The sequence below is a fragment of the Streptomyces sp. WAC07094 genome (assembly GCF_036320405.1).
GTDB lineage: Bacteria > Actinomycetota > Actinomycetes > Streptomycetales > Streptomycetaceae > Streptomyces > Streptomyces lannensis.
In genome coordinates this window covers 6,242,168-6,297,809 of record NZ_JAVMJZ010000001.1, presented here as the reverse complement: position 1 = coordinate 6,297,809, position 55,642 = coordinate 6,242,168, and the positions used below count along the sequence as shown (strand labels likewise).

General features: G+C 70.9%; 55 protein-coding genes, 1 tRNA gene and 1 pseudogene (2 of these 57 cut by a window edge). 29 read left to right on the top strand and 28 right to left on the bottom strand.

The genetic code is table 11. The features are described from left to right. Positions 1-716, bottom strand: the 5' portion of a protein-coding gene (locus tag RCR19_RS27880) for an MHYT domain-containing protein (protein WP_331267620.1). Its footprint begins 151 nt before the window's first position; only the first 716 of its 867 coding nucleotides appear in the window; the start codon lies at positions 714-716; its stop codon lies off the left edge, out of view. Positions 717-996: 280 nt separating this feature from the next. On the opposite strand from RCR19_RS27880, the gene RCR19_RS27875 reads away from it, so the two are divergent. Then, a complete protein-coding gene (locus RCR19_RS27875; RefSeq protein WP_331267619.1) occupies positions 997-1,869 on the top strand; it encodes a glycerophosphodiester phosphodiesterase family protein in 873 nt (290 codons plus the stop codon). A 75-nt stretch (positions 1,870-1,944) separates the two neighbouring features. Further along, a complete protein-coding gene (locus tag RCR19_RS27870) occupies positions 1,945-2,499 on the top strand; it encodes a methylated-DNA--[protein]-cysteine S-methyltransferase (protein ID WP_331267618.1) in 555 nt (184 codons plus the stop codon). A 34-nt stretch (positions 2,500-2,533) separates the two neighbouring features. Here RCR19_RS27870 and RCR19_RS27865 read toward each other — a convergent pair whose 3' ends face one another. Then, positions 2,534-2,965: a VOC family protein gene (locus RCR19_RS27865; RefSeq protein WP_331267617.1), complete on the bottom strand. Its 432-nt coding sequence runs from the start codon at positions 2,963-2,965 to the stop codon at positions 2,534-2,536. 104 nt (positions 2,966-3,069) lie between these two features. On the opposite strand from RCR19_RS27865, the gene RCR19_RS27860 reads away from it, so the two are divergent. Further along, positions 3,070-3,969, top strand: coding sequence for a pseudouridine-5'-phosphate glycosidase (locus RCR19_RS27860; protein ID WP_331269577.1), 900 nt, complete (start codon positions 3,070-3,072; stop codon positions 3,967-3,969). Then, complete coding sequence (locus RCR19_RS27855; protein ID WP_331269576.1) at positions 3,954-4,871, top strand: sugar kinase; 918 nt, start codon at positions 3,954-3,956, stop codon at positions 4,869-4,871. Before RCR19_RS27860 ends, RCR19_RS27855 begins: the two co-directional genes overlap by 16 nt. 29 nt (positions 4,872-4,900) lie before the next feature. Here RCR19_RS27855 and RCR19_RS27850 read toward each other — a convergent pair whose 3' ends face one another. After that, positions 4,901-5,698, bottom strand: coding sequence for a methyltransferase domain-containing protein (locus RCR19_RS27850; RefSeq protein WP_331267616.1), 798 nt, complete (start codon positions 5,696-5,698; stop codon positions 4,901-4,903). A 236-nt stretch (positions 5,699-5,934) separates the two neighbouring features. Between RCR19_RS27850 and RCR19_RS27845 the strand changes: the two genes are divergently transcribed. Further along, entirely contained in the window at positions 5,935-7,062 is a 1,128-nt protein-coding gene (locus RCR19_RS27845; RefSeq protein WP_331267615.1) for a magnesium and cobalt transport protein CorA, read from the top strand. A gap of 6 nt (positions 7,063-7,068) precedes the next feature. On the opposite strand, the gene RCR19_RS27840 is transcribed toward RCR19_RS27845, so the two are convergent. Together RCR19_RS27840 and RCR19_RS27835 are read right to left on the bottom strand one after the other, a co-directional pair. Beyond that, positions 7,069-7,497: a CBS domain-containing protein gene (locus RCR19_RS27840; protein WP_059133125.1), complete on the bottom strand. Its 429-nt coding sequence runs from the start codon at positions 7,495-7,497 to the stop codon at positions 7,069-7,071. Between the two features lie 234 nt (positions 7,498-7,731). Then, complete coding sequence (locus RCR19_RS27835) at positions 7,732-8,373, bottom strand: uridine kinase (RefSeq protein ID WP_331267614.1); 642 nt, start codon at positions 8,371-8,373, stop codon at positions 7,732-7,734. A gap of 242 nt (positions 8,374-8,615) precedes the next feature. Between RCR19_RS27835 and RCR19_RS27830 the strand changes: the two genes are divergently transcribed. The 3 genes from RCR19_RS27830 (at position 8,616) to RCR19_RS27820 (ending at position 11,610) form a co-directional block, all read left to right on the top strand. Continuing rightward, a complete protein-coding gene (locus tag RCR19_RS27830) occupies positions 8,616-9,305 on the top strand; it encodes a DUF2293 domain-containing protein (protein ID WP_331267613.1) in 690 nt (229 codons plus the stop codon). Between the two features lie 230 nt (positions 9,306-9,535). Continuing rightward, complete coding sequence (locus tag RCR19_RS27825; protein ID WP_059133127.1) at positions 9,536-10,012, top strand: anthrone oxygenase family protein; 477 nt, start codon at positions 9,536-9,538, stop codon at positions 10,010-10,012. 107 nt (positions 10,013-10,119) lie between these two features. Next, on the top strand, positions 10,120-11,610 hold the full coding sequence (locus RCR19_RS27820) for a glutamate synthase subunit beta (protein ID WP_331267612.1): 1,491 nt from the start codon (positions 10,120-10,122) through the stop codon (positions 11,608-11,610). Positions 11,611-12,177: 567 nt separating this feature from the next. On the opposite strand, the gene RCR19_RS27815 is transcribed toward RCR19_RS27820, so the two are convergent. The 3 genes from RCR19_RS27815 to RCR19_RS27805 all read right to left on the bottom strand — a co-directional run bounded on the left by RCR19_RS27815 (position 12,178) and on the right by RCR19_RS27805 (position 14,198). Beyond that, positions 12,178-12,993, bottom strand: a complete 816-nt coding sequence (locus RCR19_RS27815) for an SAM-dependent methyltransferase (RefSeq protein WP_331267611.1) — start codon at positions 12,991-12,993, stop codon at positions 12,178-12,180. Between the two features lie 90 nt (positions 12,994-13,083). Beyond that, the gene (locus tag RCR19_RS27810) at positions 13,084-13,338 is read right to left on the bottom strand and encodes a DUF397 domain-containing protein (protein WP_059133130.1); all 255 of its coding nucleotides are present in this window, start codon (positions 13,336-13,338) and stop codon (positions 13,084-13,086) included. Then, positions 13,338-14,198: a helix-turn-helix transcriptional regulator gene (locus RCR19_RS27805; RefSeq protein ID WP_059133131.1), complete on the bottom strand. Its 861-nt coding sequence runs from the start codon at positions 14,196-14,198 to the stop codon at positions 13,338-13,340. The genes RCR19_RS27810 and RCR19_RS27805 overlap by 1 nt, the downstream gene beginning before the upstream one ends. A 269-nt stretch (positions 14,199-14,467) precedes the next feature. On the opposite strand from RCR19_RS27805, the gene RCR19_RS27800 reads away from it, so the two are divergent. Both RCR19_RS27800 and RCR19_RS27795 read left to right on the top strand, forming a co-directional pair. After that, on the top strand, positions 14,468-15,196 hold the full coding sequence (locus RCR19_RS27800) for an ATP-binding protein (protein ID WP_331267610.1): 729 nt from the start codon (positions 14,468-14,470) through the stop codon (positions 15,194-15,196). After that, positions 15,187-15,645, top strand: a complete 459-nt coding sequence (locus tag RCR19_RS27795; protein ID WP_331267609.1) for a hypothetical protein — start codon at positions 15,187-15,189, stop codon at positions 15,643-15,645. Before RCR19_RS27800 ends, RCR19_RS27795 begins: the two co-directional genes overlap by 10 nt. 212 nt (positions 15,646-15,857) lie before the next feature. Here RCR19_RS27795 and RCR19_RS27790 read toward each other — a convergent pair whose 3' ends face one another. Both RCR19_RS27790 and RCR19_RS27785 read right to left on the bottom strand, forming a co-directional pair. Continuing rightward, positions 15,858-16,031 (bottom strand): hypothetical protein, encoded by a 174-nt coding sequence (locus tag RCR19_RS27790; protein WP_331267608.1) that lies wholly within the window; start codon positions 16,029-16,031, stop codon positions 15,858-15,860. 251 nt (positions 16,032-16,282) lie between these two features. Then, positions 16,283-17,451, bottom strand: a pseudogene (locus RCR19_RS27785) (amidohydrolase). A gap of 136 nt (positions 17,452-17,587) precedes the next feature. Here RCR19_RS27785 and RCR19_RS27780 point away from each other — a divergent pair. Then, positions 17,588-18,541 (top strand): endonuclease/exonuclease/phosphatase family protein, encoded by a 954-nt coding sequence (locus RCR19_RS27780; RefSeq protein ID WP_331267607.1) that lies wholly within the window; start codon positions 17,588-17,590, stop codon positions 18,539-18,541. Between the two features lie 625 nt (positions 18,542-19,166). Here the strand turns inward: RCR19_RS27780 and RCR19_RS27775 are convergent. Both RCR19_RS27775 and RCR19_RS27770 read right to left on the bottom strand, forming a co-directional pair. Beyond that, complete coding sequence (locus RCR19_RS27775; RefSeq protein WP_059133135.1) at positions 19,167-19,898, bottom strand: hypothetical protein; 732 nt, start codon at positions 19,896-19,898, stop codon at positions 19,167-19,169. A 29-nt stretch (positions 19,899-19,927) separates the two neighbouring features. Further along, a complete protein-coding gene (locus tag RCR19_RS27770; protein ID WP_331267606.1) occupies positions 19,928-20,722 on the bottom strand; it encodes a nucleotidyltransferase domain-containing protein in 795 nt (264 codons plus the stop codon). 200 nt (positions 20,723-20,922) lie between these two features. Between RCR19_RS27770 and RCR19_RS27765 the strand changes: the two genes are divergently transcribed. Further along, on the top strand, positions 20,923-21,345 hold the full coding sequence (locus tag RCR19_RS27765; protein ID WP_331267605.1) for a RidA family protein: 423 nt from the start codon (positions 20,923-20,925) through the stop codon (positions 21,343-21,345). 49 nt (positions 21,346-21,394) lie between these two features. On the opposite strand, the gene RCR19_RS27760 is transcribed toward RCR19_RS27765, so the two are convergent. Beyond that, positions 21,395-22,096, bottom strand: coding sequence for a uracil-DNA glycosylase (locus tag RCR19_RS27760; protein WP_331267604.1), 702 nt, complete (start codon positions 22,094-22,096; stop codon positions 21,395-21,397). 279 nt (positions 22,097-22,375) lie between these two features. On the opposite strand from RCR19_RS27760, the gene RCR19_RS27755 reads away from it, so the two are divergent. Further along, entirely contained in the window at positions 22,376-22,927 is a 552-nt protein-coding gene (locus RCR19_RS27755) for an RNA-binding S4 domain-containing protein (protein WP_331269575.1), read from the top strand. Positions 22,928-23,044: 117 nt separating this feature from the next. Here the strand turns inward: RCR19_RS27755 and RCR19_RS27750 are convergent, their stop codons facing one another. The 3 genes from RCR19_RS27750 to RCR19_RS27740 form a co-directional block, all read right to left on the bottom strand. Next, positions 23,045-23,494 (bottom strand): DoxX family protein, encoded by a 450-nt coding sequence (locus RCR19_RS27750; RefSeq protein WP_331267603.1) that lies wholly within the window; start codon positions 23,492-23,494, stop codon positions 23,045-23,047. Positions 23,495-23,595: 101 nt separating this feature from the next. Next, entirely contained in the window at positions 23,596-24,300 is a 705-nt protein-coding gene (locus tag RCR19_RS27745; RefSeq protein ID WP_331267602.1) for a class I SAM-dependent methyltransferase, read from the bottom strand. Between the two features lie 93 nt (positions 24,301-24,393). Continuing rightward, positions 24,394-25,380 carry an acyltransferase domain-containing protein gene (locus tag RCR19_RS27740; protein WP_331269574.1) on the bottom strand — a complete coding sequence of 329 codons (987 nt, stop codon included), beginning with the start codon at positions 25,378-25,380 and terminating at the stop codon, positions 24,394-24,396. A gap of 118 nt (positions 25,381-25,498) precedes the next feature. Between RCR19_RS27740 and RCR19_RS27735 the strand changes: the two genes are divergently transcribed. Beyond that, a complete protein-coding gene (locus RCR19_RS27735) occupies positions 25,499-25,762 on the top strand; it encodes a DUF6343 family protein (RefSeq protein WP_331267601.1) in 264 nt (87 codons plus the stop codon). Positions 25,763-25,822: 60 nt separating this feature from the next. On the opposite strand, the gene RCR19_RS27730 is transcribed toward RCR19_RS27735, so the two are convergent. The 5 genes from RCR19_RS27730 to rpsA form a co-directional block, all read right to left on the bottom strand. Further along, complete coding sequence (locus RCR19_RS27730; protein WP_059133140.1) at positions 25,823-26,203, bottom strand: tetratricopeptide repeat protein; 381 nt, start codon at positions 26,201-26,203, stop codon at positions 25,823-25,825. A gap of 50 nt (positions 26,204-26,253) precedes the next feature. Further along, positions 26,254-26,862: a dephospho-CoA kinase gene (gene coaE, locus RCR19_RS27725; protein WP_331267600.1), complete on the bottom strand. Its 609-nt coding sequence runs from the start codon at positions 26,860-26,862 to the stop codon at positions 26,254-26,256. A gap of 52 nt (positions 26,863-26,914) precedes the next feature. Beyond that, positions 26,915-27,853, bottom strand: coding sequence for a PAC2 family protein (locus RCR19_RS27720; RefSeq protein WP_220294469.1), 939 nt, complete (start codon positions 27,851-27,853; stop codon positions 26,915-26,917). 125 nt (positions 27,854-27,978) lie between these two features. Next, entirely contained in the window at positions 27,979-29,595 is a 1,617-nt protein-coding gene (locus RCR19_RS27715; protein ID WP_331267599.1) for a flavin monoamine oxidase family protein, read from the bottom strand. Positions 29,596-29,803: 208 nt separating this feature from the next. Next, a complete protein-coding gene (rpsA, locus tag RCR19_RS27710) occupies positions 29,804-31,294 on the bottom strand; it encodes a 30S ribosomal protein S1 (protein ID WP_059133144.1) in 1,491 nt (496 codons plus the stop codon). Between the two features lie 351 nt (positions 31,295-31,645). On the opposite strand from rpsA, the gene RCR19_RS27705 reads away from it, so the two are divergent. The 3 genes from RCR19_RS27705 (at position 31,646) to hrpB (ending at position 35,508) form a co-directional block, all read left to right on the top strand. Further along, entirely contained in the window at positions 31,646-32,506 is an 861-nt protein-coding gene (locus tag RCR19_RS27705) for a class I SAM-dependent methyltransferase (RefSeq protein ID WP_331267598.1), read from the top strand. A 130-nt stretch (positions 32,507-32,636) separates the two neighbouring features. After that, positions 32,637-32,969 carry a hypothetical protein gene (locus tag RCR19_RS27700; RefSeq protein WP_331267597.1) on the top strand — a complete coding sequence of 111 codons (333 nt, stop codon included), beginning with the start codon at positions 32,637-32,639 and terminating at the stop codon, positions 32,967-32,969. Between the two features lie 25 nt (positions 32,970-32,994). Further along, positions 32,995-35,508 (top strand): ATP-dependent helicase HrpB, encoded by a 2,514-nt coding sequence (hrpB, locus tag RCR19_RS27695; RefSeq protein WP_331267596.1) that lies wholly within the window; start codon positions 32,995-32,997, stop codon positions 35,506-35,508. Here the strand turns inward: hrpB and RCR19_RS27690 are convergent. The 3 genes from RCR19_RS27690 to RCR19_RS27680 all read right to left on the bottom strand — a co-directional run bounded on the left by RCR19_RS27690 (position 35,498) and on the right by RCR19_RS27680 (position 38,533). Further along, positions 35,498-36,490 carry a DUF3068 domain-containing protein gene (locus tag RCR19_RS27690; protein WP_331267595.1) on the bottom strand — a complete coding sequence of 331 codons (993 nt, stop codon included), beginning with the start codon at positions 36,488-36,490 and terminating at the stop codon, positions 35,498-35,500. The two genes, hrpB and RCR19_RS27690, sit on opposite strands and share 11 nt — an antisense overlap. A gap of 70 nt (positions 36,491-36,560) precedes the next feature. Then, positions 36,561-36,695 (bottom strand): SPW_0924 family protein, encoded by a 135-nt coding sequence (locus tag RCR19_RS27685; RefSeq protein ID WP_331267594.1) that lies wholly within the window; start codon positions 36,693-36,695, stop codon positions 36,561-36,563. Between the two features lie 143 nt (positions 36,696-36,838). Further along, positions 36,839-38,533: a lytic transglycosylase domain-containing protein gene (locus RCR19_RS27680; protein ID WP_331267593.1), complete on the bottom strand. Its 1,695-nt coding sequence runs from the start codon at positions 38,531-38,533 to the stop codon at positions 36,839-36,841. Positions 38,534-38,805: 272 nt separating this feature from the next. Between RCR19_RS27680 and RCR19_RS27675 the strand changes: the two genes are divergently transcribed. After that, complete coding sequence (locus RCR19_RS27675; RefSeq protein WP_331267592.1) at positions 38,806-39,663, top strand: DUF4184 family protein; 858 nt, start codon at positions 38,806-38,808, stop codon at positions 39,661-39,663. Here RCR19_RS27675 and RCR19_RS27670 read toward each other — a convergent pair. Together RCR19_RS27670 and polA are read right to left on the bottom strand one after the other, a co-directional pair. Beyond that, positions 39,587-40,054, bottom strand: a complete 468-nt coding sequence (locus RCR19_RS27670; protein ID WP_331267591.1) for a hypothetical protein — start codon at positions 40,052-40,054, stop codon at positions 39,587-39,589. The two genes, RCR19_RS27675 and RCR19_RS27670, sit on opposite strands and share 77 nt — an antisense overlap. A gap of 303 nt (positions 40,055-40,357) precedes the next feature. Next, positions 40,358-43,084, bottom strand: a complete 2,727-nt coding sequence (gene polA / locus RCR19_RS27665) for a DNA polymerase I (protein WP_331267590.1) — start codon at positions 43,082-43,084, stop codon at positions 40,358-40,360. Positions 43,085-43,510: 426 nt separating this feature from the next. Between polA and RCR19_RS27660 the strand changes: the two genes are divergently transcribed. From RCR19_RS27660 to RCR19_RS27620, 9 genes are all read left to right on the top strand, one after another. Next, positions 43,511-45,790, top strand: a complete 2,280-nt coding sequence (locus RCR19_RS27660; RefSeq protein ID WP_331267589.1) for an FdhF/YdeP family oxidoreductase — start codon at positions 43,511-43,513, stop codon at positions 45,788-45,790. Between the two features lie 53 nt (positions 45,791-45,843). Beyond that, positions 45,844-46,332: a hotdog fold thioesterase gene (locus tag RCR19_RS27655; RefSeq protein ID WP_059133152.1), complete on the top strand. Its 489-nt coding sequence runs from the start codon at positions 45,844-45,846 to the stop codon at positions 46,330-46,332. 62 nt (positions 46,333-46,394) lie between these two features. Continuing rightward, positions 46,395-46,814 (top strand): hypothetical protein, encoded by a 420-nt coding sequence (locus tag RCR19_RS27650; protein WP_331267588.1) that lies wholly within the window; start codon positions 46,395-46,397, stop codon positions 46,812-46,814. Then, positions 46,811-47,428 (top strand): Tat pathway signal sequence domain protein, encoded by a 618-nt coding sequence (locus tag RCR19_RS27645; protein ID WP_331267587.1) that lies wholly within the window; start codon positions 46,811-46,813, stop codon positions 47,426-47,428. The genes RCR19_RS27650 and RCR19_RS27645 overlap by 4 nt, the downstream gene beginning before the upstream one ends. 287 nt (positions 47,429-47,715) lie before the next feature. Next, positions 47,716-48,948, top strand: coding sequence for a branched-chain amino acid ABC transporter substrate-binding protein (locus tag RCR19_RS27640; RefSeq protein WP_331267586.1), 1,233 nt, complete (start codon positions 47,716-47,718; stop codon positions 48,946-48,948). Between the two features lie 111 nt (positions 48,949-49,059). Next, positions 49,060-49,992 carry a branched-chain amino acid ABC transporter permease gene (locus RCR19_RS27635; RefSeq protein ID WP_331267585.1) on the top strand — a complete coding sequence of 311 codons (933 nt, stop codon included), beginning with the start codon at positions 49,060-49,062 and terminating at the stop codon, positions 49,990-49,992. Positions 49,993-49,997: 5 nt separating this feature from the next. After that, positions 49,998-51,824, top strand: a complete 1,827-nt coding sequence (locus RCR19_RS27630) for a branched-chain amino acid ABC transporter permease (protein WP_331267584.1) — start codon at positions 49,998-50,000, stop codon at positions 51,822-51,824. Between the two features lie 5 nt (positions 51,825-51,829). Further along, entirely contained in the window at positions 51,830-52,741 is a 912-nt protein-coding gene (locus RCR19_RS27625) for an ABC transporter ATP-binding protein (protein WP_059133156.1), read from the top strand. Continuing rightward, on the top strand, positions 52,738-53,454 hold the full coding sequence (locus tag RCR19_RS27620; RefSeq protein WP_331267583.1) for an ABC transporter ATP-binding protein: 717 nt from the start codon (positions 52,738-52,740) through the stop codon (positions 53,452-53,454). Before RCR19_RS27625 ends, RCR19_RS27620 begins: the two co-directional genes overlap by 4 nt. A 71-nt stretch (positions 53,455-53,525) precedes the next feature. Here RCR19_RS27620 and RCR19_RS27615 read toward each other — a convergent pair whose 3' ends face one another. Continuing rightward, positions 53,526-54,176 (bottom strand): response regulator, encoded by a 651-nt coding sequence (locus RCR19_RS27615; RefSeq protein WP_331267582.1) that lies wholly within the window; start codon positions 54,174-54,176, stop codon positions 53,526-53,528. A 99-nt stretch (positions 54,177-54,275) separates the two neighbouring features. On the opposite strand from RCR19_RS27615, the gene RCR19_RS27610 reads away from it, so the two are divergent. Both RCR19_RS27610 and RCR19_RS27605 read left to right on the top strand, forming a co-directional pair. Continuing rightward, positions 54,276-54,358: transfer RNA gene (locus RCR19_RS27610), tRNA-Leu, on the top strand. A gap of 87 nt (positions 54,359-54,445) precedes the next feature. Beyond that, complete coding sequence (locus RCR19_RS27605; RefSeq protein WP_331267581.1) at positions 54,446-55,234, top strand: helix-turn-helix domain-containing protein; 789 nt, start codon at positions 54,446-54,448, stop codon at positions 55,232-55,234. A gap of 49 nt (positions 55,235-55,283) precedes the next feature. Here the strand turns inward: RCR19_RS27605 and pyk are convergent, their stop codons facing one another. Next, a protein-coding gene (pyk, locus tag RCR19_RS27600; RefSeq protein ID WP_331267580.1) for a pyruvate kinase crosses the window boundary here: on the bottom strand, positions 55,284-55,642 show its final stretch. The gene runs 1,078 nt beyond the window's last position; only the last 359 of its 1,437 coding nucleotides appear in the window; its start codon lies beyond the right edge, outside the window — the gene reads right to left on this strand; its stop codon occupies positions 55,284-55,286.

Below are 55,642 nucleotides of genomic sequence, written 5' to 3'. Positions count from 1 at the left end.
AACGGGTCGAACATCACGACGACGCCGGCCAGGCACAGGAAGAGAAGCGGGCCGATCATCAGCGGGGCCAGCAACGCGGCGGGTGATTCACCGGCCGGAGCATGGGGAGAGGTGTGCACGTGGACACGGAGCGCGGCCATGCCCGTGTAGTGCATTCCACTGACGGCGAACCCCAAGACGAGACTCGCGCCGATGCTCCACAGGAAGCCGCGGCCCTGGCCTGCCGCCCAGAGCGCCGCGGTCGCCGCGACGACCGCTATGACGACCGAGGCGGTGACGGTGAGCGTGTTGTACCCGAGCACTCCGTTGAGCCGCATCCCCGCCATGCCCAGGTAGTGCATGGAGGCGATCCCGAGACCGGTGATGGTGCCGCCCGTGAAGAGGGCCACCCCGGTGGCCCCGCGGTAGCCCACGATGAAGACCCCGACGCCGACCATCACGATGGCGACGGCCAGGCTCGCGAAGGTGATCCCCCGGTCGTAGTGGATCGGGGTCTCTTCGACGCTGAAGCCCATCATCGCGACGAAGTGCATGGTCCATATGCCGGAGCCGATGGCGGCGGCTCCCAGGGCGAGCCATCCGACCCGCCAGGACTGGGCGACCAGCATCGATCTGCCGGTGCAGAGCAGACCGAGCGCGCCGCCGAGGCAGGCCATGAGGTACGCCACCACAGGTGTGACGAGTCCGTAGCTGAAGCCGTCGACGGTGTTCTGCATGCGCGACTGCCCCTCCGCCCTGATGCGTTCTGAATCCGGAAATGCCCCCCATCCCCAGGACCGCGACGAACGGTCAGGGCTGCTGAGGCAGAGCGTAAGACCCCCACCGGAACGGTCGAACGATATTCCGGCAAAGAATCACGGTGCTAACGCACTTGTGCGGCCCTTGTGCGCACCCTTGGGCAACTCCAGGCAATCTGTGGCCATCCCGCGCCCACCATCCTTGACTCTCTGCTGTCACTCTGATGCTGTCTGTGATCACACGACACGAGGAGCACGCATGCACGCGCGCGTTGCCGCCGCCACGACCACCGCCCTCTTCGGACTCGGCGTGGCCATACTGCCGACTCCGCATGCCGGTGCGACCGGCGGCGACGGACCGGTCGTCGTCGCGCATCGCGGAGCCTCCGCCTACGCACCCGAGAACACCCTGGCGGCCGTGGACCGGGCGGCCGCGATGGGCATCGACTGGGTCGAGAACGACGTCCAGCGCACCAAGGACGGCCGGCTCGTCGTCATCCACGACGCGACGCTGAACCGCACGACCGACGCCAAGCGGCTCTATCCGCAGCGGGCGCCCTGGCGGGTGAAGGACTTCACCGCCGCGGAGATCGCGCGCCTGGACGCCGGCAGCTGGTTCGGCCGCCGGTACGCGGGAGCGCGCGTGCCGACGCTGCGGCAGTACCTGGATCGCGTGTCGCGCAATCACCAGAAGCTCGTACTGGAGATCAAGAATCCGCAGCTGTATCCGGGGATCGAGCGCCAGACCCTCGATCTGCTGAACAACGAGGGCTGGCTGGACGGCGACCACCTCGGGCGCCGGCTCGTCGTCCAGAGCTTCAGCGCCGACAGTGTGCGCAGGGTCCACCGGCTGCGGCCGGGAATCAGGACGGCGTACCTGGGCACGCCCCCGACGGCGGAGCTGCCGGCGTACGCGCGGTTCGCCGACCAGATCAACTCGGCGTACTCGGAACTCTCGCCCCGCTACGTCTCGGCGGTCCATGCGCTGAAGGGCCCGCACGGCACACCGGTGAAGGTCTTCGCCTGGATCGTGAACAGCGGCGGCGACGCCGAACGGCTGACCGGCTACGGCGTGGACGGACTGATCACGAACGTGCCGGACGTGGTGCGCAGAGCGGTCACCGCATCCTGATCCCGCCGCCCGGATGCCAACGGGGCCGCGGTCCGTACCCGGGGCGTTGTCAGTGCCGCGCCGTACGGTGGGCGCATGGACAGCCATGGGCAGTACGAGCAGCAGCCGGCGTGGGCCGTCGTCGCCACCGACATCGGTCCGCTGCTGCTGGCCGCCACGCGCGACGGGCTGGTGAACGTGGTGTTCCACGCGACCGACCCCGTGCGCGACAGAGCACTGGAAAGGCTCGGGTCCAGGCTCGGCTCGGAGCCGGTCGAGGACCCCGGTTCACCGCTCCTGGCCGAGGCGATACGCCAGGTGGCGGCCTACTTCAAGGGTGAGCGGCGCGGCTTCGACCTGCCGCTGGACTGGTCCCTGATCACCGGATTCAACCGCCAGGTACTGCGCGAGCTGGCTTCCGGCGTCCCGTACGGCACGGTGGTGGGGTACGGCGATCTGGCCCGGCGGGTCGGACAGCCGGGCGCGGCCCAGGCCGTGGGAGTGGCGATGGGCTCGAACCCGCTGCCGGTGGTGGTGCCGTGCCATCGCGTGGTCGAGAGCGACGGCGGCATCGGCGGTTTCGGTGGTGGCCTGGAGACCAAGCGGCAGCTTCTGGCACTCGAAGGGGTGCTGCCCGAGCCGCTGTTCTGAGCGGGGCCCGCTCGGGCCCGGAAGCACCCGTCCACTATGCGTAGTGCCGTGCCTCGAAGACATTGCCGTCCGGGTCGCGGAAGTAGAAGCTGCGCCGGGCCGCGCCCCGGGCGCCGAAGGAGTCGTACGAGAAGTCCGAGACGGGGACGGACAGCGCCTCCAGGCGCGCCCGCAGGGCGTCGAAGGCCGCCTCCCCGTGCAGGGACAGGCACACGTGGTTCACCGGATGCCCGGCGCTCCCGTCGGCCCCCGGCAGCATCTTCATAGATGTCGCGAGCGACAGCGGCGCCAGGTCGATGATGCTCTCCTCATTGAGCCGCACCGAGGGGAACGGCACCTTTCCGGCGATGAATTCCGCGAGTCTGAGGGGCTCCAGACCGACCGCCTGCTCGTAGAAGGAGGCGGCGGCGACCGGGTCCCGGACCCACAGGACGACATGGTCGAGACGTGGCGAGCTGTCCGTCATGCCCCCAGGCTGGTGTGCTCTGTCTCGGCTTTCAAGGGTTTGGGAGCGTGTGCCGCCCGCCAGAGATGAGGCAGGACCGGAAGACAGGAGGCAGGCCCGTGCTGATGGTGTCCGAAGAGGTACGGGAGGCGCTCGCCGCGCGCCGGCCCGTGGTGGCCCTGGAGTCGACGATCATCGCGCACGGGCTGCCCCGCCCGCGCAATCTCCAGGTCGCCCTGGAACTGGAGGACGCCGTCCGGCAGGAGGGCGCGGTACCCGCCACGATCGCCGTCCTGGACGGCCGCGCCCATGTCGGCCTGGACAAACAGCAGGTCGAACGGGTCGCGAACGAGGACGGGATCCGCAAGCTGGGGCACCGCGATCTGGCACTCGCGGCGGCGACGGGAGCGAGCGGGGCGACGACCGTGTCCGCGACGGCGTCGCTGGCCGCCCTCGCCGGGATCCGGGTGTTCGCCACGGGTGGGCTCGGCGGGGTGCACCGCGAGTGGACGGTGACGCAGGACGAGTCCGCCGATCTGGGGCTGCTGGCACGGACGAGGATCACCGTGGTCTGCGCGGGTGTGAAGTCGATCCTGGATGTGCCGGCGACGCTGCAGCGACTGGAGACCCTGGGGGTGGCGGTGGCCGGCTACCGCACCGACCGCTTCCCTGGCTTCTACCTGTCGGACTCGGGTCACACGGTCGACTGGAGCCTGGAGTCGCCGGCCCAGGTGGCGGAGGTCATGCGCGCCCAGGACACGCTCCGCGGCCCGCAGTCGGCGCTCGTCGTCGCCAATCCGGTGCCGCGGGAGGAGCAGCTCGATCCCTCGCTCCATGCCCGGGTGCTCGCCGACGCACTGCAGGCGTGCGGGGAGGCGGGCATCACCGGGCAGGCGGTCACGCCGTTCCTGCTCGACCATCTGGTGCGGCACACCGACGGCGCCTCGCTGAGCGCCAATCTGGCGGCGGTGCGGGGGAACGTACGGCTCGCCGCTCGGATCGCGGCGGCCTGGGCGGAGGTGTGAGCGCGGCGCTTCTCGTCATCGGGGACGTGGTCACGGACGTCGTCGCCCGCCATCGCGGACCGCTCGCAACGGGTACGGACACGGCCGCCTCCATCCGGACACTGCCGGGTGGCGCGGGCGCGAACGTCGCGTGCTGGGCGGCCCATTGGGGCAACCCCGATGTGCGGCTGCTCGGCCGGGTCGGTGCCGACGCGGCCGCCTGGCACGGACGCGAACTGACGGCGGCGGGCGTACGGCCCCACCTCGTCGTCGACGCCGAGGCCCCCACGGGGACGGTGATCTGCCTGGTGGACGCGGGTGCCTCGGCGGAGCGCACGTTCCTCACGGACAGCGGAGCGTCGCTGCGGCTGGCGCCCGACGACTGGTCGGACGCGTTGCTCGACGGGGTCGCCCGACTGCATCTTTCGGGCTATCTGTTCTTCTCCGGGCCGAGCAGGGCGCTGGCGGCTGTGGCGCTCGATGCGGCACGGTCGCGCGGCGTACCGGTGAGCCTGGATCCGGCGTCGGCGGGGTTTCTCACCGAGTCGGGAGTGGACACCTTCCTGGCGTTCGCCGAGGGGCTCGATGTGCTGCTGCCGAGCCGGGACGAGGCGTGCCTGCTGACCGGGCTGCCCGACCCGGAGGACGCGGCGGCCAAGCTGAGCCGTCAGGTGCCCCTGGTGGTCGCCAAGCAGGGTGCACAGGGTGCCCTGGTCGCCGCGTCGGGAGCGGTGCGGGCCCGGATCCCGGCCGTTCCCGTTTCCCCGCGGGACACGACCGGGGCAGGTGACGCGTTCACCGGGGCCTTCCTGGCGGCACTGCTCGCGGGGGCGGAACCGGAGGAGGCGGCCGAGCAGGGGTGCAGGGCCGGAGCCCTGGCGGTGACGACGGTGGGAGGACGCCCACCGGTGCGGACGCCGTAGGGGCCGCTCGCTCGTGCAAGTCCCCTCCCCTACTCCCCCTTGCGTCCCCAGGCCGAGATCATCGGGGACGTCGCCAGATCCATCGTGCCGGAGGCGACATGGGACAGATGGCGGTCGATCTCCTCGTCCGTGGCAAGGCCGGCGGCCACGAGCCGTTCGCGGATCTGACGGACGGTCGCGGCTTCGAGGGCCGTGCAGGCGGGCGAGGCGACGGGGAAGTACGCGTCGGCCTCCACCCGCCGCAGGCCCGCCTCACGGAGCAGACGCGGGAGCCTGCGGCCGTACGACAGGTCGGCACCGCGCTCGGCGAGGAGGGCGCGGAAGCCATTGCGCAGGCGGTTGGCGAGCTCCTGTTCGGGACCGTACTCGTCCGGGCAGAGCAGGGGCTGCAGGGCCGGGTCGGCGTCCTCGATCAGGATCCGTCCGCCCGGGCGCAGTGCGCCGATCATCGACCGCAACGCCCGCTCCCGGTCCGGGACGTGCACCAGGACGAGCCGGGCGTGGACGAGGTCGAAACCGGCCCCCGGCGGGTCCTCCGCGCCCACGTCATGGGTGCGGACCTCGATCGGGGGGCGGGCGGCCGACACCGCCCACGAGGTGTCGATGTCGGTCGCGACGACCTTCCCGGTGGGGCCGACCTTCTTGGCGAGCCAGGAGATCACCGAGGTGCCGCCTGCTCCCACCTCCCAGCAGCGCCAGCCGGGTCCGATACCGAGATCCTCGATGTGGCGGAACGTCGTGGGGTCGAACAGGGTGGAGAGCGCGTCGAAGCGCCGGCCCGCCTCGGACTGCTGGTTGTCGAGGAGATACCCGTCGGTTGGCGTCATGGTGACATCGTCCCAGGCGGGCCGCCTGTTCGTGCGGGGGGACGCTCCGGCGGGCCCGCACACGACACTCGCACGAGTGTGCTGTCGCCCTGCCGCACCGGACGAATCCCGCAACCCTCGCACCGAAACGGAACGTTCCATTCCCACAGGCTTCCCCGCCGCCCGAGACGGACTGGCAGACTGGCCCGCGAAGGCGCAGAGCGCGACGCGAGGAGATCCACGCAAGGAGATCCAGAATGTCCATGGCAGGGAATCTGCGGAAGGTCACGGGCCTCGACAGGGTCGGCGGCCTCCGCAAGGCGGCGCGGTTGGGGCGGCGCCACGGCCGCGTCGACCTGAGCCATCCCGCCCGGTCACCGCTGGGCTCCGCAGTGGTGAAGTGCGTGACGTACGAGGACGGCGTGCGGGTTCCCGGCGGTGGCGATCTGGTCGAGGACGTGGAGCGGCTGCGCAAGAGCGAGGACGGTTTCGTCTGGCTCGGGCTGCACGAGCCGACGGACGACGAGTTCGCGGGCATCGCCGAGCTCTTCGATCTGCACCCGCTGGCCGTCGAGGACGCGGTGGAGGCACACCAGCGACCCAAGCTGGAGCGTTACGGGGACACGCTGTTCGCGGTCTTCAAGACGGTCTGCTACGTGGAGCACAAGGAACTGACCGCGACCAGCGAGATCGTGAACACCGGCGAGATCATGGTGTTCATCGGCCCTGCCTTCGTCATCACGGTGCGGCACGGCCGGCACGGCTCGCTGGGTCCCTTGCGCGAGGAGCTGGAGGCGCACCCCCACCAGCTCGCCAAGGGACCCGCGGCGGTACTGCACGCGATCGCCGACCATGTCGTGGACGACTACCTGAGCGTCACGGACGCGGTGCAGGAGGACATCGACCAGGTCGAGATGGACGTCTTCGCCGACAACGGGGCTCGGCTCGATCCGGGGCGCATCTACCAGCTCAAGCGTGAACTGCTCGAGCTGAAGCGGGCGGTGGTCCCCTTGGACCGCCCCCTCCAGGAACTCTCCACCCGCCCGAACCGGGTGATCGACCCGGAGATACAGACGTACTTCCGGGACGTCTCGGACCACCAGCTGCGCGCCACCGAGCAGATAGCCGCGTTCGACGAACTGCTCAACTCGATCCTCCAGGCCCACCTCGCGCAGGTGAGTGTCGCCCAGAACGCGGACATGCGCAGGATCACGGCCTGGGCCGCTCTCATCGCCGTGCCCACCATGCTCACCGGCGTCTACGGCATGAACTTCACGTACATGCCCGAACTGCACTGGAGAATCGGCTATCCGCTGGTGATGGCCGTGATAGCCGTCGGCTGTTTCGCCCTGTACCGCGGCTTCAAGCGCAACGGCTGGCTGTAGGCGGGATCAGCGCACCGTGGCCCTCGAGTAGACCGTCTCCACCCAGGTGGCGAGCTGATCGTCGGTCAGGTGCTGGGCGAGGTCCGACTCGCTGATCATGCCGACGAGACGCTTGTTCTCGATGACGGGGAGCCGGCGGATCTGGTACTCCTCCATGGCCGTGAGCACGTCGCCGACGTCGGCGCTCGCCTCGATCCAGCGCGGCGTGCCCTGAGCCATGTCGGCCGCGGTCACGCGTGAGGGGTCGCGGCCCATGGCCACGCAGCCGACGACGATGTCGCGGTCGGTGAGGATGCCGCAGAGCCGCTCGTTCTCGTCACTGATGGGCAGCGCACCGACGTTGAGTTCGCGCATCAACTGGGCGGCTCGGTCCAGGGTCTCGTGTGCGGGGATCCACTGGGCACCACGGTGCATGATGTCTCCGGCAGTGGTCATGGGACACCTCCGATGCCGGACGGCCGGCGCGGCACGGGACGCACCGCATGTCCCGGCGCCTTCATTCTCGCCGTCTTCCCTGGCCGACGCACCCGGAGCACCGGGGCGGCGGGGCGCCTCGGCCGCCGGACGCGGGATCACGCCGACGACCGGGGGATCGGGCCATGGAGCGCACGGTCTCCGCGGGACGACGCGGATGATCGCTGGGGGCCTTGTCGTCCTTCTCCGAACGGGTCAGCCGTTCCACGCGGGGTGCCGCGGGTCGTCGGCGCGGATGAGTACATCGGCGGCGGCACCCGGATCGGTCTCCGCCTCGTAGCGCTCGAAAGCGGGAAGCGTCCACTGCTCCGGCCCCGGGGTCCGCCGCCGGAGCGCGCCGGGCGAGAGAAGGACGTGGACGCTCAGGTCGAAGGGGAACCAGTGACGCAGGAGGAGAGGGCCGTGGAGCAGCAGCAACCCGCCCGGCGGGAGCGGGACATAGGGGCTGCGGGTGGCGCGGTCGGCGACCGGGTCCCACAGATCGGGCAGCACGCGTCCGTCGCCGCCCGGTTCGAGCGGGCCGAACACCTCGCGCCACACGGCGCCGGTGTCGAGCCAGCCGTCGTAATAGGAGTCCGGGTCCTGATGGCCGTGCTCGAGGCGGACGGACGCCGGGCGCAGGAAGCCCTCCGTGCCGACTACGAGCGAGGGCCGGCCCCGTATGCCCAGCACGTCGGAGACCCGCTGGGCCAGATCTCCGGGGCGCGCCGCCGGTGCGCCGTCGAAAGCGATGCGCGGCCAGGGGCTGCCGTCGGCGGACTTCAGGTCGAGCAGCCGGTCGGCTAGAAGGTCGCCGAGCCGTTCCCAGGTGATCGCTTCGAGTCGCACAGGGCCCATGATGCCGCGTCGAGAGCACGAACCCGCTGCTCGGCCCCGGGAGGTGAACGGCACAGCTGCCTGTCCACGGGCTCGGCACGGCTCCGGGCTCGGCACGGCTCCGGGCCCGCGTGGATCACCGGTCGCGCTCCGCTCGCCCACACCACCGGAACAACCGGGTCCGAGGGCGCTCCGGCCGGGCCCGCCGGGGGCGATCCGGTCCGGCGTGGTCGGGTGGCGGACGGGTGGGGAATGAAGCGGATATGAGGCCGACCCCAACTCCTCCGTCCTGGGCAGGACTTCTCGTGATCCAACCGCTCAAACGACGGCACTGCGCCGGGTGCCGGAGAGGGCCGCTGCCCCTGCTGGTGCTGGAGGAGAGCGCGCCACGCTGCCTGGACTGTGCGGACCTCGGGCATCTGGTGTTCCTGGCGCGGGGCGACACCGCGCTGACGCGGAGGTCCCGGGAGGCCAGCACGCTCTCGGCGGTGGTGGTGCGCTTCGACCGGCGCCACGGCCGCTACGAGCGGCAGGGGCTGCTCGTCGAGGAGGAGGCACTCGCACGGGCCGAGGAGCGTTGCCTGGCGGACGCGGAGGCCCGGCGCAGACGCAGGGTGCGGGACGCCCGGCGGCGGGCCGCGCAGGACGAGCGGTTCACGGAGGCGTTCGCCGAGGAGATCCGGCGGCTGTTTCCCGGGTGCCCGGCCGATCGGGCCCAGGCGATCGCGGCGCATGCGTCGGTGCGCGGAAGCGGGCGGGTGGGGCGCAGTGCGGCGGGGCGGACGCTGTCGCCGGAGGCGGTCACGGCGGCGGTGCGGGCGTCCGTGCGGCACACGGAGACGCCGTACGACACGCTCCTGATGGACGGGGTGCCGCGGGCCGAGGCGCGGCGGCGCATCGCGAACGGCGTGGAGTCGGTACTGCGTGGGTGGCGACTGCGGCAGGTGGCGTGATGCGGGCGTGGGCGGCGGGACAGCCGGGGCCGGCCGGCAGGTTGATCCCAGGTCCGGGACGGGTCGGCGCGGGGCGTTCGGCGTCCCCTCACGACCGGCGGAGGGCGTGCGGGTGAGGCGGGTTTGCGTGCGCACGCGCAGGGTCACCGATCTCGTGCGCGTATTCACTTCTCGTGACGGGGTGCGTGGGGAAGGATCTCAGCGTCCGGGGGACCGATGGGGGAGTTGACATGATCGATGGACCGTATTTCGCACTGACCGTGCTCGGGGTGCTGGGGACCGGTCTGGTGGCGGGGGTGTGTTTCGCGTTCTCGGCGTTCGTGATGCGGGGCCTCGGCTCGCTGCCCCCGGCACGTGGAGCCGCCGCGATGAACGCGATCAACAGGGCCGCGACAACACCGGCGTTCATGATCCTGTTCATGGGCGCGGCGCTGCTGAGCGCCGTGCTCGCCGTGGTGACGTTCGTGCTGTGGCCCGAGGGCACCGTGGAACTGCTGGTGGGCAGCGCCCTCTATCTGGTCGGTGTGTTCGCCGTGACCGCCGCGGCGAACGTCCCTCGCAACGGCGCGCTGCTGCGGATGGACCCGGACGCCCCTGAAACGGCCGTGTACTGGCGGAGCTATGTGCGGGAGTGGACCCTGTGGAACCACGTCCGCACCGTCGCGTCGGCCGGGGCCGCCTTGTCCTATCTCCTCGCCCTCACCTGAGCCGCGGCACGGGCCCAGCCCGCCGACGACTGCCGGGGGGCAGCCGGGCGGGCGGCGTCGTATCGTGGCACGAAACCACCCCGTACGCGTGTGCAAGGGAGACGGCCATGGCCGATCCCAAGGGTTTTATGACCACACCCCGCGAGGAATGGCCCCGGCGGCCCGTCGAGGAGCGGGTGCGGGACTGGAACGAGGTGTATGTGCCGGGTGCGCTGCTGCCGATCATCAGCCGGCAGGCGAACCGGTGCATGGACTGTGGGATCCCGTTCTGCCACGAGGCGTGCCCACTCGGGAATCTGATCCCCGAGTGGAACGATCTCGTCTCGCGGGAGGACTGGCGGGCCGCGAGCGACCGGCTGCACGCAACGAACAACTTTCCGGAATTCACCGGGCGGTTGTGTCCTGCCCCCTGCGAGGCGGGGTGCGTGCTCGCCATCAACCAGCCAGCGGTCACCATCAAGAACGTGGAGGTGGCGATAGCGGACCGGGCCTGGCAGGAGGGGTTCGCCCCGCCGCGTCCGCCCGACCGGCTGTCCGGGCGCACCGTCGCGGTCGTCGGATCGGGGCCCGCGGGGCTCGCGGCGGCCCAGCAGCTCACGCGGGCCGGTCACACCGTGGCGGTGTACGAGCGTGCCGACCGGGTCGGGGGGCTGCTGCGGTACGGGATACCAGCCTTCAAGATGGAGAAGCGGCACTTGAACCGCCGTCTGGAGCAGATGCGCGCCGAGGGGACGAAGTTCCGCACGTCGACGGTCGTCGGCAGGGACATCGGGGCCGCGGAGCTACGGGCACGCTACGACGCAGTGGTGCTCGCGACGGGCGCCACGGCTTGGCGCGAACTCGATGTGCCGGGCCGGGAATTGGCGGGAATCCACCAGGCGATGGAGTATCTGCCGCTGGCCGACCGCGTGTGCGAGGGGGATCTGAAGGTCTCCCCGCTGTCGGCGGCCGGGAAGCATGTTGTGATCGTGGGTGGCGGTGACACCGGGGCGGACTGCCTCGGGACCGCGGTGCGCGAGGCGGCCGCCTCGGTGACCCAGCTGGACATCTACCCGCTGCCGGAGGCCGAGCGGGACGAGGACACCGAGCCCTGGCCGACCTATCCGAAGATCTATCGGCTGTCGGCGGCCCACGAAGAGGCGCGGGAGCTGCGGACGGCGCCCGCGGCGGTTGCGGACGCGCGGCTGTTCGCGGCGTCGACACTGCGCTTCACGGGAGACCCCGACGGTCATGTGCAGGCGCTGCAACTGGTCGAGGTGGACGAGCGGCGCCGCCCGCTGCCGGGAACGGAGCGGACGCTCCCCGCCGACCTGGTGCTGCTCGCGCTGGGGTTCTCGGGACCCGATCGCGGGGACGGGCTGATCGACCAGCTCGGCATCGCGCTCGACCCACGCGGCACGATCGTTCGGGACGACGAGTTCGCCACCAACGTGCCCGGGGTGTACGCCGCCGGGGACGCCGCGCGCGGACAGTCGCTGATCGTATGGGCGATCGCGGAGGGACGGGCGGCCGCGGCGGCGGTGGACCGCAGGCTGAGCGAGGGTGCGTCACACCTGCCGGCGCCGATCGGACCGTACGACAAGCCGATGAGGGCGTGAAGGTGCCGCAGGGACGGGCCGGCCACTCATGGGCGGCGCCGGCCGGACGCCCGCGGACAAGCCGTCGGCGGGCAGGACGTCGAGACGTACCGCGCCGAGGGGGACGACGGTGTCGGTGAACCGCGCCGTCGCTGCCGTTCCCGTCGCGGGAGCCGGGGACCACGTGCCGCGGGCCAGGGAAGGACCCGGCCCGGCATTACGTGCGCAGCCCGGGAGACACAACCAACCCCAGTGCCCCTGGCCGGAAGAGAGCAGCCGGCACCACTGGCCCCAGGCCCAGGAGAACCCGCACCACGCGCCGCAACCCCGGAGGACACCAACCAGCCCCACGTGCCGCAAGCCCAGGAGACACCAACCTGCACGCGCCACATCCCAGGAAGACACCAGCCGGCACGACGCGCCCGGACTCACCGGCCCCGCCCCACCCGCCGTACGGCCGGCGGGCACCGCGGCTCCCGCCCCACGTGCCCGAAGCTTCCGTGGGCCTGGGGAACGTCGGCTGTGAGGCATCCGGTGGACGCCTCACAGCCGACGCGGTCGCCCGCGGTCCCCGCCGTGCCCCCTCCGCTACTGCTTGCGGCCCACCGCTCCATAGCCGGGGATGACCCCGTCGTCCTGTCCGGGCACCGGCTCGCCCAGCTCCGGGTGCCACTTGTGAACCACCTCGACGCCGGGTTCGACGAGGTCGAGTCCGTGGAAGAAGTGCGAGAACTCGTCCCGGGAGCGGAGCGCCAGTGTGACGCCGACCGCCTTCAGCTTCGCGATCGCCGCCGCGGACTCCTCCGGGGTGAAGTCGGCGGTGGCATGGGTCATCATCAGGAAGCTGCCGGACGGCAGTTCGGCCAGCAGCCGGTCGACCAGGTCGTGCGCCCCGTCCTCGTCGGAGATGAAGTGCAGCAGTGCGACGAGGGAGAGCGCCACCGGCTGCCGGAAGTCCAGCACCTTCCTGGCCTCTTCGAGGATGGTGCCGGGGTCGCGCACGTCGGCCTGCAGGTACTCGGTCACCCCCGCGGGCGTGCTGCGCAGCAGGGCCGCCGCGTGAGCCAGCACGATCGGGTCGTTGTCGCAGTAGACGACGCGCACGTCCGGCGCGACCTGCTGGGCGATCTGGTGCAGGTTCGGCTCGGTCGGTATGCCCGTGCCGATGTCCAGGAACTGCCGCACGCCGTTCTGCGCCAGCCAGCGGGTGGCACGGTGCATGAACGCGCGGTTGACCCGTGCCATCACCGGCACCCGTGGGTCCAGGGCGAGCATCTGCCGCCCCATCTCCTCGTCGACGGGGTAGTTGTCCTTCCCGCCGAGGTACCAGTCGTACATGCGCGCGGGATGCGGCTTGCTCGTGTCGATGACGACGGCGTCCTGGGCGGGATCCTGCCCGGTCATGAGGAACTCCGTAAGTCCGTAGGAGGGTCAGTGATCAATTCAGTGCCAAGTCAGTGGTGGGATGAGCAACTGCGCAGAGCAACACATGAGTCATGAGAGCAGGAAGTCGGCCACCCCCGCCTTGGCTCCCTCTATGAACGCGGTCATCTCGGCGGATGTGTAGATCAGTGCGGGTCCGTCCGGGTCGGTCGACTGACGGACGGCGATCCGGCCGTCAGCGAGCTTCATCGCCTCCAGGCAGTTGCCGCCGTTGCCTCCACTCCACGGCTTGTGCCAGCCTTCACTGCCCAGTTCGCGGGCGGGCATGCCGTTGTAGACGCGTTTGCGCGGCGTGTTGCGATCCATTACAGCTCCTTGCGGAGATCCTCGAGGATCTCCTTCGTGCGTTGTGCAGTAGCGGCGTGAGCCGCCATGCGGTCCATGACCTCGAGGTGGGTCGCCACCTCGGTACGCGCGTCCAGGTAGACGGCGCCGGTCAGGTACTCGCTGTAGACCATGTCCGGCAGTTCTGACATGGCAAATCGGAACAGGACGAAAGGCCCGTACGTGCCCGGATGCGGGCCCGAGGCGAACTCGAGCACCTGCAGGGTCACGTGCGGCAGGGCCATGACCTCCAGCAGCCGTTCGACCTGGGCGCGCATGACCTCGGCGCCCACGACCGGACGACGCAGCGCCGTCTCGTCCATCACGGCCCAGACACGAGGCCCGTTCTCACGTGTCAACAGCTCCTGGCGCTGCATACGCAGTGCCACATGACCCTCGATGTCCTCGGGGCTGGTCTGCCCGATGGCACCCGACTTCAGGACTCCCCGGGCGTAGTCCTCGGTCTGCATGATGCCGGGCACGAAGTGCGGTTCGTACTGCCGGATGAGCGCGGCGGCGCCCTCCAGGCTGACGTACATCGAGAACCAGCCCGGCAGGATGTCGTGGAACCGCTGCCACCAGCCCGGCTTGTTGGAGTCCTCGGCCAGCTGGACGAAGGCCTCGGCCTCCTCGTCGCTCACGCCGTACGACTTCAGCAGCAGCTGGAGGTACGGGATCTTCAGGGCGACCTCGGCCATCTCCATACGGCGGACGGTGGCGGGCGCGACCCGGAGGATGCGCGCGGCCTCCTCCCGCTTGAGGCCCGCCCGTTCCCGCAGGTCCAGCAGACGCCGGCCGAGGACGACCTGACCGACCGTCGGTGCCGACCGCGGTTCACTCACCTCGCACCTCTTCCCGTCCTTCTGTGTTCTGACAGCACCGACGGCGCTGCACGAAACCTTTCGGCACCGTTGCGCACCCGTATCCACGCCGACACCGATGCTGCGCGAACCCACGACGCGGGCACCAGGCCCATGAGCCCGGGTGACAGATCCCAACAGGCGTCGCTCGAAGTGCTGTTGCGAGCAGTGTGCCATGCAGCTTCGCGCAGTCACACTGCACTCTGCAATTTTCAGAGTGACTCTTGCCAAGTGTTCACGGCGGGGCGATAGTGGCAAGCGTGATTCCGCCCGCGCCGTTAGGAACAGACGCCACCGCAGACCGGTTCGGACCGGTCGGCGCCACAGGGGTGCGCCCCGACGCGGCAGCCGAGCGCCGGTTCCGCTTCGAACTGGCCGCCCACCCAGGGTCCGTCGCGCGGGCCCGGCAGTTGACGCGGGCCCGTCTGACCGGCTGGGCGGTGTGCGAGGACACGTGCGACACGGCCGCGTTGGTGGTCTCCGAGCTGGTGACCAACGCGATCGTGCACACCGCGGGTGAACGCGTCGTCTGCGAGCTGCGCGACGAGGACCAAGTGGTGCGGATAGCCGTACAGGACGAGGGATGCGCTCCCGGCGAGCCGCACCCCTCTCCTGAGCGCCCCGAGGAGGAGCACGGGAGGGGACTGCTTCTCGTCGCGGCCCTGTGCCGGGCGTGGGGAGCCCAGGAAGCGGGGTCAGGGCTCCTGGTCTGGGCCGAGCTCGCACGGGAGGCCGGGCAACCGGCGCCCGACGAGCACTCCCGTCCGGCGCAGCCGGCCCGGGACCTGTCGTGTTCCGGCGGCAGGTCCCGGGCGCCCGAGGACCGGGCGGTGCACTACGACCTCGGCTGGAGTCCCAGGAAGCCGCCCCCGGGCGGCGAACCGCGGTCCGACCTCGGCTGGAGCGCGAGGCGGCCCCCGGCCGACGGCCGGGGTTCCGAAGCCGAGGCGTCCTGGGGAGCGGGGACCGAATGGGTGTGAGGGGTGTGCGGGCCGCCGGGCCCTTGACCACGCGTGTCCTGAGCCTGGACTCGCTGGTCCGCCTCAAGCGCGCCCAGCGGGTGCCCGAAGCGACGTCCGGGCGGATCCCCCTGCCCGACGGCATGACGGTTCCGCTCGGCTGTGACGCGGTGGTCGTGCCCTCCCACTACGGACCCCTGCTGCTTCCCCGGCTCCCCCGGGTGGGCTGTGTGTACGCCGACCGGGCCGACTGGTGGTGGATCGTGCCCTGCGACTCCGATGTCGCACTGGAGTGGCCGGCGCCCGTACGGTATGTGCCGGGTGCCCTCGTCCCGGACGCGCCGGACACCCCCGAGCTCATCCACCGTCCGCAGGACGATGTGCCGTACACCCCGCCGATCCCGCTCTACCTGGCGCTGTGCCGGGTCACGGGCACCATTCCGGCGTGGTCGCGCCCGCTCAGCGCCTGACCGCAGGACCGCAGTTCCGTCCGATCGCCCCTCATGACGTCGGTCTCCCGCCAAAAGCGGTCGGGCTGCCGCCCTCCCCGTAGGACCTCGATCCGGCCGCGCGCCGGGAAGACGTGACGCAGGGCGGCAGGGGCCGGTGGCCGCGCTCGGCACCCGGGCCGGCCACGAAGGCGAGGATCCCCGCACGGGCGGGCCCGGACCGCGGCGGCCGACTACTCGACCCCGTCCATCCCGGGCACGATCACCAGGAACGCGTCCGTCGCGAGGTCCATGACGACCTCCGCGGGCTGGCCCTCCAGGCGGCGCGCCTGCGCGAACTCCTCCGCGGGCCACGAGCCACGCGGCCCACCGGCCGGAAACCGCTCGAGCACCGTTCGCCCGTTCACCTTGCACCTCCTTGCAACGCCGTCCCTCGGCGTGCCGATCACGGTCGGCTTATGGAGTTAAACGTGAACGCCCTCATGAACAGCTCGTGAAGTGACAGTACTGAGACACATTTGACACTCGGTCACCACGGAGTTGCGCCGAATCGCCTGAAATATCCGTCTTTGCCACGCGGTGAGGAGCGCCGGACACTCGCCCTCCAACGGCGATGCGAACGCTCGGTACACCGGGACACCGGCCCGGTCGGGGACGGTCAGGTGTCGTACTCCTGGATCCGTCCGCCGTGACCGCGGTCGACGAGCGCGGGCAGCCGCCGCGTCAACTCGCCCACTGTCGCGGACACATCGACGGTCAGCAGCTCGCGGTCGCGCATCAGCACACACCCGTCGACGATCGTGGTGCTGACGTCCGACGCACGGACGCTGTGCACAAGAGTGGCTGCGAGGTCGTGGACGGGCTGGGTGTGCGGTCCGGTCAGATCCACCAGCACGATGTCGGCGCGGTGGCCCGGCGCGATCCTGCCGATACGGTCGCCGAGCCCCACGGCCCGTGCACTCTGCAACGTGGCGTGGTGCAGGGCCTGACGGGAGGTCAGCCAGCGCGGATCACCCTCGGCCGACTTCTGCGCGAGGGAGGTGAGCGCCATGGACTCCCACACGTCCAGCGAGTTGTTCGAGGCGGCGCCGTCCGTGGCGAGGCCCACCGGGACACCGATGGCACCCAGGGCCCGCACCGGTGTGGTCGTGGGCCAGGCGAACTTGAGATAACCGCGCGGTGCCGTCGCCACGGCCACACGTCCGTCCGCCCGTTCCAGCACGGGCAGGTTCCGTTCCAGAATGCCGGTGCCGTGTGCGATCAGCAGGTCCGTGTCGAGGAGTCCGGCGGTCTCCAGGATCTCGACGGGGGTACGGCCGTACCGCGCCAGGCTGGTCTCGGTCTGTTCGAGGTTCTCGGCTGCGTGGATGTGCACGGGCAGACGGCGGAGGCGACGGCCTCCATCGAGAAGTAGTGGTCGGCGAAGCACGTGACACCGGCACGGATCATCTCCGCGCAGGCGAGGCGCGCACCCAACTCCACATCCCTGGCAGTGAGATTGGACTCGATGGGCCAGACGTGGTCGTTGAACCACTCCCCCACCGGCAGATCCTCGGCGATGCCGCGCAGGGCGACCATCGGGGAGTGGGTGTGGCAGTTGATCAGACCGGGCAGCGCCACCTGCCCACGTGCGTCGATGCGCTCGAGGGCGGGCAGGTCCCGGGCGTCCGAGGCGGGCGTCACCGACACAACGGCCCCGTCCCGTACGACGATCCCGGCGTCCTCCGCAAAGCCGATCCGCTCCTGGTCGTCGTGCACGAGGACGGTGCATCCGGTGATGATGAGGTCGGCCGGAGCCGACGGCCGATCGGCCGGAGTCGACGTCATCCCGTCACCGTACGACGCGGTCGTATTCCTGGGCGACATGGACCACGCATCCCGCCACCGCGCTGTTCCCACGCCGGATCCGCGCGCACTCTGGCAGCGGCACAGCCCGCCACCCGGCCTCTGAAAGGAACCCGGCATGCTCCTCGGCACCTGGAACCTGGAGAACCTGTACCGGCCCGGAGGCCCGTACGGCCCCAAGGACAAGGCCGCGTACGAGACCAAGCTGGCCGCCCTTGCCGCGGTGATCACGGAACTGGACCCGACGCTGCTCGGGGTCCAGGAGGTCGGCGACCCGGAGGCGCTCGAGGACCTGGCCGGGATGCTGGGCGGCCGGTGGCACGTCACGGTCTCCCGCCACCCCGACGATCGCGGCATCCGGGTCGGCTTCCTCAGCCGTTCGCTGCCGCGGGTGCTCGCCGACACGAACGGGTTCCCCGGACGGCTGCTCCCCGTGCAGGCCGACGACGAGGGGACGACCACGGCACACGCCGGCCGGGGCCTGCTGGCGGTGGAGGTCGCCGTCGGGGGAGTGACTCTGAAGGCCGCGGTGGCCCATCTGAAGTCCAAGCTGCTGTCCTATCCGGGCGGCCGGTTCCAGCCGCGCGACGAGGGCGAGCGGGCCCGCTGCGCCGCGTACGCCCTCTACCGGCGTGCCGCCGAGGCGACGGCCCTCCGCGCGCTTGCCGACGAGTTGCTCGCGGGCGGGGGCGACAGAGACGACGTCGCCGTACTGGGTGACATGAACGACGAGGTGCAGGCGGCCACCACCCAGATCCTGCTGGGCCCGCCCGGCTCCGAGATCGGCACCCCCGGGTACGAGCACCCGGACCGCGGCGACGCGCAGCGCCTGTGGGACGTGGCGCCCCTCGTCCCTGCGGAACAGCGCTACTCACGCGTCACCTCGGGGCGACGCGAACTGATCGACCACATACTGGTGAGCCACCGGCTGGTGCACCGGGTGACGGCGGCGGGCACCGGCCTCCCGGGCGACAACGCCCTGCGTCTGCCGTCGGTCGGCACCGACCCGGGCGAGCGGCGGGGCGCACCGGGTTCGGACCACGCACCGGTGTGGGTGCGCCTGGACTCGTGAGAGCGGCCGGACCCCGAGGAGCACCCCGATCGGCTCCATGCCCCCGATTCCCGGCCGTTCACGCCGTTCGGCGCGCGGTTCCGTTCACGACGGGGTGTGGGACGTCGTCATATCGTCGGCACGCCCGGTGCGGGCGGCCTCGGCGGTGTGGAACGAAGCCTGGAAGCGGCTTCCCCGGCAAACACAACATCCCGAGCGTGTACTGCGGTCCGGGCCTGCGGGAACGGGAGCGGGCCCGAGGGCGTAGCCGGCCCCCGGGCCCTGGAATGCCGCCCATATGGGCACGCCGGCACGCTTGAGGACCCAGGTCAGTCGTCATGTCGCCGCGTCCTGCCTTTGGACCATCGCGCATCGAGCTGCGCGAGCTGGACTTGAACCAGCACTTCGACGTCCCGGGGCCTGGGCCCGGTCGACCCGGCGATCGGCGGCGAATGCTGAGTCTGGAGCAAGAGTCTGAGATTGATCGCGGTCTGCCTCTGCCAATTGGGCCACCGCGGCAGGTAGTTGTGCCGCGGGGAGGACTCGAACCTCCACTGGGACCGCGTCGTCACGACAAGCTTCAGCTTCAGCTTGCGCTCCTCGCGCACCCCGGCCGTCGTTCGTGGTGGCCGGGGAGTTCTTGAGGCTACCCGAACAGGTAGCCGAACACGGCGTCCCCGACACGCTGGTCGACGACGTCCGCTCCGTTCGCCTCCTCCCGGGCGAACTTGACGGCCTGCTGCAGCCTCTCGACCCGGTCCAGCAGCTCGTTCACACGGCGGGCCGGCAGGGCTCCGGAGAACTTAACCGTCGTCCAGTACCCGACGGGCACGTCCTCGTAGTACACCTCGACCTGTGCCGGGTGCTTCTCGGTGGCCTCCGCCTTCACATGGTTGCGGGGCACCTTCTTCGTGCGCAGCGTCCGCACCGGCTCGGTCTTCCACGCGTCGGTGGACGGGTCCTGCACCCAGGACTCGGAGGCGTCGAGGAGCGGCAGCTTGCGGACGAAGGTGTTGAGGTCGACGAGCTGCTTCTCCAGGAAGAGCAGATAGGCCACGGGAACGTCCGCGACGAGCACCCGCCCGTCCACCTTCACGTCCGCCCTGGCGGTGCAGTTGGCCCAGTCCTTCGTGGCGGTGACGTCGAACAGTCGCGTGAGCGTCTCCGCGGTCCGCCGCAGCACGTCCTCCGCCTGCACCTGGACTCGCGTCGACTCGGGCGGCAACTGCTCGCCCTCTTCGTCCTTCGGCTGGTACGTACGCGAGATGCCGGCCAGCAACGCGGGCTTCTGCAGCCCGTGGTGGGCGGCGGTCAGGTCCTGGTGCGACTTGGACTTGATGCCCTTCTCGACCGCGATGATCTGATTGAGTTTCGCCACGTCCGCGACGGTAGCAGCGTCAACTGCGGTTATTCGAAGGATTTTCCGACGGCGGAGTCCCTCACGGAGGACAGGGCGTCCGCGAAGAGCTCCCCGGCCGTCCCGATGCCCTCGGCGAGTCTGCCGGGGTGTGCCCCCAGACCCGCCACGATCCCGTCGACGCCCCGCAGTCCCGCCCGCTCCAGAAGGAGTTTCTCGTTGGTGACCCACTCCCCCCTTGCCGCGAGCACGGCGTGGGCGGTCTGTGTCGCGGCCAGCGCCAGGGCGCCCGCCACCTCGGTGAGGCGGCCCTTCGGGGCGTGCGCGGCCTTCGCGTACGAGAGCGTGGCGCCTGCCGAGCCGTACCAGCGTTCCGGCGCGGAGGCCCGCAGTTTCGGCGGATAGGTGTCCGGGCGGTCGAGCGTGCCCCGCAGTACACGGTTGATCGCCAGCTCGGCCACGACCAGGTAGCTCGGGATGCCGGCGAGGTGGAAGAGCAGCGGCTCCACACGGAAGCGTCCCGCCTCGGCCTCGGACCGCTCGTGCTCCACCACGTCGAGATCGCGGTAGTGGACGTCGACGCGGCGGCCGTCGATGGTCAGCCAGGCGCCGCCGTTGAACACTCCCCCGCCCCAGTCGCCGATCCCGCTGACCTCGCCGGGCCAGCCGACGGCCCGCAGATCGGCCGGGTCGAACGTCCGGCCCCGGTAGTACACGGCCAGGTCCCAGTCGCTGTCCGGCCGGTGGGTGTCCTGCGCGCGGGATCCGCCGAGGGCGACGGCCCCGACCCCGGGAAGGGCGGCGAGGCGGTCGGCCACCTCGTCGAGGAACGCCTGGTCGTCCACCGGTCTCCCCTCGTCATGGGCACGGAAGGCCCACCGTAGCCCGCGGGCGACCCCGCGTCCGCCGGTTTCGACGGGGCCGGGGCGTCCGTGCGGGCGCCGAAATCGGGATGCGATGACCGAGCGGAACGCGCATCATCGGCGGATTGTCGCCGGACCGGCCCACGGCCGGTCCGGACCGGTCCTCGACCCCGGGAGCCCCCATGCCGAAACGCATCACCGTGCCCTCCCTGTTTCCCCCGCCCCGCTATGCGCACGCCTCCGTCGTGGAGGCGGGAACCCGGCTCGCGTTCCTCGCCGGCGCGGTACCGCTCGACGCCGACGGAAAGCTCATCGGCGAGGGCGATCCCGTACGGCAGGCCCGGCAGGTGCTCGCCAACCTCGACGAGCAACTGCGCGCGGCCGGCAGCGACCTGGAACACGTCGTGTCGACGGACGTATACGTGGTGAGCAGCGAGCCCGCCGTGCTCTCCGCGGTCTGGGACGTCGTCGAGGCCTCGGCGCTCAGCACCGGGCCGCATTCGTCGACCCTCATCGGTGTGGCCTGCCTCGGCTACACGGGACAGCTTGTGGAGATCACGGCGACGGCCGTCGTCCCCGGGGATGCCGAGGGGGCCGACGTCTAGGACGCCGTGTCCGGTACCGGAGGTCTCGTGCCGTGCCTCCCGACCGGCTCTAGGGTTCGGTCGGCAGGCCCGCCGTCTCGGCCGCCGTGCGCAGCACGTCCCGCAGCATCTCGGGGGTGAGCAGTCCCGTGAAGGTGTTGCGCTGGCTGACGTGGAAACAGCCGAAGAGCTCCAGTCCGTCCAGCCGGACCCGGGCCCCGTGCCGGAACACGGGCCGTGGACGGGGCACCGCAAGGCCTGCCTCCGCGAGTGCGGTCAGGGTCGACTGCCAGCCGAAGGCGCCGAGCGCGACCACGGACCTCAGGGACGGGCGCAGCAGCCGCAGCTCCTCCACGAGCCATGGCCTGCAGGTGTCCCGTTCCGCGGGGGTCGGCTTGTTCTCGGGCGGTGCGCAGTGCACCGGCGAGGTGACCCGCACTCCGTACAGCTCCAGGCCGTCGTCGGCGGACACGGATGTGGGCTGGGACGCCAGCCCCACGTCGTGCATCGCCGCGTACAGCACGTCTCCGGACCGGTCCCCGGTGAACATGCGCCCGGTCCGGTTCCCGCCGTGGGCGGCGGGAGCGAGGCCGACCACGAGCATCCGGGCGTCGTGCGGTCCGAAACCCGGCACCGGCCGGCCCCAGTAAGTCCAGTCGGCGAACGCGGCGCGCTTGGTGCGGGCCACCTCCTCCCGCCATGCGACCAGGCGAGGGCAGGCACGGCATCCCGTGATCCGATCGTCCAGCCGGGCGAGACTGCTGAGGTCCATGACTCCACGGTAGGACGTGCCGGTACGGGCCCGGGCCCGGGGCGCCCCGTTCGGAAATGCCGTGCGGTCCACGCAGCGCAGGGGACTAAGGTCGGGACCATGGCTTCTGTACGTGCGGACGACGACAGGACGGGCCGGACGGTCGCGGACCGGGAGTCCGGGGTCGGCCCGGACCGCGGGGCGGAGGACCGGCGGGACACCGGCACGAGCGGGACGAGCCGTGCGTCCGACGCGTCGGGCCCGGAGGACACGGGTCCCGGCGCCGCGGACGGGCAGGCGATGGACGCGAAGACCGCCGCCGCGGTGGCGGCCGCGAAGGCGGCCGGGCCGTCCAACGGCGAGAGCGTGCGCATCGACAGCTGGATCTGGTCCGTGCGGCTCGTGAAGACCCGCTCGATCGGCGCCGACGCCTGCAAGGGCGGCCATGTGCGGGTGAACGGTGACCGTGTGAAGCCCGCGTACGCCGTACGCGTCGGCGACGAGGTGCGCCTGCGGCACGAGGGCCGGGAGCGGGTCGTCGTCGTCAGGCAGCTGATCCGCAAACGGGTCGGAGCCCCGGTGGCCGTCCAGTGCTACATCGACAACAGCCCGCCCCCGCCGCCCCGCGAGGCGGTGGCCCCGGCCGGCATCCGTGACCGCGGCGCGGGGCGCCCCACCAAGCGCGACCGCCGCGAGATGGAACGCCTTCGCGGCCTCGGAGCGGCGCCCGGCGGCTTCGCCGAGGCTCTGCGGGCACAGGGCCAGGGCCGGTCGCAGAACCGATCGGCCGGCCGGCGCCCGTCCGAAGGCCGCGGCAGGGCGGACGACCAGGGCGGCGCCGAAGGGCTGTGAGAGCGGGCCACGGAGCGTGGACCGCAGCAGGGAGCGGGGCGGCGGGCCGTGCCGGGGGCGGTCCGGCCCGGATGTCCCTCTCGCACCGGCAGATGAGCGGCCGCCGGCTCGGGGCGGTCATGCCCCGTGTCGTACGGGACGGAGCAGCTCGGCCGCGCGGTGGCGGCGGGCCCAGGCGATCAGGATCAACGGGACGAGCAGGATCAGCGGGGTGGCGGCGTTCTGCCCGTCGAAGACCGTGAGCTGCACGATGAAGGCACCTACCATCAGCGCGGACAGCGCCGCCGCCGCGACCGACGACAGCACCGGGATCAGCAGCGCGATCGCCCCGGCCAGTTCCAGTGCGCCGATGATGTACATCCCCGTGCTCCCCCAGCCGATCCTGTCGAAGGACTCGGCGGCCGACGGATGCGCGATCAGTTTGGGCAGCGCGCTCGCGACTGCGTAGAAGAGCGCGAGCGCGATCTGCAGTCCGTACAGGGAGATCTCGGCACGCCGGCCGCGGCTGCGCCCGTGGTCCGTGGAGGGGACGGTGGAAGCGGCACGGGGTGCGCTGGTCCCGGACATGGAGTGCTCCTCGGTGATCAGGTGCTCGTTGCTGTCACAGAGGTAGACCCGTGTGCTTGCCTCAACTCATCGCCGTCCGCCCGTCGTGCTTCCCTGAGACCTCATCCGCCTGCCGCGTCCACCGGCACCGCCCGCACCCATGTCCGGTCCTCGGTCAGATACCGGTCCACCCTCAGCCCGGCCTCTTCGAGCGCCTCCTCGAAGACCTCTCTGCTCAGTGGCCGGGCCAGGAAGGTCTGCGTCCAGGCCGCGTCGGGGAACTGGTACTCCGCGCGCACCGAGTTGACTCCGTCACCGACCGGCTGCGAGGACACGATCCGCACGGTGAAGCCGCTCGGATCGACACGCTCACGTGGCGTGTCGGTGTGGTAGTCCTCCCCCTCGCGCTGGATCAGCACACACCCGCCGGGCGCCACATGCCGGACGCACGCCCTCAGCAGTCCCCGCCGCACCTCCACGTCCCCGGCGTGCACCAGGAACGAGGCGAGCATCACCACGTCGAACGTCTCGTCCAGCTCGAGGGCCTCGATCGGACTGCGGAGCGTACGCGCGCCACGCACTCGCTCCAGCATCTCCGGCGACTCGTCCACCGCCGTGACCCTGAAGCCGCGCTCCAGCAGCGGATGGGTCATCCGGCCGACCCCGCTGCCCAGCTCCAGGATGTGCGCGCCCGCGGGCACCGCCGCGGCGATGATGTTCGGCTCGTCCCCGATGGGCAGCCGTGAGTACAGCTCGACCGCGCAGCCGTCGGGTGTGATCGCGCCCGGGCCCGTGCCCCCGTAACCGTCCCGCATCGTCACCTTCATGCCCGTCCAACGGACCGCGCCGCGCGCCCCGTTCCCTCAACCCCCTCACTCGATAGAGTGAACGTTCGGGGATGGAACGCATGACCGGGCCGGTCAGAGCACGAACCAGCCGTGCCCCCCGTACCAGTGCCCGCCCGCCCTCAGATGGTCCACCACGGCCCGCTCGACGCTGCTCCGTCGCGGCAGGTCCGCCACCGGCAGTTCGGGGTCGCCGAAGACGAACCCGACCGGCACGCCGTCGTCCGGTGTCGTCTCCTGGTGCGTGAGCTCGAAGCGGTCCTGGAAACGGATGATGTTCGAGTCCGCCGGGAGATGGTGCTTGAGCTGCGGGTCCAGCAGCCAGGAGTGGCATACCGCGATCTCGTACGGCTCCTCGGGGAAGTGCTCGGCGAAGAAGGCACGGGCGAGTGCCAGCGACCGCTCGCAGGCGGAGGGCGTGAGCGGGCCGCGGAAGTCGGGTATGTGCACGCTCAGACACGGGTCCCCCGGCCCCTGTCTCCCGCCGGAGGCCGCGACCGCCTCCCCCGTGCGCTGCCCGAGCCGAGCGCGCTGATACTGCAGCCGTCCCAGCTGGAACAGCTCCCCGTGGAAGTACAGCGCCGTCCACCACGGAAACAGCAGCCCGCCCGTGCCACGCCGCCGACGGTGCACGGCCATCTGCCGGCCGAGGTCGGCGAGCGTACGGCGGGAGACGTCCTCCGGGACGCCGCGCCCACGGTGGTAGGCGCGCACATGCGGCAGAGCCGCGACGAAGACGTACACATGGAAGAGCCGCCCGAGCGGTCCCGCCGACTCCGGGAACGCCGGGGGCTCCCAGCCCTTCCCGATCTCCCCCATGTCGCGCACGAACCGGGCGGCGCACCGCGCCAGCAGGGCCATCGCCTCGTCGTCCTGCGCCAGCCGGCCCCGGAGCGCGACGAGGTCGTTGATGTCCTCGTGGGGCACCGACAGATCGAGCAGGACGTCGGGCAACTCGTCCACGTGGGGCAGCACGACCTCCCGGGGAGCGTCCTCCCCGCTCTCGAGATCCCTCAGCCACTCGGCGAGCCTCGCATCCGCCCGCAGCGCCTTCAGCAGCACCATCGCCCCTCCCCCGGGGACCGGTCCCGCGCTCCGCGCGATCCATGGGATCCGGTCACCGTTCCCTGGTGAACGTGCACGACGAAGGGTACTTGTCCTCGTGGGAGTAGTGATGTGAATGCGTACGGGCAGTGAGCCGGCGACAGCGCGCAGTGCGCTGCGGGCACGCTTCTGGCTGAGCCTGTGGGGTCTGGTCTGGGCGACCTTCGGAACGGTCGCCTTCGCCCTGGTGGGCCGGCCCGGCTGGGCGGCCGCGTGCGGTGTCCTGTGGCTGGTCGTCGCCGTGGACCTGGCCGTGATCCTGCACCACATGCACCAGGGCCCTCACTGGCAGCCGGGCCGCGACGTCCCGCCCTACACCCCGCCGGACCACCGACGGTAGCGGGCCCGGGGGAGGCCCGGGCGCCCACCGAGCGACGACTCGCCGAAGGCGGCGAGCCCGCTAGGAGTCGAAGCGTGCCGCCTTCAGGTACTGCGGGTTCGGGTCCAGGGCCGCCGCCAGCCGGAAGTGCCGCTTCGCCTCCTCCGGCCGCGCCTGGCGCTCATAGGTGCGGGCCAGCGCGAAGTGCGCGAAGGCGTTGTCCGGCTCACGCTCCAGCACGATGCTGAACTCCAGCTCGGCGGGACGCAGTTGCGCGGCGGCGAAGAAGGCACGCGCACGGAGCAGCCGCGCGGCGGTGTTCTCCGGATGAGCGGCGATCACGCCGTCGAGCAGTTTCACCGCGCCCCGCGGGTCCCGCGCGGCGAGCAGCTGCTCGGCGGCGCGGAAGTCGATCACATGTGTCTCCGGAGTACGTCCGGTCGGATCGCTGTTCTCGGGCACGGCAAAGTCCTTCCCTTACTGCACCGGTTCAACGCCCCCGATGGTGACCGCTATTCCTGTGAGCGTTGCGCCCTGCGTACGAGATCCACCCATACGTCCCTTACGCTCCGCTCCAGCCGAGGGAGATCCACATCGTTGTCGATCACGATGTCCGCGACCTCCAGACGCTTGTCCCGGGTCGCCTGCGCGGCCATGCGCGCGCGTGCGTCCTCCTCGGTCATGCCCCGCAGCCGGACCAGCCGGTCGAGCTGGGTGGCGGGGCTCGCGTCGACGACGACCACGACGTCGTACAGCGGGGCGAGCGCGTTCTCGGCGAGGAGGGGGACGTCGTGCACGACGACGGCGTCCTCGGGCGCGGCGGCCTCCAGCTCCCGGGAGCGGGCGCCCACCAGGGGGTGCACGATCGCGTTCAGGACGGCGAGCTTCTCCGGGTCGGCGAACACGACGGAGCCGAGCTTGGGCCGGTCCAGACTTCCGTCCGGCGCGAGGACGCCCGCGCCGAAGGCGTCGGCCACCGCGGCCAGCCCCGGGGTTCCGGGCGCGACGACCTCGCGCGCGATGCGGTCCGCGTCGATCAGCACGGCCCCGCACTCCACGAGCAGTCGCGACACCTCGCTCTTGCCGGCTCCGATACCGCCGGTCAGACCCACCTTCAGCATGACCGGAAGCCTACGGCCTGCCACCGACGGCCGGCAGTACAGGTCTCCGCGTTCAGCCGTCGCCCTCGCGTTCCGCCAGGAAGCGCTCGAATTCCTGCCCGATCTCGTCCGCGGACGGGATCTCGACGGGCTCGGCGAGCATGTTGCCGCGGGTCTCGGCCCCCGCCGCGGCGTCGTACTGGTGCTCGAGGCCCTGCACGAGCGCGACCAGTTCCTCGTCGCCCTCCTGGATCTGCCGGTCGATCTCCGTCTGCGTGCGGTAGGCGTCCGTGCGCAGGGTGTGCGCGACGGTCGGCAGGACCAGCCCGGTCGCGGCGGTGATGGCCTCCAGGACCGTCAGCGCGGCGTCCGGGTAGGGAGAGCGGGCGATGTAGTGGGGCACATGGGCCGCGACGCCCAGGACGTCGTGGCCCGCCTGCATCAGCCGGTACTCGAGCAGGGACTCGGCGCTGCCGGGCACCTGCGCCTCGTCGAACGGGCTGCTGTGCCCCGGAACCAGGTCGGTGCGGTTGCCGTGCGGGGTGAGGCCCACCGGTCGGGTGTGCGGCACGCCCATGGGGATCCCGTGGAAGCTCACGGACAGACGGACCCCGAGCCGCTCCACGATCTGCCGCACGGCGGCGGCGAAGCGCTCCCACTCGACGTCGGGCTCGGGACCCGACAGCAGCAGGAAGGGCGCTCCGGTGGCGTCCTGGACGAGGCGCACCTCGATCGAGGGCTCCTCGTAGCCGGCCCAGCGGTCGCGCTTGAAGGTGAGCAGCGGACGGCGGGCGCGGTAGTCGACGAGCCGGTCGTGGTCGAAGCGGGCAACGACCTGGTGGGGCAGCGAGTCGAGGAGCCGGTCGACGATCTGGTCGCCGGTCTCACCCGCGTCGATGTAGCCGTCGAAGTGGTAGAGCATGACCAATCCGGCCGACTCCTGGGCGAGCGCCATGTCGACGACGGCCAGGCCCTTCGGCTCCCATGCGTACAAACCCTGCGGATCAAGCACGTAGACCGCTCCTCCTCGTGTTCGCCGTGGTCAACGCCCCGGGGGACACGGGCATTCCCGTATCCCCCGGGATCGTCACGCCATGGCGCTCCGGCCGGGCCGGATCGCCGCGGCGGCGGGTCGGCTCAGGAGGCGAGGACGCGCTGGTGCAGTTCCGTGACGACCTTGCGCGCCGAGGAGATCGCCCCGTGCTGCCAGGCGTCCAGGTAGCTCAGGTAGTCACCGGCGAAGTACACGTTGCCCTGCGGCTTGTTGAGCGGTGCGTACGCCGGGGCGTCGGGGCCGCCGGGCATGGAGTGCCAGGCGCCCTCGAGATGTGGGACGAGCTTCCACTGGTGGGAGAAGGAGGCGGCCAGTTCGGTGCGGTACTTGTCTCCGTGGATCATGACGCCCTGGGCCACTGCGCGTTCCAGGCGTTCGGCCGGGGTGAGCGCCGAGTACACCTCGGAGTGGGCACCCGTGTTGTAGTAGCCGATGATCAGACCGCGGTCGCCGAGATGGCCGTAGGAGGGGTACCAGATGTGGTCCAGGTCCATGTCGGTCTCGGTGATGCCACCGAAGATCCTGAAGTCCTTCTCCCACCAGCGGCTCCTGTACTCGAGGCCGATCTTCGAGGCGTAGGAGGGCTTCACCGCGAGGAGCGCGGTCTGCACCTCGGGACCGAGGTTGTGGGGGGTCCTCGCGAGCAGGTGCGGGGCCAGGGTGGCGACGCAGTAGTCGGCCCTGACCACCCGGGTGCGGCCGTGCTGGGTGTAGCTGACACGGACACCGTCACCGGTGTTGTTGATGTCGGTGACCGCCGCGCCCGTCCGGATCCGCTCCTGGCCGATGGCACGGGCGAAGGCCTCGGGTATCCGGTCCATGCCGCCGACCGGCTGGAACATCAGCATCGCCTGGTCGTAGCCGAACTCGAAGGAGAAGTAGCGGCCCACGTTGGAGGCGAAGACCTCGGACAGGGAGGGGACACCGCCGAGTTCGTCGCCTGGGGTGCCGGAGGCGCCCGGATCGACGGTGAAGCCGCGGTGCTCGGTTCCCGCGTACGTGTAGTCGGCACCGAGGGAGCCGTAGCTCTTGAGGAAGGTGAGCAGCCGCTCCTTGTCGTCGGCCGTCAACTCGCCGTCGAGGGCGCCGGCGTTGGTGGCCTTGGACAGCAGTTCGGAGACATAGCCGTAGACGTCGGCCTTCGCGGTCCGGTACCGGACCGGTGCCGTCATGCCTCTGCCCGGGTTGTAGATGAGGGCACTGGCGTTGGAGTTGGTGAACACCTCGATGGGCACGCCCAGTTCACGGCAGTAGTCGAGGGTGACCATCCACTGGGCGAGCCGGGCGGGGCCCGCGTTCATGTACTGGCCCTTGCTGAAGCGGGCCGTCTGCTCGACACCGTTGATGTCCGTGAGGCTGTCACCCCCGCGGACGGTGAGGTTGCGGCCGCCGACGCGGTCGCGGGCTTCGAGGACCGTACAGTCGTAGCCGGCCTTGCCCAGCTCGTACGCGCAGGTGAGACCGGCGATGCCGGCTCCGATGACGACGACCTCGGCGGGTCTGCCGGATCGCCCCTGGAGGGTGAAGTCGCTGCGGCGGGGCGCCTGGAACGGCGCCTCCTTCTCGGCCGCGTAGGCGGCGGTGGGGGCGAGGCCGAGCGCCCCCATGGTGGCGAACATGGCTCCGGCGCCGCCGGTGAGACCGACGTTCCTCAGGAACGCCCGCCGACTCGTTCCCGACCCGTGCTGAGGCTGTGCCATGGAATGGGCTCCCCTTCCGATCTTGAACGAAGACCGGGGAAGCCTGGCACTGGGCGGTTACGGCCCATCGGTTGCCGGTGTAACCCACACGTTTCTGCAGAGTCCAGTACGGCCCGTCCGGCGATCGGGCGGACGCCTGCACCGAGGGCCCGCACCCTGAACGGGTGCGGGCCCTCGGCTATCGGCTAGGCAGCCTCAGCGGTGAGCGTCAGCTCTGGCCGCCGGCCAGCTTCTCGCGCAGAGCGGCAAGCGCCTCGTCCGAGGCGAGCGCACCGGAGGTGTCGCTGCCCTCGGAGGAGTACGAACCGCCGGTCGCGGCCGGAGCGGCGGCCTCGCCACCCTCGGCGGCAGCGGCGGCGTCCGCCTCGCGGGACTTGATGACCTGCTGCTGGTGCTGCTCGAAGCGCTGCTGCGCCTCGGCGTACTGGCGCTCCCACTCCTCGCGCTGCTTCTCGTAGCCCTCGAGCCAGTCGTTGGTCTCGGGGTCGAAGCCCTCGGGGTAAATGTAGTTGCCCTGGTCGTCGTAGGACGCGGCCATACCGTACAGGGTCGGGTCGAACTCGACCGAGGCCGGGTCGGCACCGAAGGACTCGTTGGCCTGCTTCAGCGAGAGGCTGATGCGACGGCGCTCGAGGTCGATGTCGATGACCTTGACGAAGATCTCGTCGTTGACCTGGACGACCTGCTCCGGGATCTCCACGTGGCGCTCGGCCAGCTCGGAGATGTGGACCAGACCCTCGATGCCCTCGTCCACGCGGACGAACGCACCGAACGGAACCAGCTTCGTGACCTTACCGGGCACGACCTGGCCGATCTGGTGGGTGCGGGCGAACTGCTGCCACGGGTCTTCCTGGGTCGCCTTCAGCGACAGGGAGACACGCTCGCGGTCCATGTCGACGTCGAGGACCTCGACGGTGACCTCCTGGCCCACCTCGACGACCTCGGACGGGTGGTCGATGTGCTTCCAGGACAGCTCGGAGACGTGGACCAGACCGTCGACGCCACCCAGGTCCACGAAGGCACCGAAGTTGACGATCGAGGAGACCACACCGGAGCGGACCTGACCCTTCTGGAGGGTCGTGAGGAACGTCTGGCGGACCTCGGACTGGGTCTGCTCCAGCCAGGCACGGCGGGACAGGACCACGTTGTTGCGGTTCTTGTCCAGCTCGATGATCTTCGCCTCGAGCTCCTTGCCGACGTACGGCTGGAGGTCGCGGACACGGCGCATCTCGACCAGCGAGGCCGGGAGGAAGCCGCGGAGGCCGATGTCGAGGATGAGACCACCCTTGACGACCTCGATGACGGTACCGGTGACGATGCCGTCCTCTTCCTTGATCTTCTCGATGGTGCCCCAGGCACGCTCGTACTGGGCGCGCTTCTTCGAGAGGATCAGGCGGCCTTCCTTGTCCTCCTTCTGGAGGACCAGGGCCTCGATCTCGTCGCCGACGGCAACGACCTCGTTCGGGTCGACGTCGTGCTTGATCGAGAGCTCACGGCTCGGGATGACACCTTCGGTCTTGTAACCGATGTCGAGCAGGACCTCGTCCCGGTCGACCTTCACGATGACGCCGTCGACGATGTCGCCGTCGTTGAAGTACTTGATCGTCTCGTCGATCGCGGCGAGGAAGGCTTCCTCGTTACCGATGTCGTTGACCGCTACCTGCGGGGTGGTGGCGGTGGTCTCGGTGCTGCTCGTCATGTGGGAAAGGGCTCCGGTACGGACATTGAAGTCGTAGGCACTGCTTACGCCGGGAGCCCGTTTCGCTCTGCAGAAGCCGGACAGCCAAGGAAGCGCCACCATTAAGGACACCGGGTGCCCGGTGGCGCCTCGAGAACCGAGGGGACATACAACAGATGCGAGCGCAGCCTGCTCCGTCTGAGGCGCGCAGGCCCGCAGCGCAACTTGTAGCATACGGGGGCAGCCGGACAGGGTCAATGCGCGAAGGCGCACACCCGGGGCAGATAGCCGCATTCCCGGCACAATCCCCACGCGACACGGGCGTGTACCGGGCTACGCCACCAGGTCACACGGGCCGGAGACGCATCGCCGATGACACCGCGGCGGCGGGTTGGACGGAAGAGTACGACGAGGGAGCCGATCATCCAAGAGCCCGAACAGTTCGAGCCGGAAGCCACCCGACGCACGGCGGGTGTCACCGAGAGCGCCCGGGCCAACCGGGGCTGGTGGGACCGGAACGCGGACGAATACCAGATCGAACACGGCACGTTCCTCGGCGACGACCGCTTCGTGTGGTGCCCCGAGGGCCTCGACGAGGTCGAGGCCGAACTGCTCGGCCGACCGGACGACCTCAAGGGCAAGGACATCCTGGAGATCGGCGCCGGCGCTGCGCAGTGCTCGCGCTGGCTGGCCTGCCAGGGCGCGCGCCCGGTGGCGCTCGACCTCTCGCACCGGCAGCTCCAGCACGCCCTGCGCATCGGCGGCTCCGTCCCCCTGGTCCAGGCCGACGCCGCCGTCCTGCCCTTCCGGGACGCCTCCTTCGACCTGGCGTGTTCCGCCTACGGGGCGCTGCCGTTCGTCGCGGACCCCGTCCTGGTCCTGCGGGAGGTGCACCGGGTGCTGCGTCCCGGCGGCCGTTTCGTGTTCTCCGTGACCCACCCGATCCGCTGGGCGTTCCCGGACGAGCCGGGGCCCGAGGGTCTGTCGGTGTCCGCCTCGTACTTCGACCGCACGCCGTACGTGGAGCAGGACGACGAGGGCCGTGCGGTGTACGTGGAGCATCACCGCACGCTCGGCGACCGGGTGCGGGACATCACGGCGTCCGGTTTCCGGCTCGTCGATCTGGTGGAGCCGGAATGGCCCGCCTGGAACACCTCGGAGTGGGGCGGCTGGTCGCCGCTGCGCGGCGGTCTGATCCCGGGGACGGCGATATTCGTGTGCGAGCGGGGCTGAGCGGGCGGTTCCGGCCAATCCGCGACGAGGGCGGCCGTTCGCGTATGCCCGCGTCGCGGGCAGGGCACAAACGACATGTCGACACGTCGCCCTCGGGGCTGCGGCGTGCGGCGCCATGCGTGGTGGGGGTATGCGCATGCACATCTGCCCGGTCTGCGAGCGGAGCGACAGGATCACGAGGCTCCGCGCCCACTGGAGTGCCCTGCCGCCGCAGGGGCGGGCCGCGGCGCCGCACCTCGCCCGCCCCTCGCTGGACGACGAGCGGTGGGCCGGACCCGTCGGGCTGCTGACCGTGGGCTGCGCCCTGCTGGTCTCCGAGGCATGGCTGGGGTACGTCGGGGTGGCGGGCGGAGGCGTCTGGCTGGTGTCGCTGCGCGACAAGGCGGCCCAGACCGCGAGGCGACGCGCCGAATGGCGCAGAAAGCTGTTCTGCCGCCGCTGCGAGCACGTCTTCCTCCCCTGACGCGCCCGCCTGGAACACTGGTGCGGTGATCCGCCACGACGCTCTCGACCGTCTGCCCGTGCGCTCCGCCGTCCCCGCGCTCCGGGACGCACTGGACGGCCACGGCGCGGCGGTGCTGTGCGCGCCGCCCGGCACCGGGAAGACGACGCTCGTGCCGCTGGTCCTCGCCGGACTCGTCGGCGACGGCCCGGCGCGCCGCGTCGTGGTCGCGGAGCCGCGGCGGATCGCCGCGCGCGCCGCGGCACGGCGGATGGCGTGGCTGCTCGGCGAGAAGGCCGGGGACAGCGTCGGCCACACCGTGCGCGGCGAACGGGTGGTGGGGCGGCACACGCGCGTGGAGGTCGTCACGACCGGAGTGCTGCTGCAGCGGCTGCAACGCGACCAGGAATTGGCGGGCGTCGACGTCGTCGTGCTGGACGAGTGCCACGAGCGGCACCTGGACGCCGACACGGTCGCCGCGTTCCTGCTGGACGTCCGGGAGACGCTGCGGCCGGAGCTGCGGCTGGTGGCCGCCTCCGCGACGACGGACGCGCAAGGCTGGGCCGGGCTGCTGGGCGGGGCTCCGGTGGTCGAGGCGGAGGGCCTGTCGTACCCCGTCGAGGTGGTGTGGGCGCCTCCCGCGCGCCCCCTGCGGCCGCCGCACGGGCTGCGCGTGGACCCGGCGCTGCTCGCCCATGTCGCGTCGCTGGTGCGGCGGGCACTCGCGGAGTGCGAAGGCGACGTGCTGTGCTTCCTGCCCGGCGTGGGTGAGATCGCGCGCGTGGCGGGGCAACTGGGCGACCTGGGCGACATCGAGGTGCTCCAGGTGCACGGGCGGGCACCGGCCGCCGTGCAGGACGCCGTGCTGTCCCCCGGAACCGGGCGGCGGGTGGTGCTGGCGACCGCCGTCGCGGAGTCGTCGCTGACCGTGCCCGGGGTACGGGTGGTCGTGGACTGCGGACTCGCCCGGGAACCGCGAGTGGACCACGCGCGCGGGCTGAGTGCGCTGACGACGGTACGGGCCTCGCAGGCCACGGGCGGACAGCGCGCGGGCCGGGCGGGGCGCGAGGCCCCGGGCCGGGTGTACCGGTGCTGGTCCGAGGCGGAGGACACACGGCTCCCCCGTTTCCCCGCCCCGGAGATCCGGCTGGCAGATCTGACGGCCTTCGCGTTGCAGGCGGCCTGCTGGGGCGATCCGGACGCCTCCGGGCTCGCGCTGCTGGATCCGCCCCCGAGCGGGGCGATGGCGGCGGCGAGGTCGGTCCTGGCGGCCATCGGCGCCGTGGATCCCGAGGGGCGGGCCACGGATCGGGGCGCGCGGATGTCCCGGCTCGGTCTGCATCCGCGGCTCGCCCGGGCACTGCTGGACGCCGCCCCGGAGGTCGGTCCGGAGCGGGCCGCCGAGGTGGTCGCCCTGCTGAGCGAGGAGCCGCCGCGGGAGTACGGGGACGACCTGGCGGCGGCGTGGCGGACGGCGCGCCGCGGAGGTGACGCGTACGCGGCACGCTGGCGGGAGGAGGCGCGCCGGCTGCGGGCCGCGGCGGACGCACCGCGGCGGCCGGACACGGGCGGCGCGACGAGCGCGCAGGACGACCGCGCGGCCGGTCTTGTCGCCGCACTCGCCTTCCCCGAGCGGCTCGCCCGGGCCGACGGCGGCTCGTTCCTGATGGTGAACGGCACGCGTGCCGAGCCGGCGGCCGGCTCGCATCTGCGCGGCGCGCCGTGGCTCGCCGTGGCCGTCGCCGACCGGCCCCTCCAAGCGGGGCACGCACGCGTACGGCACGCCGCGGTGGTGGACGAGCACGTGGCCCGGCGCGCCGCCGCCGCTCTGCACACCACGGACGACGAGGTGCACTGGACCGGCGGGGACGTCGTCGCCCGGCATGTCGAGCGGCTCGGGGCGGTCGAGCTGACGGTGCGGCCCCTGCGGGAGACCGCCCCGGCCCTGGTGCGGGATGCCCTGCTCGAAGGGCTGCGGCAGGAGGGGTTCGGGCTGCTGCACTGGTCGCCGGGCGCCCTGCTGCTGCGGCAGCGTCTCGCCTTTGTGCGGCTGCACCTGGGTGCGCCCTGGCCGGAGGTCACCGACGACGCGCTCCACGTGCGCGTGGACGAATGGCTCGAGCCCGAGCTGAGCCGCGCGCGGCGACGCGCCGATCTCGCGCGGATCGACGCCGCGGGGGCCCTCGCCCGGCTGCTGCCCTGGGCCACCGGTGAGGCCGCCCGGCTCGACGAGCTCGCCCCCGAACGGATCGCCGTCCCGAGCGGGTCCGCGATACGCGTCGACTACGCGGACCCCGAGCGGCCCGTCCTGGCCGTGAAGTTGCAGGAGATGTTCGGGCTGCAGGACTCACCGGAGATCGCCGGGGTCCCCGTGCTGGTGCATCTGCTCTCCCCCGCCGGGCGCCCGGCCGCGGTCACCGCGGACCTCGCCTCCTTCTGGCGGGACGGCTACCGCGCCGTACGGGCGGAACTGCGGGGCCGCTACCCCAAGCACCCCTGGCCGGAGGACCCGGCCGGTGCGGAACCGACCCGGCACACCAACGCGCGGCTCAGGCGGTGACCGGGTCGGGCTCCCGCGCCCTGCCGGGCGCGGCCTCCCCCGGGCGCCGGCCGCGGGCCTCGACCAGGAGGGACAGCGACAGCAGGCAGACGCCGAGGGCGAGGAAGCCCCACGGCAGACGGGACGTCAGCATCAGCACGAGCGTGCGGTTGTGCTTGACGAGGGCGACCGTCGACCTGATGTAGTCCTCGCGCATCTTCACATGGCCCGCGAACGCCGTGACCTTGGCGCGGCCTCCGAGGAGCGTGCCGCCGCGCAGTTCCTCCTTGTGCATCTCCTCGCCGTAGACGGGCGCGCCGGTCACGGGCTCCACCCAGAACCTGCGGACCGTGGTGTACCAGCGCGTCGTGCCGGTCTTCGCGACCGATTCGGCGGTGATGCCCCGGACGGGCATGGCCTTGGGGAAGGGGACCTTCGTCCAGGGGATGGTCTGCTCGAAGTAGTAGACCTTCACGCCCCGGAAGGTCTGTGTGCCCTTGTAGTGGATGGGCGCCGTGATGCGTGCCTGCGCGTCGAAGTACTCGTAGTCCCTCTTCTGCGTCAGGAACGGCCACTTGAACTCGATGCCGTCGCGGCGGACGGGATCGCCGTCGACCGACTCGCCGGTCGCGTGCACGGGTTCCTGGGTGTGCGCGTCGAAGATGTAGCGCTCGGGGATCCGGGAGACCATCTTGCCGTCGGGACCCTGCACATAGGACAGGCCGTCCCAGACCACCACGTCCCGCCCGGCCGACTTCTCGATCTTCTTCCCGGCCTCCACATCGCCCTTCAGGGTCTGCACGATGGTGACCTGGGGGACCGTGCGGGACGTCATGGTGCCGTAGTCGAGAAGGGTGGCGTTCCTCGCCTGAAGGACCATGTCCTGGTACTGGTTCGCCGGGACCTCGGCCAGCCGCGGAAAGGCGTACCAGCGCAGCAGTGGGGACAGCGCCGTGCAGAACACGGCGAGGGCGAGCAGGATCAAGCCGGCCTTGCGGCGCATCTCGTCGTCCTCCCTGTGCGTGCGGGTGCGGCTGTCCGGGCGCGTGCGACCCGGCTCCCGGTCCCGCGCGTCATGGATGGCCGGGGACCGTCGTCAGCAGCGGTTTCGGCGACGTCTTCCCGGTGGGCGCGCCCAGGGCGGTCAGTGTGAACACCAGGGCGAGCGCGGCGGCGAGACCGATCCCCGCCGCGATGAGTGCGCGCATACGGGCCTCCCCGCGACCGTAGCTGATACATCGTCAGGTCCGGCACCGTAGCAACGGTCGCGCGAGATGAGAACAGGTCGTGCCTATGAGGGCGGCGCCCCACCGGTCCGGTGGGGCGCCGCCCTCATAGGTACGACCTGAGCCTATGCGCTGGGACTGGCCGACGGGGTGGAGGTGGCCGCCGCCACGTCCAGTTCGATCGTCACGGTGGCCCCGCCCGCGGTGGTGACGCGAAGCAGGAAGGTGCCGGCCGTGTCGTCGGCGTAGAGCTTCGGGAGCTTCAGCAGACCGTCCGCGTCGGTCGTCAGGCCCGTGAGGGTGCGCACGGTCTTGCCGTCCGCGTCCTTGAAGTAGGGGCCCTTGTCGTTCTCGGTCGGGTCGTCGGCCGACTTGACGAGGGTCGCGGTGGCCGCGACACCGTCCGCGACGGCCCCCTTGTAGGTGGCCTTCACCTCGACCTGGTCCGCGAACTCGCCACCGGGGGTGCAGGTGAGGGGGGTGTCACCGGTACGGGCAACGGCGTCCGCCTGGCGTTCGGTGACGGTCACCGGGAAGTCGACACCGGTGACCGTGCGGCCCGCGACGACGGCGCTGACCTTGAAGTCGCCCGTCCTCGCGCCCGCCACGAGCGCGGGCGCGGTGGCCTTGCCCGCGCTGTCGGTGACGACGGCCGCCACGCGCTCGCCGCCCGCGAAGGTGGAGTCCGTGTCACCGCTGATCGTGAAGCGCACCCGGACCTTCGGCACGGCCTTGCCCGCCTTCGTCACGGCCTTCACCACGATCTTCTGGCCGAACGTGTCGCCCGTCATGGCGGAGAGCGTCCCGGTCCCGCCGTCCGCCAGGTGGTCGACGGTGTCGGTCGGGGTCGGCGACGTCGACGGGGGCTTCGGCTTGCCCGGAAGGGACGGACTCGGGCCGGTGGAGCTCCCCTTGCCCGGCTTGCCGGGGGCGTCGTCGGTCTTCCTCGGCTTCGGGTGGGTACCGGGCTTGTCGTCGCTGCGGTGCGAGGGCAGTGTGCCGCTGCCGTCCGGGATCGAGTGGGTGCCCTTGAGGTAGTACTCGTACCAGGACAGAACGGTGTCGAGGTAGTCCTGCGAGTTGTTGTAGCCGAGTATCGCCGCGTTCATGTCGGACTGGACCCCGAGGTCGCGGTCGAAGCGGCAGAGGTAGTGCGCGGCGGCGAGGGCGGCGTCGTAGACGTTGTTCGGGTCCTCGACTCCGTCGCCGTTGCCGTCGCGGCCCGCCCACGCCCATGTCGAGGGGATGAACTGCATGGGCCCGACCGCGCGGTCGTAGCGGCTGTCGCCGTCGTAGACACCGTTGTCGGTGTCCGTGATGTGCGCGAAGCCGTTGCCGTCGAGGACGGGGCCGAGGATCTTCGAGTACGTCGTCCCGTCGGCGTCGACCCGGCCGCCACGGGCCTGGCCGGATTCCACCTTGCCGATGGCGGCGAGGAGTTGCCAGGGCAGATTGCAGCCCGGCTTCGACTCGCGGACTTCGGCGGCCGCCTGCTTGTAGGCGTCGAGGACGGTGGCGGGTATGCCCGCCTCCGAGACCCCGGTGACCCCGGTGGCCGCTCCGGCGCTCGGGCTGGGCGACGCGGTGGGGCTGTTGAGCGGCGGGAGGTCGGTGAAGTAGCCGCCGTTGCCGGTCGCCGAGCCGTCGCTGCTTCCGCCGTCGACGGCCTCTGACGTGGCCTGGGCCCCGGTGGGCTGCTTGCCCTGGTCCTCGGTGGCCACACCGGGAGCCTGGGACGCCGCCAGAGCCGCGACCGCGACCGCGGCCACAGCGGTGGTTGCCGCCCCCTTGCGCAGCCGTCGGCCGAAATGCGCCGCCATTGAGTGAACCCCTCCCGTCGACGACCCCACGGACGTTCGATCGCGTTGTGTGCATTCGACCACGCGCCCGGCGCGGTGACCATGTGACCCTACGACAACTTGAGTCGCCCGGACACCCGTTGGCGCCCGGTTTTCACCAGTTGGTCACGTCCGGTTCGGCGGGGCGTACGAGCAGGACGGAGCGCCCCACCCGTTTCATGCGTACCTCATACTGGACGTCCGTGATCACCGGGTGGTTGTACCCGGGCGACGACTGCCGCGGGGGGCCGCACGTGCCGTTCACTCTCAGTCATGCGGCGGCGGTGCTGCCCGCCGTGCGGGCCGACGGGTCGGGCCGCGGACGGCTGGTGCCCGCGGTCCTCGTCGCGGGCTCGTTCGCGCCCGACTTGACCTATTACGCGGCGAGCGCGGTGTCCGGGGGAATGGAGTTCGGTGACGTCACCCATTCCTTCGCCGGGGTGTTCACGGTCGATGTGCTCATCGCGTGGGTTCTGGTGGGGGCGTGGCTGGCCCTGCGGGAACCGCTGGTGGCGCTGCTGCCGCCGGCTCGGCAGGGGCGGATCGCGGCGCTGGTGCGCTGTGGCACACGGCGGCGAGGGCTCTCGTTTCCCGTGGCTCTGCGGTGGTACGTCTCCGCCGTGCTGGGCGCGCTGACGCATGTCGTGTGGGACGCGTTCACCCATCACGACCGCTGGGGGGTGCGGCTGTTCCCCGTGCTGGGGCGGCAGATCGCGGATGCCCCGCTGTACTGGTACCTGCAGTACGGGAGTTCGGCGGTCGCGGCGGTGATGATCGCGGTCTTCGTGGCCGTCGCGCTGCGTCGGGTGCCGGCCGACCCCTCCGCGCTGTCGCGGGTGCCCGCGCTGTCCTGGGCCGACCGGTGGCTCGCGGGAGCGGTCATCGGTGGGTGTGCGGCGGCCGGGGCCGCACAGCGGGCCTCACGGTGGTGGGCCTACTGGGGTGCGACGGCGAAGCCGTGGGAGTTGATCCCTGCGGTCTGCTTCGGCGCGGGCGCGGGTCTCGTCGTCGGGCTGGCGCTCTACACGGTGATGGTCAGGGCGCGTCGTCGTCCGGGCCCTGCCGACCGGGCAGCGGCTCGTAGGGAGCGGGCCCGCCCGGTGTCCCGCTGACCGGCTCGCCGGGTCCGGGGGCGACACGGGAACGGCGGGCGGCGGCGAGTGCCCGCAGCAGGTCCCGGGCCACGGCGAGGACGGCCCGCAGGCGCGAGCCGGCCGCGTCCTGCTCGGGCGGCCCGGGGCGGCGGGCCGCGTGGTCACAGGCCGGGCCGGTGTCACCCGGCGGTCCCACGGGGGCTCCGGGACAGGAGCCGATCGCCGTGCGGACGATCCGGATGCCCTCCGACACCCTGGTGGTGAACGCGGCGGCGCGCTCGGCGAGGCCTGGTCGGGGCAGACGTGCGGTGCTCGCGCCGGGCGCGCGGGCCGCGGTCGGGTGCAGCAGAGCGGCGCATACGAAGGCCCCTCGGATCGCCGCCCGGCGGGGAAGCGCACGTATACCCATGGGGCATCCTTACGCCCGAGCGGGCGCGGGCGCCGCTTGGCGGGGGCCACGGGAGTGAGGGGCCGGGGCGGGCGTCCCGGGACGTCCACCGGCCCGGACGCGGCGCACCCATCGACCCTGGACCGGCACGTCCACCGACCCCGACCTGCGCACCGCCGGATCACCTCCGGGGTCGTCCACCGCGGCGGTGGGCGGGCCCCGGCGGCCGGCCGGAACACGGCCCCGGCCGGCTGTTCCGTGCCGTCGGGGCCGCCGGCCCAGGCCGGGTCCCGGCCCCGGCCGCTCGCGGGGCCCGGTCGGTGGCTAGTGCGCCGCCGACTCCCAGTCCTCACCGGATCCCACGGACACATCGAGGGGCGCCCTGAGACGGACCGCGTCCGCCATTTCGCGGCGGACGACCTCCTCCACCGGGGCACGCTCGCCCGGAGCGATCTCCAGCACGATTTCGTCGTGCACCTGGAGGAGCATGCGGGACTTGAGGCCGGCGTCCTGCAGCGCGCTGTCCACCTTCAGCATGGCGATCTTGACGATGTCCGCGGCCGTGCCCTGGATCGGGGCGTTCAGAGCCATCCGCTCCGCCGTCTCCCGGCGCTGGCGGTTGTCGCTGTTCAGGTCGGGCAGGTAGCGGCGGCGCCCGAAGAGGGTCTCCGTGTACCCGGTGGCCCTCGCCTCGTCGACGACACGGCGCAGATACTCCCGTACCCCGCCGAACCGCTCGAAGTACGTGTCCATCAGGCCACGGGCCTCCGCCGCCTCGATGTTCAGCTGCTGGGACAGGCCGAACGCCGACAGACCGTACGCCAGGCCGTAGGACATCGCCTTGATCTTGCGCCGCATCTCCGCGTCCACCCCGTCGCGGCCCACGCCGAACACCTGGGAGGCGACCGTGGTGTGCAGGTCCTCGCCGGAGGTGAACGCCTGGATCAGGCCCTCGTCCTCGGACAGGTGCGCCATCACCCGCAGTTCGATCTGGCTGTAGTCCGCCGTCATCAGCGACTCGAAGCCCTCGCCGACGACGAAGCCGCGGCGGATCGCCCGGCCCTCGTCCGTGCGCACGGGGATGTTCTGCAGGTTCGGGTCCGTCGACGACAGCCGGCCGGTCGCCGCGACCGTCTGGTTGAACGTGGTGTGGATCCGGCCGTCCGCGGCGATCGTCTTGATCAGGCCCTCGACCGTGACGCGCAGCTTGGCCTGCTCACGGTGACGCAGCATGATCACCGGTAGTTCGTTGTCCGTCTGGGCGGCGAGCCAGGCCAGGGCGTCCGCGTCCGTCGTGTAGCCCGTCTTGGTCTTCTTGGTCCTGGGCAGGGCCAGTTCACCGAAGAGGACCTCCTGGAGCTGCTTGGGCGAGCCCAGGTTGAACTCGTGCCCGGCCGCCGCGTGCGCCTCCTTCACCGCCTGCTGGACGGCGCCCGCGAACAGCTGCTCCATGGCCTCCAGATGCGTGCGGTCCGCGGCGATGCCGTGCCGCTCCATGCGCGCCAGCAGCGCCGAGACGGGCAGCTCCATGTCGCGCAGCAGGTCCGCGGCGCCGACCTCGCTCAGCTTCTCCTCGAAGGCCCGGCCGAGGTCGAGGATCGTGCGGGCCTGGATCATCAGCGCCTCGGCCTCGGCGCCGTCGTCCGTGCCGAAGGCGAGCTGCCCGTCTGCCGTCGCGGCCGGCTCCAGCTCGCGGCCCAGATACTCCAGCGACAGCGCGTCCAGCGCGAAGGAGCGACGGCCCGGCTTGACGAGGTACGCGGCGAGCGCCGTGTCCATGGCCACACCCCGCAGGGTCCAGCCGTGCTCGGGGAAGACCCGCATCGCACCCTTGGCGCTGTGCAGCACCTTGGGGCCGGCCGGGTCGGCGAGCCAGGCCGCGAACGCCTTCTCGTCCTCCTCGTCCAGTTGCGCCGGGTCGAACCAGGCCGCCGCCCCGTCGGCCGCGGCCAGCGCGATCTCCGCGACCGCTCCGGCGCCGAGGGCCCACGAGTCGACCGTGGCCACGCCGAGCGGCTGCCCGGCGTGCCGGTCGAGCCACGGCTTCAGCTCGCCCGCGCCCAGGACCGAGCCGTCCAGTTCGACACCGCCGGCCGCGACCGGGGTCGCCTCGGCCTCCTCGGCGCCGGGGTCGACGGCGAAGAGCCGCTCGCGCAGCGAGGGGTTCCTGATCTCCAGGGTGTCGAGGACCATCGCGACGGACTTGCGGTCGTACGGCGCGCGCTCCAGGTCGGTGACCGCCTTCTCCAGCGCCACGCCCCGCTCCAGCTCGGTGAGGCGGCGGTTGAGCTTCACCGACTCCAGGTGGTCGCGCAGGTTCTGCCCGGCCTTGCCCTTGACCTCCTCCACGCGCTCCACCAGCTCCGCGAACGAGCCGAACTGGTTGATCCACTTCGCGGCCGTCTTCTCGCCGACGCCGGGGATTCCCGGGAGGTTGTCCGAAGGGTCACCGCGCAGCGCCGCGAAGTCCGGGTACTGCGCGGGCGTCAGCCCGTACTTCTCGAAGACCTTCTCAGGAGTGAACCGGGTCAGCTCCGAGACGCCCTTCGTCGGGTACAGCACCGTGATGTTCTCGGTGACCAGCTGGAAGGAGTCGCGGTCGCCGGTGACGATCAGCACCTCGAAGCCCTCGGCCTCGGCCTGGGTGGCGAGCGTGGCGATCACGTCGTCCGCCTCGTACCCCTCGACGGCGAAGCGCGGGGCGTGCATCGTGTCCAGCAGCTCGCCGATCAGCTCGACCTGGCCCTTGAACTCGTCCGGGGTCTTCGAGCGGTTCGCCTTGTACTCCGTGAACTCCTCGGAGCGCCAGGTCTTGCGCGACACGTCGAACGCCACCGCGAAGTGCGTGGGCGCCTCGTCGCGCAGCGTGTTCGCCAGCATCGACGCGAAGCCGTAGATCGCGTTCGTCGGCTGGCCGGTCGCGGTCGTGAAGTTCTCCGCGGGCAGCGCGAAGAACGCGCGGTAGGCCAGTGAGTGCCCGTCCATGAGCATCAGCCGCGGACGGCCGCCGCCGGAGGTCTTCTCGGTCTTCTTCGATGCTGTTTCTGCCACGCACCCGATCCTGCCACGCCCCGCTGACACTCGGACCCGCCCGCGGACGCCTCCGGTCCGGCGAGCGCCGCGTCCCGGGTGCAGGCCGCCCCGTCGCGGTACGGGGACCGGTCCCGGCCCGACGCGGTCGTGCGTGGCCGAACGGCACCCCCGCCGGGCCGCTGCCCGGTCGCGGCGGGCGGCCGCCCCGTCGCATCGGGCGGCCGCACCGGTCGCACGCCGGGACGGATCGGTTGGTGCCCGTGGGGTCGGGGCGGCGACACACGGTCACACGGCCGCACAACGTCACGGAGCACCGCGGAATCGCACCCCATGACCCGCCGTGCGCGGGCCCGCCCTCCCCGCGACCGGGCGGCGCTCCCCGTCACCGCAGCGTGCGAGGATCGGAGGCGTACCTCACACGTGCATGCGAAGGGGAGGGCCGAGATGGCCAGCAAGCCGCCCAAGGGTGACCCGGTCCAGGACGCGCCGCAGGTCGCCGGACCGCAGCACGCCGCGGCGGGGCTGCCCGCGATCGGACACACCCTGCGTGTGGCGCAGCAGCAGATGGGCGTGCGCCGCACGGCACTCACCCTGCTGCGCGTCAACCAGAAGGACGGCTTCGACTGCCCCGGCTGCGCCTGGCCCGAGCCCGACCACCGGCACACCGCGGAGTTCTGCGAGAACGGCGCGAAGGCGGTCGCCGAGGAGGCCACCCTGCGCCGGGTCACCCCGGACTTCTTCGCCGCGCACCCGGTCGCCGACCTCGCCTCGCGCAGCGGCTACTGGCTGGGCCAGCAGGGGCGCCTGACGCACCCCATGTACCTGCCCGAAGGCGCGGACCACTACGAACCGGTCTCCTGGGAGCGCGCCTTCGACATCGTCGCCGAGGAGATCAAGGCGCTCTCGTCGCCCGACGAGGCCGTCTTCTACACCTCGGGCCGCACCAGCAACGAGGCGGCGTTCCTCTACCAGCTGTTCGCGCGCGAGCTGGGCACGAACAACCTGCCCGACTGCTCGAACATGTGCCACGAGTCCTCCGGTTCCGCGCTCTCCGAGACGATCGGCATCGGCAAGGGCAGCGTGCTGCTCGAGGACCTCTACAAGGCGGATCTGATCATCGTCGCCGGGCAGAACCCCGGCACCAACCACCCGCGCATGCTCTCGGCGCTGGAGAAGGCGAAGGCGGGCGGCGCGAGGATCATCAGCGTCAACCCGCTGCCCGAGGCGGGCCTGGAGCGCTTCAAGAACCCCCAGACCCCTCAGGGCATGCTCAAGGGCGCGGCGCTGACCGACCTGTTCCTGCAGATCCGCATCGGTGGCGACCAGGCGCTGTTCCGCCTGCTCAACAAGCTGATCCTCCAGACCGACGGAGCGGTCGACGAGGAGTTCGTCCGCGAACACACCCACGGCTTCGAGGGGTTCGCCGAGGCCGCCCGCCAAGCCGACTGGGATGACACGCTCACGGCGACCGGTCTCACCCGTGAGGAGATCGAGAAGGCCCTCGGGATGGTCCTCGCCTCCGAGCGCACCATCGTCTGCTGGGCCATGGGCCTCACCCAGCACAAGCACTCGGTCCCCACCATCCGGGAGATCGTCAACTTCCTGCTGCTGCGCGGCAACATCGGACGCCCGGGCGCGGGCGTGTGCCCGGTGCGCGGTCACTCGAACGTGCAGGGCGACCGGACCATGGGCATCTTCGAGCGCCCGGCGCCCGCCTTCCTGGACGCGCTGGAGAAGGAGTTCGGCTTCGCGCCGCCGCGTGAGCACGGCTACGACGTCGTCCGGGCCATCCGTGCCCTGCGCGACGGCGAGGCGAAGGTCTTCTTCGCGATGGGCGGCAACTTCGTGTCCGCCTCCCCCGACACCGATGTGACCGAGGCGGCCATGCGCCGTGCCCGGCTCACCGTGCATGTGTCGACCAAGCTGAACCGCTCGCACGTCGTCACCGGTGCGCGCGCCCTGATCCTGCCCACCCTCGGCCGCACCGAGCGCGATCTGCAGGGCAGCGGCGAGCAGTTCGTGACCGTCGAGGACTCCATGGGCATGGTGCACGCCTCCCGGGGCCGTCTGGAGCCCGCCAGCGGCCATCTGCTGTCCGAGCCGGCCATCGTGTGCCGCCTGGCCCGCCGGGTGCTGGGTGAGGACAGCACGGTCCCCTGGGAGGAGTTCGAGAAGGACTACGCGACCGTCCGCGACCGCATCGCACGCGTGATCCCCGGCTTCGAGGACTTCAACGCGCGCGTGGCCCACCCGGGCGGTTTCGCGCTCCCGCACGCACCGCGCGACGAGCGCCGCTTCCCCACCGCCACCGGCAAGGCCAACTTCACCGCCGCCCCGGTGGAGTTCCCCGAGCTGCCCGAGGGCCGGCTCCTGCTGCAGACCCTGCGCTCGCACGACCAGTACAACACCACCATCTACGGCCTCGACGACCGCTACCGCGGTATCAGGAACGGCCGCCGTGTGGTCCTCGTCCATCCCGAGGACGCCCGCGCACTGGGCGTGGCGGACGGCTCGTACGTGGATCTGGTCGGCGAGTGGAAGGACGGCGTCGAGCGGCGCGCCCCCGGCTTCCGCGTGGTGCACTACCCCACCGCCCGGGGCTGCGCGGCCGCCTACTACCCGGAGACCAATGTCCTGGTGCCGCTGGACGCCACCGCGGACACGAGCAACACCCCCGCCAGCAAGTCCGTCGTCGTCCGCCTGGAACAATCGGCGACCGACTGAGCGTTTGCTCAGCCACAGCCGAGCGACCGACCCGACGAACGGAGCAGTACCCCATGGGCGAGCAGCACACCGTGAAGTTCCCGCAAGAGATCATCGACGAGTACGCCGCCCTCGGCGTCGATCTGCCCGCCCTCTTCTCCGCGGGCCACCTCGGCACCCGGATGGGCGTCCAGATCATCGAGGCCTCGCCGGAGCGGGTGGTCGGCACCATGCCGGTGGAGGGCAACACCCAGCCGTACGGACTGCTGCACGGCGGCGCCTCCGCCGTGCTCGCCGAGACCCTCGGTTCGGTGGGCTCCATGCTGCACGGCGGCAGCTCCAAGATCGCCGTCGGCGTCGACCTGAACTGCACGCACCACCGCGGAGTGCGCTCCGGCCTGGTCACCGGTGTCGCCTCACCCGTCCACCGGGGGCGCTCGACCGCGACGTACGAGATCGTGATCAGCGACGAGGAGGGCAAGCGCGTGTGCACCGCCCGGCTGACCTGTCTGCTGCGCGATGTGAACCCGGGCGACGGGGCTCAGGTGCGCTCGGCGGGCTGACCCGCCGAGCCGGTGTCCGCAGCGCCGTTGATCCTGGCCCGGCGGCGCCCTAGCGTCATGACATGGCAACGGGAGGAGTTCCCCGGCCGGGGGTGGCCGCGCTGGGGTTGGCGCTCGGACTCGCGCTCCTGGCGGGCGCGTCGGCGACCGCCTGCGACAACTCGGGCTCCGAGGGCGGGAGAAGCCCGGGGCGGGCCGGCGTCCCGCCGTCGCCGCGGACCACACCCGCCCAGGAGCTGTGCGCACGGGTCGTCGGGTACTGGTCGCGCAAGGTGCTGGACAGCGACACGTACGGCGACTACCAGACGATGGGGCTGTCCAACGGGCAGTACGAGATCCTGCGGTCCGTCGTGGACGCCGCGCGAGCCGTGAAACGGCGTCAGGGCGCCGAGGCCGCCGATCAGTTGATCGACCGCCGGGCGCACGAGGGCTGCGCCGACTGGTACCGCACCGGCGGTCCGAGCAACGGACCGTGGCAATGAGCGGCATCGGGCCGGTCGAGCCGGGTGAGGACACAAGCGCCTGGGACGCCCCCGACCCGGGCAGCTCGCTGCTGCACGATCCGCCGCGCGGACGGCTCGGCCGGCTGTACGACCGGCACCGCCGCGTCGCCCTCACGGCCGCCGCGATCGCCTCCCTCCTCGCGGGCGGCGGCTACCTCTACGCCACGCGACCGCGGCAGCCCCCGCCCCCACCACCGCCGTACCCCTCCCAGGTGGTCGAGGTCGCCTACCTGAGCTCCGCGGCCACACCCCCCGGCGCCCCGCCCAGGAGCTTCAGCTTCGGTGTGGTGCTGCGCGTGGAGTCCGGGCCGCCCGTGACCGTGAGCCGGATAGCCCAGCCCTATGCCGGGCTTTCCGTCACCTCGGTGCCGCGCCCCCCTTTCCGCACAAAGGCGGGTTCGGCTCGTAAAGTTGTCATCACCATGCATGTGACCGAATGCGGAAAAGTGCCCGAAGAGGCCGGGCTGCCTTTCCTGGACGTAACTCTGCGTAATACGCGCGCAATGCAGGTGCAGAGTTTCATCCTGGGGCCGCGGTATGCGCAAGCGCTCTCGAGTGCCGTGCGTGTCGCCTGCGACGACGATTCCAGGTAATCACCAAAACCGCCGACGCCCCTGAACCCAGCGGCGCACGTCCTGCGGGTTCTCACTATGCGGACCGGGCGAATCAGTCGGAATTCAGCTGTTCCACCCGTCCAGTACCGCTCTGCATTACCTCGTGTCATAACAAGAGCGTCACAGCCTTGGTCAGACCCTCCTCGCCGTTCCCTGCCCACGCTTAGAGTCACGGCCAGTCACCGCGCGGTCTGAATGTCACTTCGGCCCAGCGCTCGACTCGGCCACTTCCAGGGGGGAGGGCCGTGCCAGGGAAAGGACTGATCGTGCGTCAACGTTCGCTCATCGCCATCACCGCCGCGCTGGCGGCGGGAGCACTGACCCTCACCGCCTGCGGCTCGCGCGACAACGGCAAGAGCTCGGACTCCGGCAGCGGTGGTGGCACCACCGTCACCATCGGCGTCGACGCGCCACTGACCGGCGACCTGTCCGCGCTGGGCCTGGGCATCAAGAACTCCGTGGACCTGGCGGCCAAGACCGCCAACAAGCAGAACTACGTCAAGGGTGTCACCTTCAAGATCGAGGCCCTCGACGACCAGGCACAGCCCTCCTCGGGCCAGCAGAACGCCAGCAAGCTTGTCGCCGACAACGGCGTCCTCGGCGTCGTCGGCCCGCTGAACTCCTCCGTCGCCGAGTCCATGCAGAAGGTCTTCGACGACGCCAAGCTGGTCGAGGTCTCCCCGGCCAACACCAACCCGGCCCTCACCCAGGGCCCGGACTGGCAGAAGACGAAGGCCCGGACGTACAAGTCCTACTTCCGCACCGCGACCACGGACGCCATCCAGGGCCCGTTCGCCGCGCAGTACGTCTACAACGACTCCAAGAAGAAGAAGGTCTTCGTCATCGACGACAAGAAGACCTACGGCGCGGGCCTCGCCGCCACCTTCACCGAGGAGTTCAAGAAGCTCGGCGGCACGGTCGTCGGCACCGAGCACATCAACCCCGACACCAAGGACTTCTCCGCGGTCGCCACCAAGGTCAAGAACTCGGGCGCCGAAGTCGTCTACTACGGCGGCGAGTACCCGCAGGCCGGCCCGCTCAGCAAGCAGATCAAGGCCACCGGCGCCAAGGTCCCGGTCGTGGGCGGCGACGGCATCTTCGACCCGACGTTCATCAAGCTGGCCGGCGCCAACAGCACCGGCGACCTCGCCACCTCCGTCGGCGCCCCGGTCGAACAGCTCCCCTCCGCCAAGGAGTTCGTGGCCAACTACAAGGACGCCGGCTACAAGGAGGAGTACGCCGCGTACGGCGGTTACTCCTACGACTCCGCCTGGGCGATCATCGAGGCCGTCAAGAAGGTCGTCGAGGACAACGGCGGCAAGCTCCCCTCCGACGCCCGCGCGAAGGTCACCGCCGCCATGCAGAACGTCTCCTTCGACGGTGTGACCGGCAAGGTCTCCTTCGACGAGTTCGGTGACGCGACCAACAAGCAGCTCACCGTGTACGCCGTCGAGAACGGTGCCTGGAAGCCGGTGAAGTCGGGCACCTACACCGGCTGATCCACACCCGCACCGCTCACGAGCCGCGCGGGGCGCTGTTCCACAGGCGCCCCGCGCGGACTCGCATCCGGCCACATCCGTCGAACATCCGAAAGTCTCGGAGGACATGCGGTGAACGAACTGCCGCAGCAGCTGGTCAACGGCCTGCTACTAGGAGCCATGTACGGGCTCGTCGCCATCGGCTACACAATGGTCTATGGCATCGTCCAGCTCATCAACTTCGCGCATGGCGAGATCTTCATGACCGGCGCCTTCGGCGCCCTCACGGTCTATGCGTACGTACTGCCCGATGGCACTTCCATGTGGGTCGCCCTGCCACTGATGCTCATCGGGGCCGTCCTGGTCGCCGTCACCGTCGCGGTGGGAGCGGAACGATTCGCCTACCGCCCCCTGCGCAACGCGCCACGACTTGCCCCCCTCATCACGGCCATCGGTCTCTCCCTCGCCCTGCAGCAGGCGGTCTGGGCCTGGTACCCCGAAGCCAAGTCCGCCCGGACCTTCCCGCAGATCGACGGAGGCCCCTTCCACCTCGGCAACGTCACCATCCAGACGGGTGACATCTTCCTCCTTGCCGCGGCCCCCATCAGCATGGCCGTCCTCGCCTACTTCGTCATGAAGACGCGCACCGGACGCGGCATGCAGGCCACCGCCCAGGACCCGGACACCGCCAAGCTCATGGGCGTCAACACCGACCGCATCATCGTGATCGCCTTCGCCCTCGGCGCCGTCTTCGCCGCCGTCGGCGGCGTCGCGTACGGCCTCAAGTACGGCCAGGTCGACTTCCGCATGGGCTTCATCCTCGGCCTCAAGGCGTTCACCGCGGCCGTCCTCGGCGGCATCGGCAACATCTACGGGGCCATGATCGGCGGCGTCGTCCTCGGCGTCGCCGAAACCCTGGCAACCGCGTACATCGCCGACCTCCCGGGCATGGAGAAGTTCGGCAGCCAGTCCTGGGCAGACGTCTGGGCGTTCGTACTCCTCATTCTCGTGCTCCTGCTCAGGCCACAAGGTCTGCTCGGTGAGCGCGTCGCGGACAGGGCGTGACACCGATGACCACACAGACCACTGCTCCCGACACCCCGAGCACCCCTGCCCCCGGCGCCCCGTCCGGCCTCGTCGCCATCCCGCCCCACATCGGCCGCGCCCTCGCCACCGCGGGCGCCGCGCTCACCATCGTCTCGACGTTCCTCGCCTGGACGTGGACCACCGACTTCCCCGGCGACCTCACCGTCTACGGCTACCCCGGCGGCCTGCAGGTCCTCGTCCTCATCGGCGGCGTCCTCACCACCCTGTTCGGCCTCGCCTCCTACGGCGTCAAGGGCCTTCGCTGGCTCGCCCCCGCCGGCGCCGACGGGGCCCTCAAGTTCGCCGCCCTCACCACCTTCGCCACCGCCTGGTACACGGTCCTGTCCATCAGCATCGAACTCGGCGGACTCGTCAACCTCGAGCCCGGCGGCTACATCGTGGCGGTCACCAGCCTCGCCGCGTTCCTCGGCGCCCTCGCACTGCCCTTCGAGCGGCCCGAACCCGACCCCATCGACCCCGACGACACCTCCTGGGAGCACTTCAAGCACCAGGCGTCCCACCGGTGGACGACGGTCAGAGCCGCCTTCGCCTCCGGCTCCCCCCGCCCCGTGGCCAAACTGCCCGCCTACGTCGAGATCCTGATCATCGTCGCGATCCTCGCCCTGGGCCTGGCCGTCTTCACCTACGGCATCGGCACCGAGTACGACGAACTCTTCGTCGGCTTCCTCATCACCGCGGGCTTCGGCTTCGCCGCCCTCGCCAAGGCCGGCCTGATCAGCCAGGCCTCCGAACTCACCTCCCGGCACCAGAACATCACCATCTGCGGCGCGTTCGTCGCGGCGGCGCTGTTCCCCTTCACCCAGACCAGCGACCAGTACGCGACCCTCGGCGTCTACATCCTCATCTTCGCCACCGTCGCCCTCGGCCTGAACATCGTCGTCGGCCTCGCCGGCCTCCTCGACCTCGGCTACGTCGCCTTCCTCGGCGTCGGCGCCTACGCCGCGGCCCTGGTCTCCGGATCCCCCAACTCACCCTTCGGCGTGCACTTCCCCTTCTGGGCCGCCGTCCTCATCGGCGCCGCCGCCTCGCTCGTCTTCGGCGTCCTCATCGGCGCCCCCACCCTCCGTCTGCGCGGCGACTACCTCGCCATCGTCACCCTCGGCTTCGGTGAGATCTTCCGCATCACGGCCAACAACCTCGACGGCACCTCAGGACCCGACCTCACCAACGGCTCCAACGGCATCGCGTCGATCCCGAACCTCGACATCCTCGGCATGGACTTCGGCGCCCAGCACGACGTCGGCGGCTTCACCATCGGACGCTTCGCCAACTACTTCTTCCTGATGCTGATCATCACCGCCGTCGTCGTGCTCGTCTTCCGGCGCAGCGGCAACTCGCGCATCGGACGCGCCTGGGTGGCCATCCGCGAGGACGAGACCGCCGCCCTCGCCATGGGCATCAACGGCTTCCGGGTCAAGCTCATCGCCTTCGCCGTCGGCGCCTCGCTCGCCGGCCTCGCCGGCACCGTCCAGGCCCATGTGACCTACACCGTGACGCCCGAGCAGTACCTCTTCGCCGGCGCCATCCCGCCCAACTCGGCCTTCCTGCTCGCCGCGGTCGTCCTCGGCGGCATGGGCACCATCAGCGGCCCGCTCATCGGCGCCGCACTGCTCTTCCTCATCCCGAACAAACTCCAGTTCCTCGGCGACTACCAGCTCTTCGCCTTCGGTGTCGCCCTCATCCTGCTGATGCGCTTCAGGCCGGAGGGCCTCATCCCGAACCGGCGCCGCCAACTGGAATTCCACGAAGAGGCGGAAGCGCCCACAGTCCTCGGCAAGACAGGGGCCTGACCACCATGACCACCGACACCACCACCAAGGACGCCACGCCGGACGCCACCGCACCCGGCCAGGTCGTACTGGACGCACGCGGCGTCACCATGCGCTTCGGCGGCCTCACCGCCGTACGCAACGTCGACCTCACCGTCAACAGCGGCGAGATCGTCGGACTCATCGGCCCCAACGGCGCCGGCAAGACGACCTTCTTCAACTGCCTCACCGGCCTCTACGTCCCCACCGAGGGCGAAGTCCGCTACAAGGGCAACGTCCTGCCGCCCAAGTCCTTCAAGGTCACCGCCGCCGGCATCGCCCGCACCTTCCAGAACATCCGTCTCTTCTCCAACATGACGGTCCTGGAGAACGTGCTGGTCGGACGCCACACCCGCACCAAGGAAGGCTTCTGGTCCGCCGTCCTGCGCGGCCCCGGCTTCCACCGCGCCGAAGCGGCCTCCCGCGAACGGGCCATGGAACTCCTCGAGTTCGTCGGCCTCGCCGCCAAGGCCGAACACCTCGCCCGCAACCTGCCCTACGGCGAACAGCGCAAGCTCGAGATCGCCCGCGCCCTCGCCAGCGAACCCGGACTGCTGCTCCTCGACGAGCCCACCGCCGGCATGAACCCGCAGGAGACCCGGACCACCGAAGAACTGGTCTTCGCGATCCGAGACAAGGGCATCGCCGTCCTCGTCATCGAGCACGACATGCGCTTCATCTTCAACCTCTGCGACCGCGTCGCCGTCCTCGTCCAGGGCGAGAAGCTCGTCGAGGGCGACAGCGCGACCGTCCAGGGCGACGAACGAGTCATCGCCGCCTACCTCGGCGAACCCTTCGAGGACGCCCCCGGCGACGCGGAGGTCGCCGAGGTGGAGGCCGCCGAGGCGCAGGCCGAAGCCCAGACGGACGCCGCGCCCGGCAAGGAGAACGACCGATGACCGCACTGCTCGAAGTCGAGGACCTCCGGGTCGCCTACGGCAAGATCGAAGCCGTCAAGGGCATCTCCTTCAAGGTCGAGGCCGGCGAGGTCGTCACCCTCATCGGCACCAACGGCGCCGGCAAGACCACCACCCTGCGCACCCTCTCCGGCCTGCTCAGGCCGGTGGGCGGCCAGATCAAGTTCCAGGGCAGATCGCTCAAGAAGACCCCGGCCCACCAGGTCGTCTCCCTGGGACTCGCCCACTCCCCCGAGGGGCGGCACATCTTCCCCCGCATGACCATCGAGGACAACCTGCGCCTCGGCGCGTTCCTGCGCTCCGACAAGCAGGCCATCGACAAGGACATGCAGCGGGCCTACGACCTCTTCCCCATCCTCGGGGAACGCAGGAAGCAGGCGGCCGGCACCCTGTCCGGCGGCGAACAGCAGATGCTCGCGATGGGCCGGGCCCTGATGTCCCAGCCGAAACTGCTCATGCTCGACGAGCCCTCCATGGGCCTCTCCCCGATCATGATGCAGAAGATCATGGCGACCATCGCCGCACTGAAGGCCCAGGGCACGACGATCCTCCTCGTCGAGCAGAACGCCCAGGCGGCGTTGTCGCTCGCCGACCACGGCCATGTGATGGAGGTCGGCAACATCGTCCTCTCCGGCACCGGCCAGGACCTGCTGCACGACGAATCCGTGCGCAAGGCCTACCTCGGCGAGGACTGAGCCCTCCCCGGCACATGTGTGAGGCCCGCACCCCTCCTCGGGGCGCGGGCCTCACACACGAATACCGGGACTCAGCCCTTCGCGGCCTTCTTCTCGTCGGCGTCCTGGATGACGGCCTCCGCGACCTGCTGCATCGACATACGGCGATCCATGGACGTCTTCTGGATCCAGCGGAAGGCGGCGGGCTCGGACAGCCCGTACTCCGTCTGCAGGATCGACTTCGCCCGGTCGACCAGCTTCCGGGTCTCCAGCCGCAGCGTGAGGTCCGCGACCTCCTTCTCCAGCGTCTTGAGCTCGTTGAACCGGGAGACCGCCATCTCGATCGCCGGGACCACGTCACTCTTGCTGAACGGCTTCACCAGATACGCCATCGCACCCGCGTCCCGGGCGCGCTCGACGAGGTCGCGCTGCGAGAACGCGGTCAGCATGAGGACCGGGGCGATGCGCTCCTCGGCGATCTTCTCGGCCGCCGAGATGCCGTCGAGCTTCGGCATCTTCACATCGAGGATCACCAGGTCGGGCTTGTGCTCACGGGCCAGCTCGACGGCCTGCTCACCGTCACCGGCCTCACCGACGACGTGGTAGCCCTCCTCCTCGAGCATCTCTTTGAGGTCGAGCCGGATGAGCGCCTCGTCCTCGGCGATGACGACACGGGTCGTCAGCGGAGGCACGTGCGACTTGTCGTCGTCGGCAACGGGCTGGGGCGACTCGGGGGAGGTCACTCGGGCTCCTCGTCACGGGCTGGGGCAGGTGGTGCTGCTTATGCAGCCTACCTAGAGGCGGCGACCTGCGGTGACCCGGTACACTCTCGGCAGTGCCTGGCCGGGTTGGTGGAACGGTATACACGGAGGTCTCAAACACCTCTGCCTGTGAGGGCTTGCGGGTTCGAATCCCGCACCCGGCACACTTCACCATATAGCGGAGGTTCACCTTCTCGTGAACCTCCGCTTTTTGCTGCGCATGGTCACGTTCAGTGACGCACCGTGGACGTATGAACGGTCATGGCACTGAAGTGCGGCAGAAGGCGCTCACCCTGTTCCGCGACGGGGCGAGGAACGCCGACGTGGCCCGGCAGCTCGGCGTCCCCGCGGGGACGATCGGCTACTGGAGACACATGGACCGCGCGAGGCACGGCCAGTGCCCCGGGAAACACGACCCGAAGTGTCCGCGCTGCGACGGCCGGGACCTGGACGAGCCGGCCTACAGCTACCTGCTCGGGCTCTACCTGGGCGACGGTCACATCAGCCACTACTCCGAGCACCGCGTGCCCAATCTCATGATCACTTGCGCCGAGTCCTGGACCGGACTCATCGACGAGTGCGAGAAGGCCCTGCGCGCGGTCTTTCCCGACAACTCGGTATGCCGGGTGCGCAGGACCGGCTGCCGCAACGTCAAGGTGTACTCGAAACACCTCCACTGCCTGTTCCCCCAGCACGGTCCCGGCAAGAAGCACGAGCGCCGCATCGTCCTCGAGCCCTGGCAGCAGGACATCGTCGACGCCCATCCCTGGGGTTTGATCCGGGGCCTCATCCACTCCGACGGCTGCCGCATCACCAACTGGACCACCAGGCTCGTCGGCGGTCAGCGCAAGCGCTACGAATATCCGCGCTACCTCTTCACCAACGTCTCCGACGACATCCGGCGGCTCTACACCGACACCCTCGACAAACTGGGCATCACTTGGACGCACTGCACCCGCCACGGCAACCCGTACAACATCTCCGTCGCCCGCAAAGCCTCCGTCGCGCTTCTCGATGTTCACGTCGGCCCCAAGTACTGACCGCGTGAAAGGGCCCCTCGGCGGGAGGGGCCCCTGGTGTGCGGGCCGGCTACTTGGGGCTGTCGTCCTCGCCGATGTGGTGCACCCGCACCATGTTCGTCGAGCCCGAGACCCCGGGCGGGGAGCCCGCCGTGATGACCACGATGTCGCCCCGCCGGCAGCGGCCGTACTTCAGCAGCAGCTCGTCGACCTGGTCGACCATCGCGTCGGTGGAGTCGACGTGCGGCCCGAGGAAGGTCTCCACGCCCCAGGTCAGGTTGAGCTGGGAACGCGTGGCCGGCTCGGGGGTGAAGGCGAGCAGGGGGATCGGTGAGCGGTAGCGGGAGAGCCGGCGCACGGTGTCGCCGGACTGGGTGAAGGCGACCAGGAACTTGGCGCCGAGGAAGTCGCCCATCTCCGCCGCCGCAC

Bases quoted from the DNA above. Each gene is read 5' to 3' on its own strand.
- RCR19_RS27875 (WP_331267619.1), top strand. From the start codon at position 997: ATGCACGCGCGCGTTGCCGCCGCCACGACCACCGCCCTCTTCGGACTC.
- RCR19_RS27870 (WP_331267618.1), top strand. From the start codon at position 1,945: ATGGACAGCCATGGGCAGTACGAGCAGCAGCCGGCGTGGGCCGTCGTC.
- RCR19_RS27865 (WP_331267617.1), bottom strand. From the start codon at position 2,965: ATGACGGACAGCTCGCCACGTCTCGACCATGTCGTCCTGTGGGTCCGG.
- RCR19_RS27860 (WP_331269577.1), top strand. From the start codon at position 3,070: ATGGTGTCCGAAGAGGTACGGGAGGCGCTCGCCGCGCGCCGGCCCGTG.
- RCR19_RS27850 (WP_331267616.1), bottom strand. From the start codon at position 5,698: ATGACGCCAACCGACGGGTATCTCCTCGACAACCAGCAGTCCGAGGCG.
- RCR19_RS27845 (WP_331267615.1), top strand. From the start codon at position 5,935: ATGTCCATGGCAGGGAATCTGCGGAAGGTCACGGGCCTCGACAGGGTC.
- RCR19_RS27840 (WP_059133125.1), bottom strand. From the start codon at position 7,497: ATGACCACTGCCGGAGACATCATGCACCGTGGTGCCCAGTGGATCCCC.
- RCR19_RS27835 (WP_331267614.1), bottom strand. From the start codon at position 8,373: ATGGGCCCTGTGCGACTCGAAGCGATCACCTGGGAACGGCTCGGCGAC.
- RCR19_RS27830 (WP_331267613.1), top strand. From the start codon at position 8,616: ATGAGGCCGACCCCAACTCCTCCGTCCTGGGCAGGACTTCTCGTGATC.
- RCR19_RS27825 (WP_059133127.1), top strand. From the start codon at position 9,536: ATGATCGATGGACCGTATTTCGCACTGACCGTGCTCGGGGTGCTGGGG.
- RCR19_RS27820 (WP_331267612.1), top strand. From the start codon at position 10,120: ATGGCCGATCCCAAGGGTTTTATGACCACACCCCGCGAGGAATGGCCC.
- RCR19_RS27815 (WP_331267611.1), bottom strand. From the start codon at position 12,993: ATGACCGGGCAGGATCCCGCCCAGGACGCCGTCGTCATCGACACGAGC.
- RCR19_RS27810 (WP_059133130.1), bottom strand. From the start codon at position 13,338: ATGGATCGCAACACGCCGCGCAAACGCGTCTACAACGGCATGCCCGCC.
- RCR19_RS27795 (WP_331267609.1), top strand. From the start codon at position 15,187: ATGGGTGTGAGGGGTGTGCGGGCCGCCGGGCCCTTGACCACGCGTGTC.
- RCR19_RS27780 (WP_331267607.1), top strand. From the start codon at position 17,588: ATGCTCCTCGGCACCTGGAACCTGGAGAACCTGTACCGGCCCGGAGGC.
- RCR19_RS27765 (WP_331267605.1), top strand. From the start codon at position 20,923: ATGCCGAAACGCATCACCGTGCCCTCCCTGTTTCCCCCGCCCCGCTAT.
- RCR19_RS27760 (WP_331267604.1), bottom strand. From the start codon at position 22,096: ATGGACCTCAGCAGTCTCGCCCGGCTGGACGATCGGATCACGGGATGC.
- RCR19_RS27755 (WP_331269575.1), top strand. From the start codon at position 22,376: ATGGACGCGAAGACCGCCGCCGCGGTGGCGGCCGCGAAGGCGGCCGGG.
- RCR19_RS27750 (WP_331267603.1), bottom strand. From the start codon at position 23,494: ATGTCCGGGACCAGCGCACCCCGTGCCGCTTCCACCGTCCCCTCCACG.
- RCR19_RS27745 (WP_331267602.1), bottom strand. From the start codon at position 24,300: ATGAAGGTGACGATGCGGGACGGTTACGGGGGCACGGGCCCGGGCGCG.
- RCR19_RS27735 (WP_331267601.1), top strand. From the start codon at position 25,499: ATGCGTACGGGCAGTGAGCCGGCGACAGCGCGCAGTGCGCTGCGGGCA.
- coaE (WP_331267600.1), bottom strand. From the start codon at position 26,862: ATGCTGAAGGTGGGTCTGACCGGCGGTATCGGAGCCGGCAAGAGCGAG.
- RCR19_RS27715 (WP_331267599.1), bottom strand. From the start codon at position 29,595: ATGGCACAGCCTCAGCACGGGTCGGGAACGAGTCGGCGGGCGTTCCTG.
- rpsA (WP_059133144.1), bottom strand. From the start codon at position 31,294: ATGACGAGCAGCACCGAGACCACCGCCACCACCCCGCAGGTAGCGGTC.
- RCR19_RS27705 (WP_331267598.1), top strand. From the start codon at position 31,646: ATGACACCGCGGCGGCGGGTTGGACGGAAGAGTACGACGAGGGAGCCG.
- RCR19_RS27700 (WP_331267597.1), top strand. From the start codon at position 32,637: ATGCGCATGCACATCTGCCCGGTCTGCGAGCGGAGCGACAGGATCACG.
- RCR19_RS27690 (WP_331267595.1), bottom strand. From the start codon at position 36,490: ATGCGCCGCAAGGCCGGCTTGATCCTGCTCGCCCTCGCCGTGTTCTGC.
- RCR19_RS27685 (WP_331267594.1), bottom strand. From the start codon at position 36,695: ATGCGCGCACTCATCGCGGCGGGGATCGGTCTCGCCGCCGCGCTCGCC.
- RCR19_RS27680 (WP_331267593.1), bottom strand. From the start codon at position 38,533: ATGGCGGCGCATTTCGGCCGACGGCTGCGCAAGGGGGCGGCAACCACC.
- RCR19_RS27670 (WP_331267591.1), bottom strand. From the start codon at position 40,054: ATGGGTATACGTGCGCTTCCCCGCCGGGCGGCGATCCGAGGGGCCTTC.
- RCR19_RS27660 (WP_331267589.1), top strand. From the start codon at position 43,511: ATGGCCAGCAAGCCGCCCAAGGGTGACCCGGTCCAGGACGCGCCGCAG.
- RCR19_RS27655 (WP_059133152.1), top strand. From the start codon at position 45,844: ATGGGCGAGCAGCACACCGTGAAGTTCCCGCAAGAGATCATCGACGAG.
- RCR19_RS27650 (WP_331267588.1), top strand. From the start codon at position 46,395: ATGGCAACGGGAGGAGTTCCCCGGCCGGGGGTGGCCGCGCTGGGGTTG.
- RCR19_RS27645 (WP_331267587.1), top strand. From the start codon at position 46,811: ATGAGCGGCATCGGGCCGGTCGAGCCGGGTGAGGACACAAGCGCCTGG.
- RCR19_RS27630 (WP_331267584.1), top strand. From the start codon at position 49,998: ATGACCACACAGACCACTGCTCCCGACACCCCGAGCACCCCTGCCCCC.
- RCR19_RS27625 (WP_059133156.1), top strand. From the start codon at position 51,830: ATGACCACCGACACCACCACCAAGGACGCCACGCCGGACGCCACCGCA.
- RCR19_RS27620 (WP_331267583.1), top strand. From the start codon at position 52,738: ATGACCGCACTGCTCGAAGTCGAGGACCTCCGGGTCGCCTACGGCAAG.
- RCR19_RS27605 (WP_331267581.1), top strand. From the start codon at position 54,446: ATGAACGGTCATGGCACTGAAGTGCGGCAGAAGGCGCTCACCCTGTTC.